Annotated in this window: 54 protein-coding genes, 1 pseudogene and 1 other annotated feature (2 of these 56 running past the window's edge); of the genes and pseudogenes, 46 read left to right on the forward strand and 9 right to left on the reverse strand. The window is 31.4% G+C overall.

Going from position 1 to position 57,671, the window contains the following annotated elements; all coding sequences use genetic code 11:
- Nucleotides 1-1,175, forward strand: the 3' portion of a protein-coding gene (tkt, locus tag D2A34_RS24025) for a transketolase (protein WP_079438824.1). Its footprint begins 817 nt before the window's first position; the window shows 1,175 of its 1,992 coding nt (coding positions 818-1,992); its start codon lies off the left edge, out of view; its stop codon occupies nt 1,173-1,175.
- A gap of 271 nt (nt 1,176-1,446) precedes the next feature.
- Here the strand turns inward: tkt and D2A34_RS24030 are convergent, their stop codons facing one another.
- Nucleotides 1,447-1,935, reverse strand: coding sequence for a MogA/MoaB family molybdenum cofactor biosynthesis protein (locus tag D2A34_RS24030; RefSeq protein ID WP_079438825.1), 489 nt, complete (start codon nt 1,933-1,935; stop codon nt 1,447-1,449).
- Between the two features lie 275 nt (nt 1,936-2,210).
- Here D2A34_RS24030 and D2A34_RS24035 point away from each other — a divergent pair, with 275 nt between their 5' ends.
- From D2A34_RS24035 to D2A34_RS24160, 26 genes are all read left to right on the forward strand, one after another.
- The gene (locus D2A34_RS24035; protein ID WP_119368143.1) at nt 2,211-2,561 is read left to right on the forward strand and encodes a Na-translocating system protein MpsC family protein; all 351 of its coding nucleotides are present in this window, start codon (nt 2,211-2,213) and stop codon (nt 2,559-2,561) included.
- Between the two features lie 155 nt (nt 2,562-2,716).
- Entirely contained in the window at nt 2,717-4,858 is a 2,142-nt protein-coding gene (fdhF, locus tag D2A34_RS24040) for a formate dehydrogenase subunit alpha (protein WP_079438827.1), read from the forward strand.
- Nucleotides 4,859-4,878: 20 nt separating this feature from the next.
- Nucleotides 4,879-6,090 (forward strand): molybdopterin molybdotransferase MoeA, encoded by a 1,212-nt coding sequence (locus D2A34_RS24045; RefSeq protein WP_119368144.1) that lies wholly within the window; start codon nt 4,879-4,881, stop codon nt 6,088-6,090.
- Nucleotides 6,068-6,607: a molybdopterin-guanine dinucleotide biosynthesis protein B gene (gene mobB, locus D2A34_RS24050; RefSeq protein ID WP_079438829.1), complete on the forward strand. Its 540-nt coding sequence runs from the start codon at nt 6,068-6,070 to the stop codon at nt 6,605-6,607. The genes D2A34_RS24045 and mobB overlap by 23 nt, the downstream gene beginning before the upstream one ends.
- Nucleotides 6,608-6,610: 3 nt before the next feature.
- Nucleotides 6,611-7,402, forward strand: a complete 792-nt coding sequence (fdhD, locus tag D2A34_RS24055) for a formate dehydrogenase accessory sulfurtransferase FdhD (RefSeq protein WP_119368145.1) — start codon at nt 6,611-6,613, stop codon at nt 7,400-7,402.
- Nucleotides 7,403-7,425: 23 nt separating this feature from the next.
- On the forward strand, nt 7,426-7,983 hold the full coding sequence (locus D2A34_RS24060; protein WP_119368146.1) for a 4Fe-4S dicluster domain-containing protein: 558 nt from the start codon (nt 7,426-7,428) through the stop codon (nt 7,981-7,983).
- Nucleotides 7,984-8,001: 18 nt separating this feature from the next.
- Nucleotides 8,002-9,387 carry a [FeFe] hydrogenase, group A gene (locus D2A34_RS24065; protein ID WP_119368147.1) on the forward strand — a complete coding sequence of 462 codons (1,386 nt, stop codon included), beginning with the start codon at nt 8,002-8,004 and terminating at the stop codon, nt 9,385-9,387.
- A complete protein-coding gene (locus D2A34_RS24070) occupies nt 9,388-9,957 on the forward strand; it encodes a 4Fe-4S dicluster domain-containing protein (protein WP_119368148.1) in 570 nt (189 codons plus the stop codon). It abuts the gene before it with no gap.
- A gap of 4 nt (nt 9,958-9,961) precedes the next feature.
- Nucleotides 9,962-10,588: a molybdenum cofactor guanylyltransferase gene (locus D2A34_RS24075; RefSeq protein WP_119368149.1), complete on the forward strand. Its 627-nt coding sequence runs from the start codon at nt 9,962-9,964 to the stop codon at nt 10,586-10,588.
- Entirely contained in the window at nt 10,581-11,537 is a 957-nt protein-coding gene (moaA, locus tag D2A34_RS24080) for a GTP 3',8-cyclase MoaA (RefSeq protein WP_079438835.1), read from the forward strand. The genes D2A34_RS24075 and moaA overlap by 8 nt, the downstream gene beginning before the upstream one ends.
- Nucleotides 11,538-11,541: 4 nt before the next feature.
- On the forward strand, nt 11,542-12,012 hold the full coding sequence (moaC, locus tag D2A34_RS24085) for a cyclic pyranopterin monophosphate synthase MoaC (RefSeq protein ID WP_079438836.1): 471 nt from the start codon (nt 11,542-11,544) through the stop codon (nt 12,010-12,012).
- An 8-nt stretch (nt 12,013-12,020) separates the two neighbouring features.
- Entirely contained in the window at nt 12,021-12,452 is a 432-nt protein-coding gene (locus D2A34_RS24090; RefSeq protein ID WP_079438837.1) for an MOSC domain-containing protein, read from the forward strand.
- Between the two features lie 485 nt (nt 12,453-12,937).
- Nucleotides 12,938-13,366, forward strand: coding sequence for a PTS sugar transporter subunit IIA (locus D2A34_RS24095; RefSeq protein WP_119368150.1), 429 nt, complete (start codon nt 12,938-12,940; stop codon nt 13,364-13,366).
- 20 nt (nt 13,367-13,386) lie between these two features.
- Nucleotides 13,387-13,887 carry a PTS sugar transporter subunit IIB gene (locus tag D2A34_RS24100; protein ID WP_119368151.1) on the forward strand — a complete coding sequence of 167 codons (501 nt, stop codon included), beginning with the start codon at nt 13,387-13,389 and terminating at the stop codon, nt 13,885-13,887.
- Nucleotides 13,888-13,911: 24 nt separating this feature from the next.
- Nucleotides 13,912-14,718 (forward strand): PTS mannose/fructose/sorbose/N-acetylgalactosamine transporter subunit IIC, encoded by an 807-nt coding sequence (locus tag D2A34_RS24105; RefSeq protein ID WP_119368152.1) that lies wholly within the window; start codon nt 13,912-13,914, stop codon nt 14,716-14,718.
- Nucleotides 14,711-15,541: a PTS system mannose/fructose/sorbose family transporter subunit IID gene (locus D2A34_RS24110; protein WP_119368153.1), complete on the forward strand. Its 831-nt coding sequence runs from the start codon at nt 14,711-14,713 to the stop codon at nt 15,539-15,541. The genes D2A34_RS24105 and D2A34_RS24110 overlap by 8 nt, the downstream gene beginning before the upstream one ends.
- Nucleotides 15,542-15,568: 27 nt before the next feature.
- Entirely contained in the window at nt 15,569-17,248 is a 1,680-nt protein-coding gene (locus D2A34_RS24115) for a glycoside hydrolase family 13 protein (protein WP_119368154.1), read from the forward strand.
- A gap of 164 nt (nt 17,249-17,412) precedes the next feature.
- Nucleotides 17,413-20,103, forward strand: a complete 2,691-nt coding sequence (locus tag D2A34_RS24120; protein ID WP_119368155.1) for a sigma 54-interacting transcriptional regulator — start codon at nt 17,413-17,415, stop codon at nt 20,101-20,103.
- A gap of 479 nt (nt 20,104-20,582) precedes the next feature.
- Nucleotides 20,583-20,843, forward strand: a binding site (T-box leader).
- A 231-nt stretch (nt 20,844-21,074) separates the two neighbouring features.
- Nucleotides 21,075-22,274 carry a tyrosine--tRNA ligase gene (gene tyrS, locus D2A34_RS24125; protein ID WP_119368156.1) on the forward strand — a complete coding sequence of 400 codons (1,200 nt, stop codon included), beginning with the start codon at nt 21,075-21,077 and terminating at the stop codon, nt 22,272-22,274.
- Between the two features lie 222 nt (nt 22,275-22,496).
- Nucleotides 22,497-23,633, forward strand: a complete 1,137-nt coding sequence (locus D2A34_RS24130) for an ornithine cyclodeaminase family protein (protein ID WP_079438839.1) — start codon at nt 22,497-22,499, stop codon at nt 23,631-23,633.
- A 33-nt stretch (nt 23,634-23,666) separates the two neighbouring features.
- A complete protein-coding gene (locus D2A34_RS24135; protein ID WP_119368157.1) occupies nt 23,667-23,978 on the forward strand; it encodes a (2Fe-2S)-binding protein in 312 nt (103 codons plus the stop codon).
- Nucleotides 23,979-24,006: 28 nt separating this feature from the next.
- Nucleotides 24,007-25,584 (forward strand): FAD-dependent oxidoreductase, encoded by a 1,578-nt coding sequence (locus D2A34_RS24140; RefSeq protein WP_119368158.1) that lies wholly within the window; start codon nt 24,007-24,009, stop codon nt 25,582-25,584.
- An 11-nt stretch (nt 25,585-25,595) separates the two neighbouring features.
- Complete coding sequence (locus tag D2A34_RS24145; protein WP_009172312.1) at nt 25,596-25,925, forward strand: (2Fe-2S)-binding protein; 330 nt, start codon at nt 25,596-25,598, stop codon at nt 25,923-25,925.
- A 1-nt stretch (nt 25,926) separates the two neighbouring features.
- Nucleotides 25,927-27,054, forward strand: coding sequence for an NAD(P)/FAD-dependent oxidoreductase (locus D2A34_RS24150; protein ID WP_079438842.1), 1,128 nt, complete (start codon nt 25,927-25,929; stop codon nt 27,052-27,054).
- Between the two features lie 93 nt (nt 27,055-27,147).
- Nucleotides 27,148-27,552: a Rid family hydrolase gene (locus tag D2A34_RS24155; RefSeq protein ID WP_079438843.1), complete on the forward strand. Its 405-nt coding sequence runs from the start codon at nt 27,148-27,150 to the stop codon at nt 27,550-27,552.
- Between the two features lie 461 nt (nt 27,553-28,013).
- Nucleotides 28,014-28,862, forward strand: a complete 849-nt coding sequence (locus tag D2A34_RS24160) for a helix-turn-helix domain-containing protein (protein ID WP_079438844.1) — start codon at nt 28,014-28,016, stop codon at nt 28,860-28,862.
- A 93-nt stretch (nt 28,863-28,955) separates the two neighbouring features.
- On the opposite strand, the gene D2A34_RS24165 is transcribed toward D2A34_RS24160, so the two are convergent.
- On the reverse strand, nt 28,956-30,284 hold the full coding sequence (locus D2A34_RS24165; protein ID WP_119368159.1) for an APC family permease: 1,329 nt from the start codon (nt 30,282-30,284) through the stop codon (nt 28,956-28,958).
- A 341-nt stretch (nt 30,285-30,625) separates the two neighbouring features.
- The gene (locus D2A34_RS24170; RefSeq protein ID WP_119368160.1) at nt 30,626-31,522 is read right to left on the reverse strand and encodes a LysR family transcriptional regulator; all 897 of its coding nucleotides are present in this window, start codon (nt 31,520-31,522) and stop codon (nt 30,626-30,628) included.
- Between the two features lie 293 nt (nt 31,523-31,815).
- Here D2A34_RS24170 and D2A34_RS24175 point away from each other — a divergent pair, with 293 nt between their 5' ends.
- The 8 genes from D2A34_RS24175 to D2A34_RS24210 all read left to right on the forward strand — a co-directional run bounded on the left by D2A34_RS24175 (nt 31,816) and on the right by D2A34_RS24210 (nt 39,888).
- Nucleotides 31,816-32,784, forward strand: coding sequence for an ABC transporter ATP-binding protein (locus D2A34_RS24175; RefSeq protein ID WP_119368161.1), 969 nt, complete (start codon nt 31,816-31,818; stop codon nt 32,782-32,784).
- An 11-nt stretch (nt 32,785-32,795) separates the two neighbouring features.
- Nucleotides 32,796-33,827, forward strand: a complete 1,032-nt coding sequence (locus D2A34_RS24180; RefSeq protein ID WP_119368162.1) for an ABC transporter substrate-binding protein — start codon at nt 32,796-32,798, stop codon at nt 33,825-33,827.
- 23 nt (nt 33,828-33,850) lie between these two features.
- Nucleotides 33,851-35,518 carry an ABC transporter permease gene (locus D2A34_RS24185; protein WP_207652306.1) on the forward strand — a complete coding sequence of 556 codons (1,668 nt, stop codon included), beginning with the start codon at nt 33,851-33,853 and terminating at the stop codon, nt 35,516-35,518.
- A complete protein-coding gene (locus D2A34_RS24190) occupies nt 35,515-36,126 on the forward strand; it encodes an HD domain-containing protein (RefSeq protein WP_079438850.1) in 612 nt (203 codons plus the stop codon). Before D2A34_RS24185 ends, D2A34_RS24190 begins: the two co-directional genes overlap by 4 nt.
- 368 nt (nt 36,127-36,494) lie before the next feature.
- Nucleotides 36,495-37,472: a mannose/fructose/sorbose PTS transporter subunit IIA gene (locus D2A34_RS24195; protein WP_079438851.1), complete on the forward strand. Its 978-nt coding sequence runs from the start codon at nt 36,495-36,497 to the stop codon at nt 37,470-37,472.
- Nucleotides 37,473-37,507: 35 nt separating this feature from the next.
- Nucleotides 37,508-38,314, forward strand: coding sequence for a PTS mannose/fructose/sorbose transporter subunit IIC (locus D2A34_RS24200; RefSeq protein WP_079438852.1), 807 nt, complete (start codon nt 37,508-37,510; stop codon nt 38,312-38,314).
- A 19-nt stretch (nt 38,315-38,333) separates the two neighbouring features.
- On the forward strand, nt 38,334-39,245 hold the full coding sequence (locus D2A34_RS24205) for a PTS system mannose/fructose/sorbose family transporter subunit IID (RefSeq protein ID WP_079438853.1): 912 nt from the start codon (nt 38,334-38,336) through the stop codon (nt 39,243-39,245).
- 268 nt (nt 39,246-39,513) lie between these two features.
- On the forward strand, nt 39,514-39,888 hold the full coding sequence (locus tag D2A34_RS24210; protein WP_079438854.1) for a DUF956 family protein: 375 nt from the start codon (nt 39,514-39,516) through the stop codon (nt 39,886-39,888).
- A 214-nt stretch (nt 39,889-40,102) separates the two neighbouring features.
- Here D2A34_RS24210 and D2A34_RS24215 read toward each other — a convergent pair whose 3' ends face one another.
- On the reverse strand, nt 40,103-40,897 hold the full coding sequence (locus D2A34_RS24215; protein ID WP_119368163.1) for a nitroreductase family protein: 795 nt from the start codon (nt 40,895-40,897) through the stop codon (nt 40,103-40,105).
- A 273-nt stretch (nt 40,898-41,170) separates the two neighbouring features.
- Nucleotides 41,171-42,412: an MFS transporter gene (locus D2A34_RS24220; RefSeq protein WP_079438875.1), complete on the reverse strand. Its 1,242-nt coding sequence runs from the start codon at nt 42,410-42,412 to the stop codon at nt 41,171-41,173.
- Nucleotides 42,413-42,653: 241 nt separating this feature from the next.
- Between D2A34_RS24220 and D2A34_RS24225 the strand changes: the two genes are divergently transcribed.
- The 3 genes from D2A34_RS24225 to D2A34_RS24235 all read left to right on the forward strand — a co-directional run bounded on the left by D2A34_RS24225 (nt 42,654) and on the right by D2A34_RS24235 (nt 44,605).
- Nucleotides 42,654-43,472, forward strand: coding sequence for a helix-turn-helix domain-containing protein (locus tag D2A34_RS24225; protein WP_119368164.1), 819 nt, complete (start codon nt 42,654-42,656; stop codon nt 43,470-43,472).
- Entirely contained in the window at nt 43,473-43,595 is a 123-nt protein-coding gene (locus D2A34_RS27535) for a PEP/pyruvate-binding domain-containing protein (protein ID WP_119368176.1), read from the forward strand.
- Nucleotides 43,596-43,828: 233 nt separating this feature from the next.
- Nucleotides 43,829-44,605 (forward strand): class I SAM-dependent methyltransferase, encoded by a 777-nt coding sequence (locus D2A34_RS24235; RefSeq protein ID WP_119368165.1) that lies wholly within the window; start codon nt 43,829-43,831, stop codon nt 44,603-44,605.
- Between the two features lie 59 nt (nt 44,606-44,664).
- Here D2A34_RS24235 and D2A34_RS24240 read toward each other — a convergent pair.
- The 3 genes and pseudogenes from D2A34_RS24240 to D2A34_RS24250 all read right to left on the reverse strand — a co-directional run.
- Nucleotides 44,665-44,934: pseudogene (locus D2A34_RS24240) on the reverse strand (nitroreductase family protein); the annotation flags it as partial.
- A 77-nt stretch (nt 44,935-45,011) separates the two neighbouring features.
- A complete protein-coding gene (locus D2A34_RS24245; RefSeq protein WP_079438859.1) occupies nt 45,012-46,229 on the reverse strand; it encodes an MFS transporter in 1,218 nt (405 codons plus the stop codon).
- A gap of 85 nt (nt 46,230-46,314) precedes the next feature.
- Nucleotides 46,315-46,950, reverse strand: coding sequence for a flavodoxin family protein (locus D2A34_RS24250; protein ID WP_079438860.1), 636 nt, complete (start codon nt 46,948-46,950; stop codon nt 46,315-46,317).
- A gap of 367 nt (nt 46,951-47,317) precedes the next feature.
- Between D2A34_RS24250 and D2A34_RS24255 the strand changes: the two genes are divergently transcribed.
- The 4 genes from D2A34_RS24255 to D2A34_RS24270 all read left to right on the forward strand — a co-directional run bounded on the left by D2A34_RS24255 (nt 47,318) and on the right by D2A34_RS24270 (nt 50,832).
- Nucleotides 47,318-47,896 carry a TetR/AcrR family transcriptional regulator gene (locus D2A34_RS24255; protein ID WP_079438861.1) on the forward strand — a complete coding sequence of 193 codons (579 nt, stop codon included), beginning with the start codon at nt 47,318-47,320 and terminating at the stop codon, nt 47,894-47,896.
- Nucleotides 47,897-48,007: 111 nt separating this feature from the next.
- Nucleotides 48,008-49,141 (forward strand): deaminase domain-containing protein, encoded by a 1,134-nt coding sequence (locus D2A34_RS24260; RefSeq protein WP_119368166.1) that lies wholly within the window; start codon nt 48,008-48,010, stop codon nt 49,139-49,141.
- Nucleotides 49,142-49,390: 249 nt separating this feature from the next.
- Nucleotides 49,391-50,533, forward strand: a complete 1,143-nt coding sequence (fliB, locus tag D2A34_RS24265) for a flagellin lysine-N-methylase (protein ID WP_119368167.1) — start codon at nt 49,391-49,393, stop codon at nt 50,531-50,533.
- A gap of 35 nt (nt 50,534-50,568) precedes the next feature.
- The gene (locus D2A34_RS24270) at nt 50,569-50,832 is read left to right on the forward strand and encodes a hypothetical protein (protein ID WP_079438864.1); all 264 of its coding nucleotides are present in this window, start codon (nt 50,569-50,571) and stop codon (nt 50,830-50,832) included.
- A 99-nt stretch (nt 50,833-50,931) separates the two neighbouring features.
- Here the strand turns inward: D2A34_RS24270 and D2A34_RS24275 are convergent, their stop codons facing one another.
- A complete protein-coding gene (locus tag D2A34_RS24275; protein ID WP_119368168.1) occupies nt 50,932-51,396 on the reverse strand; it encodes a GreA/GreB family elongation factor in 465 nt (154 codons plus the stop codon).
- A gap of 547 nt (nt 51,397-51,943) precedes the next feature.
- Between D2A34_RS24275 and D2A34_RS24280 the strand changes: the two genes are divergently transcribed.
- From D2A34_RS24280 to D2A34_RS24295, 4 genes are all read left to right on the forward strand, one after another.
- A complete protein-coding gene (locus tag D2A34_RS24280; protein WP_119368169.1) occupies nt 51,944-53,140 on the forward strand; it encodes a 5-bromo-4-chloroindolyl phosphate hydrolysis family protein in 1,197 nt (398 codons plus the stop codon).
- Nucleotides 53,141-53,164: 24 nt separating this feature from the next.
- Nucleotides 53,165-54,310: a toxic anion resistance protein gene (locus D2A34_RS24285; protein ID WP_119368170.1), complete on the forward strand. Its 1,146-nt coding sequence runs from the start codon at nt 53,165-53,167 to the stop codon at nt 54,308-54,310.
- A 548-nt stretch (nt 54,311-54,858) separates the two neighbouring features.
- Nucleotides 54,859-55,689, forward strand: coding sequence for a BglG family transcription antiterminator LicT (gene licT / locus D2A34_RS24290; protein ID WP_119368171.1), 831 nt, complete (start codon nt 54,859-54,861; stop codon nt 55,687-55,689).
- Between the two features lie 125 nt (nt 55,690-55,814).
- Nucleotides 55,815-57,671: the 5' portion of a beta-glucoside-specific PTS transporter subunit IIABC gene (locus D2A34_RS24295; RefSeq protein WP_079438869.1), read on the forward strand. It continues 45 nt past the right edge of the window; only the first 1,857 of its 1,902 coding nucleotides appear in the window; the start codon lies at nt 55,815-55,817; the stop codon falls past the right edge of the window.

Genomic DNA, 57,671 nt, shown 5'->3' on the forward strand with positions numbered 1-57,671 from the left:
CGATGAAAGAAAACTTAGGTTGGAAGACTGAACCTGCATTCTATGTACCAGACGAAGTGTATACAAACATGAACGAATATATTGAAAAAGGTGAAGCTAAAGAAGCGGCTTGGAATGAATTATTCACTTCATATGAAAAAGCTTATCCAGAACTTGCAGCAGAGTATACTAAATGGATGAGTGGTGAAATAGATAAAGAAGCATTATTAAATAATGAAGAATTCTGGAGCTTCGATAAAGAAATGGCTACAAGAGATTCTTCAGGAATATTAATAAATAGATTAGCTGCACTTATTCCAAACTTTATTGGAGGTTCAGCAGATCTTGCTCCTTCAAATAAAACTTACATGGCTGGAAAAGGAGATTTCTCAGCAGAAGATAGAAGCGGACAAAATCTTCACTTTGGAGTAAGAGAACATGCTATGGCAGCAATAGCTAATGCAATGTATGCTCATGGCGGACTTAAAGTATTCTGTGCAACTTTCTTTGTATTCAGTGATTACATGAAGGGTGCAATGAGATTATCTTCATTAATGAATTTACCAATAGCTTATGTTTTAACACATGATAGCATTGGAGTAGGAGAAGATGGTCCAACTCACCAACCAATAGAACAATTAGCAGCACTTAGAAGTATGCCAAACATGACAGTATTTAGACCAGCAGATTCAAAAGAAACTGCAGCAGCTTGGTATTATGCTGTGACTAATGGAACTACTCCAACATCATTAGTATTAACAAGACAAAAACTGCCACTATATGATGGATGTCCTAAGAGAGCATTAAAGGGTGGATATATCCTTAAAGAATCTAAAAACGAAACTCCAGATGTGCTTTTAATGGCGTCAGGTTCAGAAGTTGAATTAATCTTTAAAGCAGCAGATGAACTAGCAGCAAAAGGAATAGACGCAAGAGTTATAAGCATACCATCATTTGAGTTATTTGATGCTCAAGATGAAGCTTATAAAGAGTCAGTAATGCCAAAATCAGTTAGAGCTAGAGTTGCAGTTGAAGCATTAACCAGCTTTGGATGGCATAAATATGTAGGTCTTGATGGAGAAGTTATTTCATTAGACACTTTTGGAGCATCAGGTAAAGCAGAAATATTATTTGAACAATTTGGATTTACTGTAGAAAATGTAGTGGATAAATCTATGAATGTGGTTAATAAATAAAGAGTTCATAAATTAAACTGAAAAGATATTAAAACTAATCTAAAGTGCCATGAATATTAGTGGATTTCAAATGTCGTGTTTCCCTACACTATTAAACCCACAAAAATCTAATTTGGATTTTTGTGGGTCCTTTATTATATAGCATAGTTTTTTTTTATTGCACTGTTGTGCAACACTAGAGAGTTCAAGTAAGTATTTACTTATGCTAATAAGTCTTTGAATGAGCTTAAAAGTATGGAGTGTGTAATTGCATTACCTAAATTTTTCAATATTACCGACTACATTCAGAAGCCTCACCTGTTAGAATATCAATTCCATGAGGAAGGGCTGGCAGTATAACCTCTAGATTTTCTACAGCGCCTTTTGGACTTCCAGGTAAATTTACTATTAAGGTGCTTTTTCTAATTCCACTAACAGCTCTTGAAAGCATAGCTTTAGGAGTTATTTTTAGTGAAGCACTTCTCATTGCTTCAGGGATACCAGGCACTAATTTTTCGATAACACTTGTTGTGGCTTCTGGAGTAACATCTCTCTTTGAAAAACCTGTTCCACCATTTGTTAAGATCATATTAATACCTAAGGAATCACAAAGATATATTAGTTCTTCTTTTATCATTTCAACTTCATCAGGGATTATTTTATAATATTCTACAGAAAACTTATCAATTGGTAGAATATCTTTTATAGCTGGACCTGTTAGATCATCGCGTTGATTGTTGTAGCCTTTATCACTTATAGTTAGTATTGCTGTACTTATCATTATGCTTACCTCCTAAGGAAAGATTTGTATTAGTAAATATTTAAATTTAAATAATTATACTATAGTTTAATTAGAGATTAAAATAGTAATAGCAAATATAAGATTAATTAAAAAAAAGATGAAAGACTTAAAATGAGTGATAATTAGTTAGAAATATGTCAAAATAAAGCTATAAATGAAAAATTACATCAATATTCTGAATTGACTAAAATATTACAACACGGTAAAATATATAGAACTGGATTTTGTTAATAAAATAGGAGATTTAAATAGAAATGAGTACTATAAATCTTGAATTACAAGAACAAATTAAAAAAGTTGCAGTTAAAATTATAAAATATTACAGAGGTAGAGGTCCAGAATATGTTAAAGTAAAGATTGATTCCCCTGATACGATAACTGTAGACGTAAAGGGTATTCTTTCAAATCTCAGCGAAATTTTGGTTAATGAAGGTGCTGTCAATATAGTGACAGATTATTGGAAAATAATGAAACCTCATCTTGAAAAAAATTTTCTTCAGGAAGTAAAAGATATATTAAAAAAAGACTTTACTTATAGCTGGAAAATTTGTAATATAGAAAATGATAATAGAACAGTAGTTATAACAATAAATTTAATAAATTAAGGTTGGATTGAAAAGAAGAATATTAATTAATATTTTAGCTTTAAGATAAACCAGTACTTAGGACTGTTGGAACAAACAGCCCTTGTACTGGTTTTTTTATTTTTTTAGATAATATTGATTTTATGAGTAGATAATTAAGAGGAGTGAATCAGAATATGGAAAAAAAAGTGTTAACGGTATGTCCTTATTGTGGAAGTGGGTGCAATTTATATCTTGTAGTTAAGGATGGAAAGATTGTAAGAGCAGAGCCTGCAAATGGTGATAATAATGAAGGAAAATTATGTTTAAAAGGATATTATGGCTGGGATTTCTTGAACGACCCTCAAATACTAACTTCTAGAATTAAAAAGCCTATGATAAGAAAAAATGGAGAATTAGAGGAAGTTTCATGGGATGAAGCTATTAAATTTACAGCAGAAAACCTTATGAATATAAAAGCTAAATATGGACCTGATGCAATTATGGGGACAGGCTCAGCTAGAGGTCCAGGAAATGAACCAAACTATGTAATGCAAAAATTTATGAGAGCAGTTATTGGGACTAACAATATAGATCATTGTGCTAGAGTATGCCATGGACCATCTGTTGCAGGACTTACTTATTCATTAGGTGATGGTGCAATGTCAAATTCAATTCCAGAAATTGAAAATTCAGACGTTTTATTTATATTTGGATATAATCCTGCAGAAACTCATCCTATAGTAGCAAGAAGAATAGTTAAGGCCAAAGAAAAGGGTGCAAAAATAATTGTGACAGATCCTAGAAAAACAGATGTTGTAAGATTATCTGATTTATGGCTTCAACTAAAGGGTGGAACTAATATGGCTCTAGTTAATGCCTTTGGAAATGTGTTAATAAATGAAAATTTATATGATCACGATTATGTAGAAAAATATACTGAGGACTTTGAAAAGTATAAAGCAGAAGTAGAAAAATATACTCCAGAATATGCTGAAAAAATAACAGGAGTAAAAGCTGACTATATAAGAAAAGCAATGAGAACATATGCAAAGGCTAAAAATGCCACAATATTATATGGTATGGGTGTTTGTCAATTCTCACAAGCTGTTGATGTAGTAAGAGGCCTGGCGTCTATTGCCCTTTTAACCGGAAACTTTGCAAGACCTAATGTAGGAATTGGACCAGTTCGTGGACAAAATAATGTACAAGGAACTTGTGATATGGGAACAATACCTAATAATTATCCAGGATACCAGCTTGTAACAGATAAGAAAGCACAAGAAAAATTTGAAAAGGCTTGGGGTGTTGAACTTTCAGATAAAAATGGATACTTCTTAACTCAAGTACCTGAATTAGTGCTTAAGGAAGATAAGATAAAAGCCTACTATATATTTGGAGAAGATCCAGTTCAAAGTGATCCAAATGCAGCAGAACTTAGAGAAGCTTTAGATAAAATTGAATTTATAGTGGTACAAGATATATTTATGAATAAAACAGCTCTTCATGCAGATGTTATTTTACCTTCAACTTCTTGGGGGGAACATGATGGAGTTTATAGTTCAGCAGATAGAGGCTTCCAAAGAATAAGAAAAGCAGTAGAACCTTTAGGAGATGTAAAAACTGATTGGGAAATAATAAGTGCAGTAGCAACAGCTATGGGTTACCCAATGAATTATAAAAATACAGAAGAAATATGGGATGAAATGAGAAGTCTATGTCCTAAGTTTGCAGGAGCAAGTTATAAAAAGATTGAAGAACAAGGAATTGTTAGATGGCCTTGCCCTACAGAAGATCACAAAGGAACTTCTTATCTTTATGAAGGAAATAAATTTACGACTCCTAGCGGTAAAGGAAGGTTATTCGCTTGTGAATGGAGACCACCAGTTGAATTAACAGATGAAGAATATCCTTTAAGTTTATCAACTGTAAGAGAAGTTGGACATTATTCAGTAAGAACAATGACAGGAAATTGCCGTGCCCTTCAAAAGCTTGCAGATGAACCAGGATTTATACAAATGAGTATTGAAGATGCAGAAGAGTTAAATATAAAAGATCAAGAACTTGTAAGAATAACATCGAGAAGAGGAAGTGTATTATCAAGAGCTCTTATTACTGAAAGAGTTAAAAAAGGAGCCACATTTATGACATATCAATGGTGGATTGGTGCATGTAATGAGTTAACTAATGATAGCCTTGATCCTATTTCAAAAACTCCTGAATTCAAGTATTGTGCAGTTAAGGTTGAAAGAATTGAAGATCAAAAGTCGGCAGAGGAATATATAATAACTGAATATGAGAACATAAGAAAGAAAATGAGAATAACATCTGAAAAATAATATTTGGAGAGGAAACTGCAATGATTAGTGTAGAAGAAGCTTTAAGGATAATTTTGGAAGAGTCTAAGGCCTTAGAAGGTGAAGAGAAGAATATTTTATCTTGTTTAAATAAGGTGCTAGCAGAAGATATATATTCTAGAGATAATCTTCCACCCTTTGATAAATCAGCAATGGATGGATATGCCATAAAAAGTGAGGATACTGATTTATATAAAGATGGAGTTTCAATAGAGCTTGAGATAGTTGATCTTATAAAAGCTGGGGAGTCTAGTGATAAAGAATTAAAAAACGGGCAAGCCATGAAGATAATGACAGGAGCACCAGTACCTGAAGGTGCAAATGCAGTAATACAAATTGAAAAAGTAGAAGTTCGTGAAGATACTCTTCATATTTCTGAGAAAGTTAAAAATGGATGCAATGTAATAAAACTTGGTGAAGAAATTAAAGTAGGAGATATTGCTTTAGGGAAAGGAACACTGATTAGGCCAACTGAAATTGGAGTTTTAGCTTCTTTAGGTTATAGCAAAATTAAAGTTCATAGAAATCCAGTGGTAGCAATACTTACAACAGGAGATGAACTTGTAGACATAAATGAAACTCCTAAGTTTGGGCAAATAAGAAACAGTAATGAATACTCACTAAAAGCATTAATTCAGAATTTAGGATTAGAAGCTTTATACTTAGGAATTGTTGAAGATAAAAAGGATACTCTAAAGAGTAAAGTTAAAGAAGCTTTAGAAAAAGCAGATATAGTTATTACTTCAGGTGGTGCTTCTGTAGGTGATTTTGATTTTGTAGAACAAGTATTGAATGAAATAAATGCTGATATAAAATTTCAATCTGTAGCTATAAAGCCAGGGAAACCAATAAGCTTTGCAGTTATTGATAAAAAACTATTTTTTAGCTTGCCAGGGAATCCATTATCTGCAATAACTACCTTTGAAGAATTCGTAAAGCCAGCTTGCGAAAAAATGCTTGGGAAAAACACAGAGAGTGATAATACTTTCCCAGTTATACTAGCTGAAGATTTTAAAGAAAAAGAAGGCAGAAGTAAATACATATATGTAAAGATAAAAGCTGAGAATGGAAAGTTATATGCATATAAGATCGGATCTCAAAGTTCTAACCAGTTAATTACTATGAGTAAGGCAAATGGAATAATAATAATGCCAGAAGGAATCGGATATAAAAAGGCAGGAGAAGTTTTAAGTGGAAAATTCATCTTTAAATAAATCAAGTGAAATTAAAGCTATATCTATAGTTGCAACTAAATCTGGAACAGGGAAGACAACGCTCATAGAAGCATTAATACCTATATTAAAAGAAAAAAACTACAACATAGGAGTCCTAAAACATGATGCTCATAAATTTGATATTGATAAAGAGGGAAAAGACAGTTATAGATTTGTAAAAGCTGGAGCAGATAAGATGGTTATTTCGTCAAAAGAAAAAATAGCTATGATAGAAAAAACTAAGGAAGAAAAGGATCTTGAAGAAATAATGGAACTATTTGTAGGTATGGATTTGGTAATAATAGAGGGATATAAAAATAATGGATATCCTAAAATAGAAGTTCATAGAAAAGAAGTTGATTCAAAACTTTTATGTGAAGATGAGAGTTTAGATAGAATGAAATTTTTAGCAGTAGCGACTGATGAAAAGCTAGATTTAAACATAGATCAATTAGATATCAATAATGCGACTAAGATAGCTGAATTTATTGAGGATAAAGTTATAAAGGAGAAATAAATAATGGAAAAAACATTAGAATGTAAAGTTTTTAAAATAGAAGACGGCATAGGTAAAGCAGATGTAGATGAACTTCTAGTTAGAGAATACCCGCTAACAATTTTTCTTAATGGAAGAAAATTGGCTACACTATTATGTAGTCCAGAAAACTTAAAAGCATTGTCAGTTGGCTTTTTAAGAACAGAAGGTTTGATAAATACAAGAGATGATATAATATCTTTTAATTTAAATGAAGAAAAAGGGATTGCAGAGGTTGAGACTAAAAATAAAGATGCTGCTCGTGAAAGTTTTTTCTCAAAGAAAATTGATTTAGAAAGTATAAAGGATCAATCAATTGATGGAATTGATAATTTCTTAGATTCCTTAAACTGCAAACCTGTTGAAAGTGACGCTAAAATGTATACTGAAAAAATATTTGAATTTATGAGAACAAATTTAGATTATTCAGATGTTTTTAAGAACACAGGAGGAGTTCACTGCGTTGCATTATGTGATAGCAATGAAATGCTGGTAGTATATGAAGATGTAGCTAGACATAATGCATTGGACAAGGTTATTGGAGAATCACTTATGAAAGGCATATTCCTTAAGGATAAAGCAGTTATACTTAGCGGAAGAGTCTCTCTTGAGATGATATTAAAGGCGGCCAAGCTAGAAATACCAATAATTATATCTAAATCAGCACCTACAAGTCTTTCTGTGGCGCTTGCAAAAAGGTTAAATATTACCTTAGTTGGATTTGTAAGAGGCAATAAAATGAATATATATGCTAATGGATATAGAATTAAGCCTTAATTGTACAAAGGAGTGAAATTAATATGAAGTCAAATTGTAATTCCTTTATTGTGGGAGATGCTAATAAGTGCGTCGGTTGTAAGGCTTGTGAAATAGCTTGCTTTAAGGCTCATAATGAAGCAGTCACTGTTGGAAATATAGAAACACCAATAATTTCTAGAATACATGTTATTAAAGAGAAGGATTTTACAGTTCCAGTTCAATGTAGACATTGTGAAAATGCACCTTGCGCAAAGGTCTGTCCTATAAATGCAATTAAAAATGAGGATAATGCAATAATAATTGATGAAGAAATTTGTATAGGCTGTAAAGCATGTGCAGTAGCTTGTCCGTTTGGAGCTATTGAAATGGCAACTAAATATAAGGCTGGAAAAGCAGTCATGCAAAATGTGCAGAAGGAATTATTTGAAGAAGTCCTAGAAGAGAAAGAAACAAAGGTTGCATATAAATGCGATTTATGCAAAGAACAAGATGAACCAGCTTGTGTAAAAGCATGTCCTAAAGATGCTCTTAAATTATTCGACGTCATAGAAGAAAAAAGAATAAGAAACATAAGAACGGTAAGTAACTTAAACTTATAAGAGAGAGGAATTTAATTTATGGATATTGGTTTAGTTAATATTGATAAAGAGTTATGTACTGGGTGTCAGCAATGTGTTGAAGTCTGTCCTGTAAATGCAATAGAAGGTAAAGTAGGACAACCTCAAAGCATTGATTATGATGTTTGTGTTTCTTGTGGACAATGTATACAGGTATGTAATTCTTATGCGTTTGAAAATAGAGAAAACAGTCATTTAATAGAAGAGAAAAGAAGAGATAGAGGTTTACTTGAAAGTGTAAAGGAGCCAGTGTTTGCAGCCTTTAATAAAGGAAATGCAACTAAGGTAAAAGAGGCTTTAAATAATGAAGAATTATTTACTATAGTTCAGTGTGCACCAGCCGTAAGGGTCTCTTTAGGTGAAGAATTTGGACTTGAGCCTGGTAGTTTAACAGCTGGTAAAATGGCGGCAGCACTACGAATGTTAGGTTTTAATAGGGTTTATGATACTAACTTTGGTGCAGATTTAACCATAATGGAAGAAGGCAGCGAGCTTATAAAAAGGGTAACAGAAGGTGGGAAATTACCAATGTTTACTTCTTGTTGTCCTGCCTGGGTGAAATTTATAGAGCAAAGTTATCCTGAGCTTTTAAATCATCTTTCAAGCTGTAAATCGCCACAACAAATGGCTGGAACAATTTTTAAAACTTATGGTGCCAAAATAGATAAGGTTAATCCTAAGAAAATATATAATGTAGCTATAATGCCATGTACTTGCAAGCAATTTGAATGTGATAGAGAAGAAATGCAGGATAGCGGTTTTAAGGATGTAGATATAGTTATTACTACAAGAGAATTTGCTCAGCTTATAAGAGATAATGAAATAGATTTTAAAAACTTAAAGGATGAAGAGTTCGATTTACCACTAGGAAGTTACACTGGAGCTGGTAATATTTTTGGAGTAACTGGTGGTGTAATGGAAGCAGCACTTAGAAGCGGCTATGAGATGCTTACAAAGAAATCTATTCCTAATTTAGAACTTAATTTTGTACGGGGCAGTGAAGGCATTAGGGTTGCAGAAGTAAAATTACCAAAGATAACACTAAAGGTAGCGGTGGTTTCAGGTTTGAAAAATGTAGTTCAAATACTTGAAGATATAAAAGAAGGAAAATGTGATTTTGATTTTATTGAAGTTATGACTTGCCCAGAAGGTTGTGTAAGTGGTGGTGGACAACCTAAGTTTATTTTGGATATAGATAGAAAAAATGGCTTAGTAAGCAGAAAAAAAGGTATCTATAAACATGATTCTGAACTTGAAATAAGAAAATCTCATGAAAATCCTTTTATAAAAAAATTATATGAAGAGTTTTTAATAGAACCTCTTGGTGAAAAATCTCATCATCTACTACATACAAAGTTTGTTTCGAGAAAGAAGGAGGAAATATAAATGAATAATTTTGTCATAGCAAATCCAAAAAGATGTATAGGCTGCAGAACTTGTGAGGCTGCATGTGTTGTTGCACATTCTGAAGAAAACATACTTGTACAAAGTAAGGATAAGGTTAATTTTAATCCTCGCTTAAAAGTTATTAAAACAGCAGATGTAAGTGCTCCAATTCAATGTAGGCATTGTGAAAATGCTCCGTGTGCCAATGCATGCCCCAATGGTTCAATTATCAATAAAGACGGGGTAGTGTTAATAAATAAAGATACATGCATAGGCTGTAAATCTTGCGCAATAGTTTGTCCTTTTGGTGCTATTGATATAATAGTTGAACATAAAGCTGGAGAGAAAGTTATTCAAAAAGGATTAATGTGTGATAAAGACGGAAAGCTAGAATATAAAGAAAGATTAGTTGCAAACAAATGTGATTTATGTATAGATAGGGAAAATGGCCCTGCTTGCGTAGAGGTATGTCCTACAGAAGCATTAAGATTAGTTGAATCTAAAATTATAGATGAAGACATTTCAGAAAAGAGAAAAAATGCTGCAGCTAATTTAGTAAATATATTATAAGTGTATGAATGTAGAAGTTTTTAAAACAGCAGTAATACTTGCAGGTGGAAAAAGTTCACGAATGGGCTTTGATAAGCAGTTTTTAAGAATTAACGAAGTGAGAATTATGGAAAAGTTAATTCATGAACTAAGTAAAGAATTTGAAGATATAATTATTGTCACAAATAAGCCAGAAGAATATAAAACTGCAGAAGACGGAATAAGAATAATCAGCGATGAAATAAAAGAAATTGGTCCCCTATCGGGAATCTATGGTGGGCTTAAAGAAAGTAAGAGCCAATATGTATACTTTATAGCTTGTGATATGCCTAATGTAAACTTAAATTATATACGTTATATTAAGAAAGTGCTTACAAATAGTAAGGCAAATGCTTGTGTTGCTAAAAGGGAAGGCAAAGTTGAGCCGTTTAATGCTTTTTATTCTGTAGATATATTGCCAAAAATCGAAAGACTTATAGCACTTAATAGAAGATCTATATCGGGAGTAATTGATATTATAGAGCCTATTTTTATTGAAGAAAATGTTCTGAAAAGATATGATTATTCTTTTGATATGTTTATAAATCTTAACTCGAAAGAAGATTTAGAAATTTATAATAGAAAGAATAGGCAGGAGGAAAACTATGTTTGATTCGTATGGCAGAAAGATAAATTATTTGAGAATATCAGTTACAGATTTGTGTAATTTAAGATGCAAATATTGTATGCCTGAAAAAGGAATAGATAAGATGTGGCATAAAGAGATTCTAACTTTGGAAGAAATAGAAGCCATTACTGAAAGTTTTGTTGAATTAGGTGTAGATAAAGTCAGGATAACTGGAGGAGAACCTTTAGTAAGAAAAAATATTTTAAAGCTAATTGATGGTATAGGTAAAATAGGCGGAGTTAATGATTTAGCGATGACTACAAATGGAATTCTCTTAAAGGATTATGCTAAAGATTTAAAAAACGCAGGTCTTAATAGACTTAATATAAGCTTGGATACTTTAAATGAAGAAAAATATTCACAGATAACGAAGGTAGGCAAGCTCAAAGATGTACTTCAAGGTATTGAAGCAGCTAAAAAGAGTGGGCTTACTCCAATTAAATTAAATGTAGTTTTAATAAAGGACTTTAATGAAAATGAAATAGAAGACTTTATAAATTTAACAAAATATGAGGATATAGAAATAAGATTTATAGAACTTATGCCAATAGGTACTCTAAAGCATTGGTCATCTAATAAATATATTTCTAATGATACAGTTTTAGAAAAGATGCCAGAATTAATAGAAATAGAATCAGCAGATATTTCTTCTCCAGCAAGATATTATAAACTTCCAAATGCAAAGGGGAAAGTCGGGCTTATTAATCCTATATCATGTAAGTTTTGCGAAAATTGCAATAGAATAAGATTAACAGCAGATGGAAAGCTAAAGTCATGCCTTCACTCAAACGCTGAAGTGGATTTAAAGAAATTGCTTAGAGAAGGTAAAGATATTAAGACAGTAATTACTGATACTATTAAAAGCAAACCCAAAGAACATGAATTGGAGAACGGAAATTATATTAATAGAGAAATGACAGCAATTGGAGGTTGATTTTATGGAATTTACTCATTTTAATGAAAAAGGAAGAGCTCATATGGTAAATGTGAGTGAAAAGGATGAGACAAAGAGAGTTGCTATTGCAAGAGGATCAATTAAAATGAAAAAGGAAACTATAGATTTGATAAAAGATGGCCTTGTTAAAAAAGGTGATGTTTTATCAGTTGCTCAAATTGGCGGAATAATGGGCGTAAAAAAGACCTCGGATTTAATCCCTATGTGCCATAATATTTTTATAACAGGATCTGATATAAATTTTAATATAGGTGAAGAAGAAATAGAGATTGAAGCAACAGTTTCAACGGTTGGGAAAACAGGTGTTGAAATGGAAGCATTAACAGCTGTAACAACTGCAGCTCTTACTATATATGATATGTGCAAGGCTGTTGATAAGGATATGGTAATAGAAAATGTTCGATTAATAAAGAAAACCGGCGGAAAAAGTGGAGAATACATAAGGGAGAATTAAATAAAATTATGGCTAAAGTATTATCAATAAATATTAGTGAAAAAAAAGGTGTTATAAAAACTCCTATAAAAGAAGGAATTTTCATAGAAGAGCATGGCCTAAAAGATGATGCACATGCTGGAAAATGGCATAGACAGGTAAGCTTACTAGCTCAGGAAAGCATAGACAAAATGATTAAAATGGGGATAAGCGACTTAGATGCTGGAAAATTTGCAGAAAACATAACAACTGAAGGTATTGTTCTTCATGAATTGCCTGTTGGAACAAGGTTGAAAATAGGAGAAACAGTTCAGGAAGTGACTCAAATAGGAAAAGAATGCCATAAAGGTTGTGCTATAAAAAATCAAGTTGGCACGTGTATTATGCCAACAGAAGGAATCTTCACAAGAATAATAAAAGGCGGAGTGATTATAGAAGGCGATTCTATAGAAATTTTATAGTGGCATATTTACAAGAATAATGTTTAATATTAAATTCAAGTGCCTTATTATAAAGGGCACTTGAATTGTGGGTAGGGGTTCGAAGTCATTCGCCTCAACCATAAAACCCACGACTACTTTTATGTGGCTTAAATAGCTGTTTACAAGTGGTCGTGTTTTTTTATATGTTTTATTCAGTTAAATATATTTTGAACTGAATAAAACTCTTCACATTAATTAAATAATTAGACACAAAATAAAATTGTGTCTAATTTTTGTGATAAAAATTATATTTTTTGGACAGATATAAATTTTCTTTTTAAGTGTCTAAATTTTTGTGTGGTATGTACAATAATTTAATGAAAATAGTCGTATTTAATGAGGGTTTTTAGTGTCTAAAAGTTTTGGCATGATATTTGCTATATATAAAAGTATAAGTTGTTAGTATTTATTTAATAAATGTCACTGCGACTAATTATCAAATAAAGAGAAAGGAGCATAAGAACGTGAAAAAAATATTAATTGCAACACATGGAACTTTAGCCAGCGGTACCAAAAGTACTATTGAACTTTTAGTAGGTAATATGGCTGATATTACCTGTATTAATGCCTATGTAGATGGAGGTGAGGATTTACTCGAAAGTATTGCAAAATTTTTTGATAGTGTTAGGCCTGAAGAACAAGTATTTGTCTTTACTGATATTTTAGGTGGCAGCGTTAATCAAAAGATTGTAAAATATGAATCTAGGTTAAATGTATTTATAATCGCTGGTTTTAATCTTCCTCTTATACTAACAGTATTGATGGAAACAGAAACAGTAACTAAAGAAAGATTAAATGATATTATTGAGGAATGTAGAAGTCAAATGAATTTGGTGGAGATTGGTGTAAGCGATAAAAATAATGAAAGTGATGAAGACTTTTTAGAAGGTTAAATAAATGGAGGTATGAAAAAATGATAGTAGCATTAAGAGTAGATGATAGATTAATTCATGGACAGATCGCAATGGCATGGTCAAAGGATCTTGGAATTAAGGGAATTGTTGTGGCAAATGATTCAGCTGCAAAGGATGAAATGCAGAAGATGACATTAAAAATGGCAGTGCCATCTAATATTAAATTATTGGTGAAATCTGTTGAGGAGGCTATAGTAGTACTTAATAATCCTAAAGCAGCAAACATGAGGATTTTAGTATTAACAAGAAATATTAAAGATGCTTTGAAAATTCATGAGAATACTGAAGGAATAGAATATATGAATATAGGTAATGTAGGAAGATTTGATGGAATTGATGCATCCGAAAAAACAACAATAAGTCCAACAGTTATGCTTACAAAAGATGAAATCGATTCTTTGAAAAAACTTATTGAAATTGAGCCTAATACAAGTCTTCAGGTGGTTCCTTCAGATGAAATGAAACCAATGAAAGAAATTATTGAAAAGATGAGCTTATAATATTGATAAGAAGGGGGAATAAAAATGGTAGTACAAGCGATTTTAGTAGCACTTTCTGTTTTTGTATGTGTTGGAGGTGCTGAACTGGCAGGTTTCACTATGCTTAACAGACCTATTGTTATAGGTCCTTTAGTAGGACTTCTGCTTGGAGATTTACACACAGGTGTTTTAATAGGAGCAGCTCTTGAAGCTGTATTTATGGGAGTAGTTAATATCGGAGGTGCACAGGCAGCTGAACCTGGTATTGCTACTGCGGTAGGAGTAGCTTTTTCAATTATGCTTGGAAAGGGATCTGAAATTGCCCTGACCTTAGCGATACCAATTGGTATTTTAGGTCTTCAAGTTAAGAATATTTTATATATCTTTTTAGTTGGTTTCTTCGCCCCTGTTTTTGATAAACTTGCTGCAAAGGGAGAAGATGGGAAAATGACAGTCTTACATTTTGGACTTTGGACTGTTAACTGGTTTTTGTATTCATTAGTTGCATTCTTTGGTATTCTTGTAGGATCTGATGCGGTTAAAGCTTTATTAGATTCAATTCCTCATTTTATATTAAATGGTTTAACAATATGTGGAAACTTATTGCCTGCAGTTGGTATGGCAATGTTATTAAGACTCCTTTGGAATAATAAGATAGCTGTATTTTATTTCTTAGGCTTTGTAGTTGTTGCATACTTTAAATTACCTCTTGTTGCTCTTGCAGCTATTGGAATAATAATTGCAGTTGTTATTGCATCCAATGATTATAAGATAAGTAAATTAGCTAAAGCCGGTGTTAGTCAAAATGTTCAGATAACTGATAGTGAAGAGGAGGATTTTTTCGATGAGTAATAATTTTATTAAAGATATTCCGGTAGAAGAAAGAAAATTGCTTAGAAAGACATTTTGGAGATCATTTACATTGTATTCTTCAGTAAGTCCTGCAAAGCAAGGAGCTTCGGGTTTTTGTTATTCAATGATGCCTTTTATCAATAAATTTTATACAGATTCAAAGGATAAAAAAGAGGCGTTGGTACGTAATATGTCATACTTCAATACAACTATTCCTGTATCTACGTTTATAATGGGACTTACAGCTTCTATGGAAAAAGAAAACAGTATGCGTAAAGATTTTGATACTACATCTATTAATGCAGTAAAGTCAAGTTTAATGGGACCAATGGCAGGTATTGGAGATTCTATTTTCTGGGGAGTTATAAGAGTTATAGCAGCAGGGATTGCTGTTAGCATGGGTCAGTCTGGAAATATTCTTGCACCAATTGTATTCTTACTTCTATTTAATATTCCATCTATAGCTGTGAAATATTATGGAACATTTTTAGGTTATAGTTTGGGATCAAAATATATAGAAAAATTGTATTCTAGCGGATTAATCAATATATTAACTAAGGCTGCAAGTATAGTAGGTTTAATAATGGTAGGAGGTATGACTAGTCAGATGGTAACCTTTAAGACCACTATTGAATTAAAAATGGGTGGTGCATCTGTGCTTAAGCTTCAAGAAATGCTGGATCAAATATTCATAGGTATTATACCTCTAGGTATAACACTTCTATGCTTCTATTTACTTCAAAAGAAGAAAATAAGTATAAATATTTTATTAATTGGTGTTATTATACTAGGAATTTTAATTTCTGCATTAGGTATTGCATAATTTAATTTTAAAGCAGGGAGAGTTATTATGAGTAATTGGTGGAAAAAAGCAGTAGTTTATCAAATATATCCGAGAAGTTTTAAAGATTCCAATGGGGATGGATATGGCGATTTAAATGGTATAATAGAGAAATTAGATTATTTGAAGAATTTGGGGATCGATGTCCTATGGATAAGCCCTGTTTATGAGTCTCCTCAAGATGATAATGGCTATGATATCAGCGATTATAGAAAGATATATAAAAAATTTGGAACTAATTCTGATATGGAAAATCTAATTGAACAAGCACACAACAGAGGAATTAAAATAGTAATGGATTTAGTTGCAAACCATACTTCTGATGAACATTTTTGGTTTGAAGAGAGTAAAAAATCAAATGATAATCCATACAGTGACTATTATTTTTGGCTTGATCCTAAAGCAGATGGAAGCGAACCAAATAATTGGGGTTCCAGTTTCTGCGGTTCAGCCTGGGAATACTCAGAGGAAAGGAAGCAGTATTATCTCCATTATTATACAAAAAAACAGCCGGATTTAAATTGGGAAAATCCTAAAGTGCGTCAGGAAGTGTATGATTTAATGAAATTTTGGATGGATAAAGGAGTAGATGGATGGCGTATGGATGTAATTGCCTCCATATCTAAATATACTGATTTCCCAGATTATCCCGATAAACCAGAACAAAAATATATTACAGGCTTTATGCATGCTAACGGGCCAAGACTTCATGAATATCTGCAGGAAATGAACACAGAAGTTTTATCAAAATATGACTGCATGACTGTTGGAGAAGCACCTGGATCTGACTCAGAAATTGCTAGACTATTTGTAGATCCGGAAAGAAAAGAACTAAATATGATTATTACCTTTGAACATATGAACCTTGATAGAATTCCAAATTCTCAAAATAGAAAATGGGCTGTAAAGGATCTAGATCTTAAGGATTTAAAACGTGTTTTGTCTAATTGGCAAGTAAAATTACTAGATCACGGCTGGAATGCTCTTTACTTTGAAAATCATGATCAGCCTAGAATTATTTCACGCTGGGGAAATGATACAAATTACCGTAAAGAATGTGCAAAAGCTTTCGCAACTATACTTCATGGTATGCAGGGAACGCCTTATATTTATCAAGGAGAAGAAATCGGAATGGTAAATGCTCATTATAAGCTTGAAGAATATGATGATGTAGAAATTCATAATGCATATAGAGAATTAGTACAGAAAAACAAGTCTATTTCAAAAGAAGATTTTATGACTGCAGTTTGGAAGAAAAGCCGTGATAATGCTAGAACACCAATGCAATGGGATAGCTCCCAAAATGGAGGCTTTACAACAGGCAGACCGTGGATTAAAGTAAATCCACGTTATTCTGAAATTAATGTAGAAGAAGCATTGAAAGATGATGATTCTATTTTCTATTATTATCAGAAATTAATTAAGCTGCGTCATGAAGAACAAATTCTTACAGATGGTACATTTAAGCTTCATTTGGCAGATCATCCAAGTTTATATGTTTATGAACGAGCACTGGATGATGAAAAATGGCTTATTGTGGCTAATTTTTCAGAAGAAGAGACATCAATAGATGTTATTGAAGCATATATTTATGAAAAGTGGGAGAAAGTTATTAGCAATTATCAGGAAATATGTGTAAATATGCATTTAAGACCATATGAGGCGTTTATTATTAAAAGTGTTAAATAGTAAAAGTAAGTAATTAAATGGAAAATAAAAATTTATTTATTACGGCTAGAGAAACTGTTTTGAAACAGTTTCTCTAGCATATTTATCCCCAAAGCAGCTTTTATTCCATGGGAAAATTATAATATTTATTATAAAATAAATTAAGATGGAAGGAGGATACCGAGATGCAGGCAAAAGATAAAGTTTATGATATGATGAAAAAAATGTGTGGGGGAGAGGTGCAAATTAGTGCAGTGGAATTGTCAGAAGCATTACATTTAAGTCGTCAAGTAGTTAGTCATTACCTTAACCGCTTACTTGAGGAGAATTTGGTTCAAAAAACAAATTCAAGACCTGTATATTGGAGTATTAACAATGCCTGTGAGACTAAAAATGAATACATAATATCAGATAATACAAATTTTGAAAGCAATAGTAAAGATATTATTACAAAGATTCATTGCCAACAGGAAATGAATGCATTTAGCGTTCTAATTGGGTGTAATGGCAGCCAAAATAATATTGTAGAACAGTGTAAAGCTGCAGTTAATTATCCTCCTATGGGATTGCCTATACTTATTACAGGTGAAAGTGGTGTTGGAAAAAGTTTTCTTGCAAAATTAATTTATCAATATGCATTAGAACAAAGGGTAATTTCCTCTAAAGCCCCTTTTGTAGTATTAAACTGTGCAGATTATGCAAATAATCCTGAACTATTGTCTGCAACATTACTAGGATATAAGAAAGGAAGTTTTACAGGGGCCAATAGTGACAAGAAAGGACTTTTAAATGAGGCTGACGGCGGGTATCTGTTTTTGGATGAAATTCATAGATTATCTTATGCTAATCAGGAAAAGCTATTTATCTTTATGGACACAGGGAAATATCGTCAATTGGGAGATAATGAATGGAAAAAATCTGATGTACGATTTATTTTTGCTACCACAGAGCGTACCGAGGAGGTATTGTTGGAGACGTTTAGACGTAGAATTGCGGTTCATATTCATATTCAAAATGTTATCAACCGTCCTTTTGTAGAGAGATTACAGATGCTTCATTTGTTCTATTATAAAGAGGCAAAAAAAATACAAAAGAATATTGTAGTAGATAAAAATGTTGTAGAGGCACTATGTTTTTCAAAACCTAAGGGAAACATTGGAACCCTTCAAAATATTATTCAAATTAGCTGTGCTAATGCTTTCACAAAGCAGAAAAACGAGCCATTTTTGAACATCACGTTAGAAGAGATTCCTAATATTTCAGATATACAGTTTAATGTCACCAGCAAAAGACTACATTCTATTAGAATACTATATAATGAGGATCTGCATCAAGTTGAAGATGAGGAGGTTTTAAAAGTAAAGGAAAAATTTCTCGTGTTTTTTCAAGAGATTTCTCGGATTTCTTATGAAAATATTGAGACTGCCAAGATAGAGATTGTAATTGCCTTTAAAAAACTAACACATTCTCTAAAAAAGAATTCAGATTTATTGTTTTCGGAACAGAATCTATTTATCAGAGAAAGCTATCTAGAAAAGTGCCAAATAATTATAGAGCGATACGGAATTCAGTGCTCAAAGGAAGAATTCAAGCTTATGTATTGTGTACTTTTAACTTTTCAGGATGATATGATACTGAAATTTGATTTATACAAAATTATAAATTTTTTAAATCTTGTATCCCCAAGAGCACACTATGTTGCTATGAAGTTAGAAGAAGCACTTGGTACAATAATAACTGGAACATGTAAATGCGTGGAAATTATTAATACTCTTTTCTTTCAAGGATATATTCTAGAAACTATTGAACTTCAAGGTTTGATTGTAGCCCATGGAAATGCCACTGCAAGTAGTATTCAATCTGTAGCAAATCAAAATTGTGGTACCTTTGTATTTGAATCTATTGATATGCCTATGGATATATCTTTAGCAGAAACTATTAAAAAAGTAAATGCCTATCTTGAAAAGGTTAATAATAGTAAAGGGGTGATTTTATTAGTTGATATGGGTTCATTAAATCAAATGTACTCATCTATTAAAAATCATTTATCGGGAGATTTACTTATTATGAATAATGTCACAACTGCAATTGCTCTAGATGTTGGTATGAAAATGATTCAGAATATATCATTTAAATACATTGCAGAGCAAGCAAAGAGTATTTATACAATCGGTGTTCAATATTTTGAAGGGATTGCACGGGGAAATAACATTATTATCTCATGTATGTCTGGACTTGGGATTTCGGATAAAATAAAAGAGATAATTAATAGAGTCATTAATTATGAAACTATGGATATTATTACGATGGATTATAAGAATTTAAAAAATCTAATTGAAGAAAACAATAAAGATAATTTTAAACATACAAAATTAATTATTACAACCTCGAATTTACCTAATATTACAAATATACCTTGGGTAAATGTTTATGATATTTTAGATGGAAAAGGTGAGAGGTGTGTATGGGAAGCGTTAAAATCTGAAATAAATGAACAGAAATTTGAAGATTTGAAAAGAGAATTTATAAAATTCTTTTCTATTGAGGGAATTGCTAGTAGATTGACATTTTTAAATCCCAATATTGTAATTAACGAAGTAGAAAATGTTATTTTTAGATATGAACATTACTATGATATGAATTTAGTTGGTTATATTAAACTTAATCTATATATGCATATTGCTTTTATGATTGAACGATTAATGACATCAGAATACCCTGAAAATGATAATAAAATAGAATGTACAAATAAAGAAAAGGAATTTTATGATGTTTCAAAGGATATTTTTGAAGAAATAGAAAAGCGATATCATATTAAATTGAGTCAGTATGAGCTATCATTGTTATATGATATATTTAAAAATATAATTTTATAGAAACTGTCGAAATAGTGTTAAGTAGAATTATTATGTATATAAAATATATTGAATTCAGGTATAGAGTTTGATAAGTAAATAAATATAATGTCCGATAACTGTTTTTGAAAAAATATACTATATGTATTTAAAAACTCTAAACTTGAAGTATTATTAATTGAGTATCAGATTTTATAAGAATTCAAGTGGATTATTAGGGGCGCTCTTGGCCTACACCAATCATGAATTTTAATATATATGATATCTTAATTTTACCATCATTACAGCAAGAATGCTTTCATATTTTTATTAAGTGGGGCTTCTTGTCGTCCTAATTATAGGAGAGGGGGATGATGTTATATTTGGCTAAGCTTAAGTTCAATAGCAAAGAGAGTTGGTTTCACTTGGAATACCAACTGCAGAAGTATTTATACCAGTTTGTTAAAAAAGATATTGACAAATTTTGATGAGAAATATAAAATAAATTTAAATTAGAATACAGTAAAGCTTTGAAGAGAAAGAGTAAAATTAACAGAGTTTTAAAGAGAGTTCCCGGATGGTGAGAGGGGCAAAACAAGCTGATTTGAATACATCTCTGAGCAGCACTCCGAAAGATAACAACCAGTAGGCAGATGTCGTTAGTTGCACACGTTATAGTGCTAGAGTATAACCAATAATTTTTGGCGTACTTGAAGAGGTTGTTATTGTGAGGTAACAATAAATTAAGGTGGTAACACGTAAGTAATGCTTTCGTCCTTTTATAAGGATGAGAGCTTTTTTGTTTTGTATCAAAACAATACTTACCAGGACATCAGTATTCTATTTTATCTATATAATTATTAAGGCGCCAATAATTATATAGTTTAATATAAGAAACATGCAAAAAAATAACCATGGCATTTTTCTTTCATTTGCCTAAGAATTAATATTAAAACAGAAATCATAAAATATAAATTATAAATTATAAATTGAAGCTAGGAGGATAAATTAAAATGATTAATATAGATGAACAAGTAAAAATTATAATGAAAGGTGTAGATGAAATAATAGGATTAGATTCCTTAAAGGAAAAGTTAATAAAATCTAATGAAAATAATAAACCTTTAATTGTTAAACTGGGATTAGATCCGAGTGCACCGGACATACATTTAGGACATACAGTCGTGCTTAGAAAAATGAAACAACTACAAGATTTAGGGCATAAGGTAATTATTATTATAGGAGATTTTACAGGAAAAATAGGTGATCCAACGGGTAAAGCCAAGGGGAGAAAAGCACTTACTACAGAGCAGGTTTTAGAAAATGCTAAAACCTATGAAGAACAAATCTTTAAAGTGTTAGATAAAGATAAAACGGAAGTAAGATTTAATAGTGAATGGTTATCTAAATTAACTTTTGAGGAAACAATTAAGCTCGCAGCTACAATGACTGTAGCAAGAATGCTGGAAAGAGAAGAATTTAAAAAGAGATATGAAAATCAAGTCCCAATTTCTGTTCATGAATTCTTTTACCCTTTGATGCAAGGGTTTGATTCAGTTTCAATAAATGCTGATATAGAGCTTGGTGGAACTGATCAAAGGTTTAATGTCCTTATGGGTAGAATGCTTCAAAAAGAATATGGTCAAGAACCACAAGCCACAATATTCATGCCATTACTTGAAGGACTTGATGGAAAAGAAAAAATGAGTAAGAGTCTTGGAAATTATATTGGAATAGATGAAAAAGCTGAAGTTATGTATGAAAAAGCAATGACAATACCTGATGAATTAATAGTAAAATACTTTAATTTAGTTACAGACATTCACCCGGATGATATTAAAGAGTTAGAAAATGATTTGAAAGATGAAAAAGTAAATCCAAGAGATATAAAAATGAAATTGGCAAAAGAAATTGTTAGGTTGTATCATGGAAAAAATGAAGCAGAAAAAGCTGAAGAAAGATTTAAAACAGTATTTCAGAAAGGTCAAATGCCTAAAGATATAGAGACTATTATCATTGAAGGGGAAAATTTTGATATTGGAGAAATTTTAGTACTAAACGGATTTGTAAAAAGCAAAAATGAATTAAGAAGGTTAGTTTCCCAAGGTGGAATCAAGATAAATAATGTTAAAGTAGATAATTTTGAGGATATAAAAATGGAAAATGAAATAGTAATTCAGATTGGAAAGAAGAAATTTGTACGATTAAAATAAACTAGGTGATCTACTTTTAAATCATATAGTATTTGTTTGCACAGCAAAATCACAAAAAAAGAAAGCTTATCAATAATAGATGATTTAGTTCCGATTTTTACAATTTTTGTTTATATAGATGGAGTAATATAATACTCAAGAAAGGCAAAGAGGTCTAGCTTCAATGAAGAAGTTAGACCTTTTTTTATAAAATATAATTATTTTTTAGGAGGTAAAGGTAACATGAGCGAAACAAAAATTGATTTTTTATATTTAAATGAAGAAGACATGATTAAAGCTGGAGTTAAAGAAATGGCTGGATGCGTAGAAGCCATGGAAGAAATGTTCAAGTTATTAAAAATGGGAGATTATCGTATGGGTGGTCCTAATGGAAATTCACACGGAGTTATGATGGTTTTCCCTGAAGAATCACCATTTCCTAATATGCCTAAAGATGGTCCAGACAGAAGATTTATGGCAATGCCTGCCTACTTAGGTGGTAAGTTCGATATGGCTGGAATGAAGTGGTATGGATCAAACGTAGAAAATAGAACTAAAGGACTTCCAAGATCAATACTTATGCTTACCTTAAATGATAAGGATACAGGAGCTCCTATTGCATATATGTCAGCGAATATCTTAAGTGCTTATAGAACAGGTGCAGTTCCTGGTGTTGGTGTGAAATATTTTGCTAAAGAAGATTCAAAGGTTGTCGGAATTATTGGACCAGGGGTTATGAGTAAAACAGCATTTGCAGCGACTATGGCTGTTAGATCGGAAATTGAAACTGTAAAAATTAAAGGAAGAAGTAAAAAATCAATTGATGGATTTATAAAGTATCTTAATGAAGATTATCCACAAATTAAAGATATCATTGTTGTGGACACAATAGAAGATGCTGTTAGAGATTGTGATATTGTACATATTGCAACATCAAGTCCAACGGGTGATATAAATGAATATCCATATATAAATGAAGAATGGATTAAGCCGGGTGCAGTACTCTGTTGTCCAGCAGCAGCAAGATTTGATGATGATTTTATTTTAAATAGAGCAAGAACTGTTACAGATAATATTCAATTATATGAAGCTTGGGAAGAAGAAATGGAATTTCCAGCATATAATTCTATTCCAATTCCAGCAGTACACTGTATGGACTTAATTGAAGAAGGCAAAATGAGTAAAGACAAAATTGATGATTTAGGAGATGTATTAATTGGTAAAGTGCCAGTACATCGCAAGGAAGATGAAATTGTTATTTATTCAGTTGGTGGTATGCCAGTAGAAGATGTTGCATGGGGGACTATAGTTTATAGAAATGCTATTGAAAAAGGAATAGGGACTAAGCTAAATCTTTGGGATGAGCCACAATTAGCTTAAGTTTAATTATTACAGTTGAAAGGAGATCTTTATATGAGAATTGAAAAGCATCCAATTTTAGGCGCGCCTAATAAAGGACGTTTAGTGAATTTTGAATTTGATGGGAAAGCATTTGAAGGATATGAAGGAGAACCAATAGCAGCAGCACTAAGAGCTGCTGGCGTATTAGTTCATAGACATACTAAAAAAGGTTCACCAAGAGGTATATTCTGTGCTATTGGAAGATGTACAGACTGCGTAATGGTAGTTGATGGTAAGCCAAATGTAAGAACTTGTGTAACACCTCTTGTAGAAGGTATGAAGGTTCAAACGCAATATGGCGTTTCATCTCAAAAAGAAGCATAAAAATTTTTAGGAAAGGATAGGTATTCGTATGAAAAGATATGATTGTATTGTTGTTGGAGCAGGGCCAGCGGGTCTTTCAGCAGCTATAGAAGCAGCAAAAAGAGGACTAAAGGTTGTTGTATTTGATGAAAATTCTAAGCCTGGCGGACAACTATTTAAGCAAATACACAAGTTCTTTGGATCAAAAGAGCATAGAGCAAAAATTAGAGGTTTTAAAATAGGTGAGGAGCTTTTACAGGAAGCAAATGATGCAGGAGTAGAAGTTGTTTTAAATGCTATAGTTATTGGTCTTTATTTAGATAAAGAAGTTACTGTAAAAATAGATGATGAAGTTATTCATTATAAGGGCGATGCAGTAATAATTGCAACAGGTGCATCTGAAAATATGGTTACCTTCGATGGATGGACACTTCCAGGAGTAATTGGTGCAGGTGCAGCCCAAACTATGATGAATCTTCACGGAGTACAACCAGGAAAGAAAATTCTTATGCTTGGCAGCGGAAATGTTGGAGTAGTTGTAGGATATCAACTTATACAATCAGGCTGTGAAGTGGTTGCAATAGTCGATGCGGCACCTAGAATCGGAGGATATGGTGTTCACGCTGCAAAGGTAGCTAGATGCGGAGTTCCTTTCTATTTGTCTCATACAATTATTAAAGCGGAAGGTGAGGAATGTGTAACAGGAGTTACTATTGGTGAAGTTGATGGTAATTGGCAGATAATACCTGGAACAGAAAAGCATTTTGATGTGGATACTATATGCCTTGCAGTAGGACTTTCTCCTATGTCCCAGCTTACTAAAATGGCTGGCTGCATTATGGAGGAGAATCCTAAAAAGGGTGGCTATGTTCCTGTTTGCGATGAATATGGTGAGACTTCAATTAAAGGAATATTTGCAGCAGGTGATGTTTCAGGAATTGAAGAAGCAAGTTCGGCCATGATAGAAGGAAGAATTGCAGGGGTAGCAGCCTCTTATAGATTAGGATTTATTGAGAAAAAAGAATTAGAAGAAAAGGCAGAGGAATTGGAAAAGGCATTATCTAGTTTAAGACAAGGTATGTTTGGTCCAGAAAATAAAGGAAAAGATATTGATAAGACAGATGAAGGCTTTGAGGTCTCAAAGAATCTTCTTAAGAAAGGATATTTAACTGATGAAGAAGTTATAAAATATCCAGGGGTTAAGTCTATGAAGGGAGTACATCCAGTTATAGAATGTTCACAAAATATTCCTTGTAATCCATGTCAAGATGCGTGCCATAAAAACTGTATTAAGATTGGAGTAAATATTACCTCTCTTCCAGTTGTTGATGAAGAATCAACATGTATTGGTTGTGGAATGTGTGTTGCATCTTGTTCTGGACAATCAATTTTCCTTGTGAATGAAGATTTTGAAGAAGGTTATACTTCAGTAACACTTCCTTATGAATTTTTACCGCTACCAGAAAAAGGTGCAAAAGGCATTGGTTTAGATAGAAGTGGAAAAGAAGCATGTGAAGTGGAAGTAGTAGGTGTTAAATCTGTTAAAGCTTTTGATCACACAAACTTATTAACAATAAAGGTTCCGAATGAAATGGGAATGAAAGTAAGATTCTTTAAGCAGGCATAGGAGGTAAGATTATGAGTAAAGTAAATGATAGATCAAGAGATATAGGTGAATTTATTTCGCAGCCTGATGATGACATGATAATCTGCCGCTGTGAAGAAATTACAAAGGGTGAAATACGAAAAGCAGTACATGATGGTATGTTTACCATAACTGAAATTAGAAGATATTTAAGAACAGGTATGGGCCTTTGTCAGGGACAAACCTGCGGTAAATTGGTTAAGGGGATTGTGGCAAGAGAGCTTAAAATATCACCTTTAGAATTAGAGCCAGCAGTATCGCGTGCACCTATGAGACCTATAGAAATGGAAGTCTTCGGAAATGAACAAGTAGGAGGTAAATAGCATGAAAAATAGTGCAGATGTAATAATTATTGGAAGTGGTGTAATTGGAAATGCAGCAGCATACTACTTATCAAAAAAAGGCCATTCTGTTATTGTCCTCGATAAAGGTGACAGTATTGGAGATGGAGGTTCAACAAGAAATGGTGGAGGAGTTCGTCAATCAGGGCGTGATAAGAGAGAACTTCCACTTGCTATGTATGGTATAAAAAATCTTTGGCCAAATCTTTCAGAAGAATTAGGAGTCGATGTAGAATATTATCAAGAAGGTAATTTAAGATTAGGTAAAACAGTAGAGCATATGAAGATATTAACTAATCTTGCAAAGAATGCTCAGGATTGTGGGCTTGAGGTGAACATAATCTCTGGAGATGAAGTAAGAGAAATTAATCCATATCTTTCAGAGGAAGTTATAGGTGCAAGCTGGTGTCCTACTGATGGACACGCTAATCCTTTGACTACAACTTTAGGTTTTTATCATAAAGCAAGAGAATTAGGTGCTCGTTTTATCACAGGAGAAGAAGTTATTGAAATTAGAAAAATAAAAGGAAAAGCTAGGCAGGTAGTAACTAAGGATAATGTATATGAAGGAAATCATATAATTCTTGCAGCAGGCTATGAAAGCCGAAAAATAGCTGCTACAGTTGGGATAGATATTCCAATGAATCAAGTTCTGCTAGAAGTTCTTGTTACAGAAGCTCAAAAGCCAATGTTCTACCAAATGCTTGGTACTGCTGAAGCGGATTTTTATGGGCATCAAAGTAAACACGGTTCCTTTGTATTTGGTGGTGCATCAGGTTATGAAGCGCTTAATAAGGATAATGGAACACCAACTACAGCAAGTATTACAGCTTCATGTATATGTAGAGGAATAATGAAGTATTTTCCAGATTTAAAAGATGCCAAGATAGTTCGTACTTGGGCAGGCTGGATAGATGATTGTAAAGATCATGTACCTGTGATAAGTCAGGTAGAAGAAGCTCCTGGACTTATACTTGCCTGTGCATTTTGTGGACACGGATTTGGAATCTCTCCAACAGTAGGTATGCTATTATCAGAAATGGTAGAAGGAAATGGAACTACTCTTGATATAAGTGCCTTCCGTTATGATAGGTTTAAAGCTAAGATTTAGATATTAAATAGTCAAAGATTAATTTATAAAATATAAGTTTAATTTTTTTATTATGAGATTTTTTATAAATAATATCAAAGAAGGAGAATTAATATGGATTTAACGAGAACAAATTATTCATCAGGTGCTCCATTGGAAGAAAAAACAGGATATTCTAGAATGGTAAAGGTAGGTCCATTTGTTTATATCGGAGGTACTACTTCTGTACAACCAGATGGCACAGTCTATGGTGAGGGTAGTGCTTATGAGCAGACAAAATATATTTTAGAAAAGCTAGTGAAATTGTTAGAGAAATCGGGTTCTAAAAAAGAAGAAGTTATTAGAATAAAAGGCTATACAACTGATATGAAGTATGGAGCTGAAATTGCAAGAGCTTATTCAGAGATTTTTCATGATATCAAACCGCTTTTTACAATGGTTGGTACTACTATGCTTAATAGGCCTTCTCAGTTAATTGAAATAGAAATGGATGCAGTAATTATAACTAATGAACAATAAGAGAGCTTAGGAATACTAAAGAAAATACCAAGTCCAAATGGCCAAGGAGATCGACTTGGCTATTTTTTTACAATAATTTATTTGATGAATATATATATGCCATGATTAACAATTGATAAATACAACTTAAATCATTACAGAATTTTTCAAAATGTAGAATAATATATAGAATTAAGAATAAATTTATTCCTACATAACCATGAAAAATGTATTCTCAATGTAAAATAAATAATGTATAGTTGATATAAATATCTGTTTTTGAAATTTATTAGATATATGTTAAGCGATTGATAATTATTGAAGGAATTCTTTGAAAAATTTTCAAAAATGTTTAATGGTAGATGAAAGTTAATCAGAATTTATATATGTGAGTTTCGATTAAATTTATACTTTTTAAAAGATAATTTTACAAATTCAAGGAAGTTTAATTTATGTGAGAAAAGAAGTGGAGTGGAGGAAATATGGTGGGAGAAACAAAAGGAAATATTATTAGGCCTAAGCAGCCATACTTTGTAATGACTACATCTCATTATTATAAGGCAGTTATAATGAATTATGGAATTTCTCATTTCTACTGCTTCCAAAAAGAAGATATTATAGAAAGACCTTTTATTGCGGTACCAGATGGATGTATTGACATCTTATTCTGTTGTGATGATAAGGCTCCATATGCACATATATGTGGAACAGTTCTTCGTCCAACATTAACCCATAATAGTGAAAATAAATATTTCTTTGGAGTAAGATTTTTACCAGGAAGTCCATTTGAATTTAAAAATATCACCATGTCAGATTTGGTAGAACAGGAAATTCCATTTTTAGAAGTGATAAAAGATAATGAATTGTTTGAAAAAATTACTTCAAGCAGAGATTTTAACTATCAGATACAGGTGTTTTTAGAAAGATATATAAAGCTTTATGCTAATTTTAATGAAATAAATAAATACAAAGATCTAAAGAAATATATGATAAATAACATTATGCAGACAGCAGGAAAAATTAAAATTAATGAACTTGCAGAGGCAACAGGATATTCAGTTAGATATATAAATAAGACATTTTCTAAAGAGTTTGGATTATCTCCAAAAGTATTCTGTAAACTTATGAGATTTCAATATTTATTAAGTACTTTAAATGAGTTAGATAAAGAAATGTTTGAGTCTAATTTAGCACAGATCTCTATGGATTTAGGTTATTATGATCAGTCCCACATGATTAAGGATTTTCACGAATTTACAAATACAACGCCTAAGATGTATATGAAGTCATTAAAAGAAATCGAATATAAAAAACGGATAATTATTATATGATGAATAAAATGCAAAAGGAATACTCCAAGCAATAGATGCTTTGAGCATTCCTTTTTTATAAGTAAGTTGCAGCTACTCTATTTTTGAATGTGCTTAACTTAATTCTAACTGCGGAACAGGATTTCTAAAGAATTTTGTGACACCTGCTAAGTATAAGCAGCCAGCTAACAGCCAAATTGCTCCGATTAAATGTGCATTTGCATCTAGATTAATAAAGATCCAGACTGTTACTGCTAAGCCAATCACAGGACATATTCCATAATTTATTATTTTCTTTTGTAAGCTGATTGGTTCATTATTCTTTAGTAAAAATCTGCTGATTACTGCAATATTTAATAGGATAAAGCCTAGTAAAGCACCAAAACTTACGATTGAAGTAATAAAGTTAAGAGAACAAAACAGTGAAATTGGTGTTATAATAATTCCTACTAATACAGTAGCAACTACGGGACTTTGTGTTTTTTTGCTGACATATGCAAGCTGCTTTGGTAACACTCCATCTCGTCCCATTGCAAAAAGTACTCTTGCAACCGCAACTTGTGAAGCCTGCGTTGTTGCTATTCCAAAGGAAACTATCAATGTAATTGTTGTTAAGATATTAAGCCATGTCCCACCTACAAAGGTAACAACATCTGTGAATGCCGTATCAGGATTTAAGTCTTGATAATTCGGATAAGCCATTCCTGCAAAAAAAGTAGTTGCAATAAATATTAGTCCAATAATCAAAATTGAAAGTATAATTGCTTTTCCTACAGATTTTTCTGGATTAATAGTTTCTTCTGCCAATGTACTAATAGCATCGTATCCTAAATAGCTAAGAATAACAATACCTGTTGCTTTAAGGATACTAGATAGGTCAAACTGCTCAGGATTATAAAATGAAATCATATTAAAATGAATTGTTCCATTAAGTAAAAGTCTTAAAGTACATCCTATAAAGGCTATGATCACAATAATTTGCAATGTAAAGAGTATCCAGCTGCATTTAGACATCAAATCTACACCTAAAACATTAATTACTGTACTAAAGACGATAAATATTAATATCCATATCCAAGCAGGAACAGAAGGTATAAGTGCATTACCATAAATACTTCCAATAATAACAACAGTTGCTGGCATTAAGAAATAATCTAATAATATAGCCCAGCCAGTTAGAAAACCTAATGCAGGTGATACACCTTTTTGAACATATACATATACAGATCCTGCTGTTGGAAATTTCTGTGCCATTACCCTGTAACTCATCCCAGTAAAAAACATGGCTACCATTCCTATTAAATAACACAATGCAACCATTCCGCCAGAAGGGCCTAAATATACGCCATACATGCCTGCAGGAGCTAGAGGTATCATAAATACCAAACCAAAGATTACTAGATCGCTTGTTTTTAAAGTTCGTTTCAATTTTCCGTGTTCCATAATAAACGCCTCCATTATATTCCAAATTATAAAAGGCAAGGGTATTCTGCTAAGCAGAGCACCCTTGCCCTAAATTCAATAAAAATTACTTTTAAATATATGTTTGTGAGAAGCTTCTTTCTAATATAATAGCAAAATTCATTTTTTAAAGATTGTAAATTTCGGAACAAAAGAATTTTTTATTTATTTTTCAAATTCAGGGTAAGAAAAGGATCTGAAAATAAATTAAAACAGGAAAATAAAAACAAGAAAAGTTGGCTTGAAAATATTTATGTTACTTCAGAAAGCGCTAAAAGTACATAAAATAAGGTCATGGAAAATATAATTGATCCTATCCGATACTAGATTGAATGTGTCAGTGATTCTATAAAATTAGTTAAGATAGAGGAGTTTAGTCTGTCTTTATTAATAGCATAATAAATATTTCTCTTTGTAATTAAATTCCCTAGGGAAGGAATTTCACGATAGGTTAAGTTGCCGTCATTAACCTCTTGTTGGATTGCCAGCTTTGATATAAGTGATATATGTCTTCCCTGCAAAACCATATGTTTTATAGATTCTAAAGAATTAAGTTCTATTTTTCTATTAACTTTTATACCAGAATTTTCAAACCATTTTAAAGTTATACTTCTAGTACTGGACTTTTCACCATGAAGGATAAAAGAGTTTTTTTCGATTAATTCTGAACTTATGTGTTCTTCAGATGCTAAAGGGTGTTTAGTTGAGAAAAATATTACCATTTCTTCTTCAAGTAAAGGGTGACTTATTATATTTGGCAGTTCAAAAGGCTCGCATGATATAACTCCAATATCAATTTCATGCTTTTGAAGCATATTGAGTACAAGAGGTGAAGTATTTACCTTTAAAGAAATTGAAAGCTTAGGATTTTTCTCAGTATAATCAAAAAGTATACGTGGTAATAGGTAGGTTGCTGGTATATAGCTAGCACCTATTTTTATGCTTCCATTCTTTAAGTCATATTCTTTAACAACCCTAAAGGATTCTTTTGCCAAGGCGTTAATTTTAGACGCATAGTGATAAAGGGCTTCTCCGGCGTCTGTTAGAATAAGTTTTCCGGATTTAGCTTCAAATAATTTTACTCCAAATTCTTTTTCCATAGCTTTTAAATGAAAGGTAATAGTTGGTTGTTTAAGCTTTAATGCTTCAGCTACAGCTGTTATTTTTTTGTGCTTATAAAGTTCCTCTAATATTTCAAATTTAATAAGATTTATGTTCATGGGTTACCTCCTTAGGGATTTCTTAAGAACCTTAAATATAGAGTTTTAGTGAGTATTTAGCCAGTATTTCATTAAAGCAGGCATTATCAAAAAAATAACAAGTTAATCTACCTGCCTATTTTGAATTGTTATTTTCTACTTAAATAATAATATTTATAAATACAGTATAGATAAAATCTATACCATATAATAGTTTTTATAGAAAAAGTTAACTGGATATTTACATGAAGATAACAATGAATTAATTAAAGAAGATTATAGTAAGAAGTAGTTAAATATATAAGGAGATTAGTATGGAGTTAAATATACGAGAAATTGGAAAAAACTTTGGTGACCTTCAGGCCTTAAAGTCAGTATGCCTTAAGGTAAAGAAAGGTAATTTCACTACTTTACTCGGACCTTCGGGTTGTGGAAAAACTACTTTATTAAGAATTATTGCAGGCTTGGAAGAACCAGACAGTGGTGAAATTTACATGGATGATGAATGTCTATTTTCTGATGAGAAGAAGATAAATAAATCTATACACCTAAGGAATTTTGGTATGGTATTTCAGGATTTTGCTCTATGGCCTCATATGACAGTATTTGAAAACATAGCCTTTGGTTTAAAAGCTACAGGTAAGAAAAAAGATTTGAACAAAGCAGTAATGGAAGCATTAGAAATGGTAAGACTTGAGGGAATGGAAAAGAGATTTCCCCATGAGCTTTCTGGAGGACAGCAACAAAGGGTAGCCTTTGCTCGTGCAGTAGTTTTAAAGCCTCAGCTGGTGCTATTTGATGAACCTCTAAGTGCATTAGATGCAATATTAAGAGAAGATATGAGAATAGAGATAACAAATTTAGTTCGTAACATAGGACTTACAGCTATTTACGTAACTCATGATCAAAGCGAAGCATTAGCAATGTCAGATGAAATTGTAGTTATGAATAAAGGAGAAATACTTCAAGTCGGTTCTCCAGAATATATTTATAATTCCCCCTCTGAAGCCTTTGTAGCAAAGTTTATTGGTAAGTCTAATTGGATTTTTCCAGAAAAACAATTAGTAAGACCAGAGAATGTACATTTAAGAGAGATAAAAGAAGAAGATGTAGAAACTTATGAAGGAACAGTTAAAGCAGTAAGTTATGTTGGTGACAGATATGAAATTCTTGTGGATATTATGAGTATAGGAAACTTTATAGTGTATGATTCACAAAAAAAGAATCAAGGTGACAAGCTTAAGATGTTTATTAAGAAAAAGGATATATATTCAATATGTTAGGAGTGTTTTAAATGAAATTTAGAAAAATGCTATCAATATTATTAATAGTATCAATTAGCACAGTGGTTTTAGCAGGGTGTGGAAAAAGTGAAAATACTGTAAGTTCTAATGCTGATAAAACGCAAAAACTAAGTGGCACAGTAGTAGTTTATAGTGCAGGCCCAGATGGATTAGCTAAAAATATTCAGGATGGATTTGAAAAAAAGACTGGAGTGAAAGTTGAATCGTTTCAGAGCACTAATGGAAAGATACTATCAAGATTAGAAGCAGAAAAGGATAATCCAGCAGCGGATGTGGTTGTACTTGCCTCATTATCTTCTGCGCAAGGATTAATGAAGCAGGGGTTAACATTACCTTATAAGGAAGCTAAAAATAGTGACAAATTATTTACTCAATGGTCAGAAAAAGATGGGAATTATTTCTCATATAGCTTATCTGCTCTAGGAATTGCGTATAATACAAAATTAGTTAAAACTCCACCTACAAGTCTAAAAGATTTAACTAAGGAAGAATGGAAGGACAAAGTTAATATACCAGATCCATCACAGTCAGGCTCAGCAGCAGATTTTATTACAGGTTATATAAGTTCAAATGGTGAAGCAGGCTGGAATTTATTTAATGAGTATAAAAATAATGGAGTCCTTATGGCTGGTGCTAATCAAGAAGCACTTGACCCAGTACTTACAGGAGCTAAGAGCATAGTTGTATCAGGCGTAGATTATATGACTTATAGTGCTAAAGCAAAAGGAGAAGCAGTTGATTTAGTGTATCCTAAAGAAGGTACAGTAATAAGTGCAAGACCAGCTCTAATATTAAAATCCAGTAAGAATGTTGAAAATGCAAAAGCATTTGTAGATTATTTATTATCAGATGAAGCACAAAAAATGGTTTCTGATGCTTATTTGCTTCCAGGAAGAACAGATATAAAAATAGAAGGAAGACCAAGTGCCAGTGAAATCCCTACACTAAAAACAGACTCTGAATGGATGTATGAAAACCAAAAAAATACAATAAGTAAATTCACTGGGATATTTAAAAAGTAAATATGCATATGGAGGTGATAAGTTTGAAAAACATTAGAGGAATTGAAAAGGCTTTAATAATAGCACTTTTACTTATACTAATGGTGATGCCTATTTTATGTATATTGTTAACTAGTATATTCTCTAATGGAAAGCTGGATATTAGTGCCCCTTTTTTAATGTTGTTCACTGGTGAAGTAAAGAACGTTTTTGTAAATACTATGGTTTTAGGCATTTTAGTGGTTATAACGACCACTGTATTTGCCTTACCACTAGCATTTATTATGACAAAAACATCCTTTGCAAAATATAAATGGTTGGAAGTAGTGTTAATGATTCCGTTCATGACCCCACCTTATATAGAGTCTATGGGATGGATTTTATTTATGCAGCCTAATGGATATTGGGATCAATTTATAAGGTTTCCAATAAAACTTAATCAGCATTTTTTTAATTTATTTGGTATGGTACTTGTAATGAGTCTTCAAATTTTTCCATTCCTATATCTTATTTTAAAAAATGCTATAGTTAAAATAGGCGTAAGTAAGGAAGAAGCTGCCTATGTTCATGGAGGTAAGAAATCTTATGTATTTTGTAAAATTACCATACCGCTTCTCATTTCTAGCTATTCAATAGGAGCATTATTAGTATTTGTAAAGACTATATCAGAATTTGGGACACCTATTACATTTGGTAAGAGAATAAGTTTTTATGTTTTAACTACTGAAATTCATCAATATGTTTCTAACTGGCCAATTGATTTTGCTAAAGCCACTGCTTTAGCATCAATACTTTTGACTACCTGCTTAGGTTTATGGTACATTAGCTCAATAGTTAATACACGATATTCTTATAATTTAGTAAGTGGAAAAGGTACAAGCGTAAAAGTATATAAGCTGACTATTTCAAAAAAAATTATAGCATGGATGTACGTTATTTTACTTTTAGGAGCATCAATAGGTATACCATATTTCTCAATTTTAATTGCTTCTATTATGAAGTTAAGGAGCGGAGGTCTTTCAATAAATAATTTGACATTCGATCATTATATTAAGTTATTGAGTACAAATTCAGACGGTATGAAAGCACTTTTGAATACCTTGGGAGTAGCTTTTATTGCAACTTCTATTTGCATGCTTTTAGGTACTATTTTTGCAATTTCTGTTAAAAGGTCTAAAAAATTATCAGAAAAGATAATAGACTTTTTTAGCTTATTACCAAACACTATACCAGGAATAGTTATGGTAGTAGGATTAATATTATTTTGGAATTCTAAATGGATGGTAGTACCTTTATATAACACCTATGGAATGGTAGTGCTGACTTATGTAATATTATTTATACCCTATACCGTACAATATGTTAAGGCTAACTATATTCAAATTGATGAAAGTTTATTTAATGCAGGAAGAGTTTTTGGAGGAAAAGGCTTTTACATTTTGAGAAGAATTACATTACCATTATTAGTGCCAGGAATGCTGGCAGGGTGGCTTATGACCTTTATAATTTCAATTAGAGAATTAGTGGCTGCCTTAATGATATTACCACCTTCCATGCAAACTGCCTCTACCTATATATATTCCCAATTTGAACAAGGGAATTTAAATCTTGGTATGGCAATGGCTGTTATTTGTGTAATCATTACTATAATTATGATTATGGTTATAAATAAGTTAAGTGGTCTATTAAAACTTGGAGGAACTATTTCATGACATTAAGTTTACAGAAAGCAGAAGAAATTTTTGAAGAAGCTAGTAGGATAAATTCAGGAGCATGGGTTAAGCATTCAAGAAATGTGGCTGAAGCTGCAAGGTTTATAGCGAGTAAAGACTTAGATCTTTATGAAGAAAAGGCATATATATTTGGGTTATTACATGATATAGGAAGGCACAAATATTTAAATGGGATGAATCACATACTGGAAGGATATAATTTTTTAATGGAAAAAGGCTATGAAGAAGAGGCAAGAATTTGTATGACTCATACTTTTGCTTTTAAGGATGTAAATGCTATATATGGACAGTGGGACTCTTCAGAAGCAGAGATCAAGATTGTAGAGAGATATATAAATAGTATTCAGTATAATGAATATGATTTATTAATACAACTTTGCGACTCACTTGCATTACCTAATGGTTTTGCCTTAATAGAAAAGAGATTCGTTGAAACTGCATTAAGGGTAGGAATTAATAGTTTAACTTTATGTAAGTGGAGGGCTGTACTTAATATTAAGAAATATTTTGAAGATAAAATAGGTCGTCCAATTTATGAGTTGTTACCAGATGTCGTACAAAATACTTTTGGAAAGTTAGAAGTGTAAAAATTGGTTATTCAACAACATAAAATAAATTTAAAAAAGTATGTTGCAAATTATAAAATAAAATGTTATTATGGAAACGTAGTCATAAGAGAAACATCTAGCGATGGTTCATGAATACATTATAATGAAATAATAATATCTAGCATGTTACTGATTCGATCAGGCATAAGCATAGAGAAGTAAAATGATTTAATATTTATTCGTTATATCATATTTTTTGTACAGTTTTATAGGGTATTATCATATTTTTTATGATTTAATTTTAGTGTACAAATAGTGTGATGAAATGCGAATGTATTTTGTATTGTTTTATTTCCGATGCTTATGCCTTTTGTTTTTGTAACAAATAAAAAATAGGAGGTATAAAAATGGTAGGAATTATTCTTGCTAGTCACGGAGAATTTGCTGAAGGTATCTTGCAATCTGGTAAAATGATTTTTGGAGAACAAGAAAACGTTAAAGCCGTTACGCTGATGCCTAGCGAAGGACCGGATGATCTTAGAGCAAAATTGAAAGATGCAATTGCATCCTTTGACAACCAAGATGAAGTTTTATTCTTAGTTGATCTTTGGGGCGGTACACCATTCAACCAAGCGAATATGCTATTTGAAGAACACAAAGATAAGTGGGCAATTGTAGCTGGTATGAATTTACCAATGCTTATTGAAGCTTATGGTGCACGTCTTTCAATGGAATCTGCACATGAAATTGCGGCTTATATCTTAAACGCAGGTAAAGAAGGAGTTAAAGTTAAGCCGGAAGAATTGGAACCAGCAGATGCTGGTAAAACTTCAGGAGCGGGAGCAGGGCAATCTAATGCAGGTACACCTGGATCATTTGAATATGTTTTAGCTCGTATTGATTCTCGTTTACTTCATGGTCAAGTAGCAACTGCTTGGACAAAAACTGTGAATCCTACACGAATTATTGTCGTGTCAGATGATGTAGCTAGAGATAAACTTCGTAAGAATTTGATCACGCAAGCTTCTCCACCGGGGGTTAAAGCTCATGTTGTTCCAGTTGATCATATGATTAAGCTTGCAAAAGATGATCAGCATTTTGGAGGGCAACGTGCAATGCTTCTTTTTGAAAATCCAAAAGATGTACTTAGAGCTGTAGAAGGCGGAATACCACTAAAGACAATTAATGTTGGTTCAATGGCTCACTCTCTAGGTAAGGTTCAACCAAGCAAAGTACTTGCTTTCAATCAAGAAGATATCGATATATTTAATAAGCTTAAACAAGCTGGACTTAATTTTGATGTTCGTAAAGTACCAAATGATTCAAAAGCAAATATGGACGAAATACTTAAAAAGGCACAAGAAGAATTAAAAAAATTAAAATAATCTAATTATTTAGAGAAAAAGGAGGATTAATAACCATGACTTTAAATATAGTTCAAATTATATTAGTCATTTTTATAGCATTTTTAGCTGGTGTAGAAGGTATCTTAGATGAATTCCAATTTCATCAACCGATAATTGCTTGTACGTTAATCGGCTTAGTTACAGGTAATTTACTACCATGCTTAATCTTAGGTGGTACTCTTCAAATGATTGCCTTAGGTTGGGCAAATATCGGTGCTGCTGTAGCACCTGATGCAGCGCTAGCTGCTGTTGCATCTGCAATTATTTTAGTTCTTGGAGGTCAAGGTGAAGCGGGAGTTGCTTCAGCAATTGCTATTGCTGTTCCTCTAGCTGTTGCAGGATTATTATTAACAATTATTTGTCGTACAATTGCTACAGCGTTTGTACACTTTATGGATGCTGCTGCTAAAGAAGGAAATATCAGAGCTATTGAAATGTGGCAAATCGCTGCTATTTGTTTACAAGGTGTACGTATTGCGATTCCAGCTGCTTTAGTATTAGCAATTGGAGCTGGTCCTATTAGTTCATTACTTGCTGCAATGCCTTCTTGGTTAACAGGTGGTTTAGCAATCGGTGGTGGAATGGTTGTAGCTGTTGGTTATGCAATGGTAATCAATATGATGGCTACAAAGGAAGTATGGCCATTCTTTGCAATTGGTTTTGTATTAGCAACTGTTTCACAAATTACACTTATCGGCCTTGGTGCAATAGGTGTGGCTTTAGCACTTCTTTACTTAGCACTTAGTAAACAAGGTGGCTCAGGTAATGGTGGAAGTTCAAATACTGGCGATCCTTTAGGGGATCTAATAGATAGATACTAAGAAGGGGGAGGAAACGAAAATGTCAAAAGAATTAAAATTAACTAAAAGAGACCGTCTTTCTGTTTGGTTCCGTTCATTTTTCCTTCAAGGTTCTTGGAACTATGAAAGAATGCAAAATGGTGGTTGGGCATATGCAATGATTCCAGCAATCAAAAAATTATATAAGACTAAAGAAGATAGAGCTGCAGCTCTAGAACGTCACTTAGAGTTCTTTAACACTCATCCATACGTAGCTTCACCAGTTATTGGTGTAACATTAGCTTTGGAAGAAGAACGTGCAAATGGTGCACCAATCGATGATGTAACTATTCAAGGTGTTAAGATTGGTATGATGGGTCCTTTAGCTGGTATTGGAGATCCAGTTTTCTGGTTCACTGTAAGACCAATTTTAGGAGCATTAGCTGCTTCACTTGCTTTGGCTGGCAACATTATTGGACCAATTATCTTTTTCTTCGCTTGGAATATCATCCGTATGGCATTTATGTGGTATACACAAGAGTTCGGTTACAAAGCTGGATCTCGTATTAGTGAAGATTTAACAGGTACTTTATTACAAGATATTACAAAAGGAGCATCTATCCTTGGTATGTTCATCTTAGGATCATTGGTTAACAGATGGGTATCTGTTAGATTTGCACCAGTAGTATCATCTGTTAAATTAAGTGAAGGTGCATTTATTGATTGGAGCAAACTTCCTGCTGGAGCAGAAGGCGTTAAGCAAGCTCTATTACAACAAGCATCTGGTATGTCATTAACTGATACTAAGGTTACAACATTACAAAATAACTTGGATTCATTAATTCCTGGATTTGTAGGATTATTAATTACTCTTCTTTGTATGTGGTTACTTAAGAGGAAAGTATCTCCAATTATCATTATTCTTGGATTATTCGTAATCGGTATTGTTTTCCACTTGATCGGTTTAATGTAACATTTTTACTTAGCCTAGGCTTCCAGCCTAGGCTTCTGTTAACATTAAGGCATATGAAAGAAAATAACAAGTCTCAATATGCTGTTAATATGCAGACGAATTGACTTGTTATTTTCTTGATAATGCCTAAAGTAGAGCAAGAAAACCGATTTTTACAATATTAATTAAATGTGTGTTACGTTTAATCCACTTCGAATAATTGATAAAAACATGTAAAAAATATATAATAAAAATAAATGTGTATATAAGTAGAAAAGAGGTAGATCGGATGGTTCAGTCACTCAATACAAAGGTGGATCTAGCAATTGATGCAACAGCTTTTACAGGCTTTTCAGATTATGGTAAGATCATGATCGGTGACAAAGGTTTTGAGTTCTATAATTCTCGTGATTATCGTAAGTTTATTCAAATTCCTTGGGAAGAGGTTGACTATGTAATTGCATCCGTATTATTTAAAGGGAAATGGATTCCACGATATGCAATCCGAACAAAGAAAAATGGTACCTATACTTTTTCTTCAAAAGAAGCAAAAAAAGTACTCAGAGCTGTTCGAAATTATGTTGATCCAGATCGTATGGTTTATTCGTTAAGTTTTTTTGATGTGGTGAAACGAGCTGTGAGATCCATATTTAAGAAGAGTTGACCACCATTAATAGTTGTTAAAATTATCGAACTTAATAAAATAATTTTTTATTGGATTTTAAAGGTCATGCTTCGGCTCCACTATAAAACCCATGACCATTTGTATATGGCTTAAATAGCTGCTTACAGGTGGTCGTGGGTTTTTATTATTGAAGGCAGTTCAATCTATAATGAATTTTAATTAGAATATTTGTTTTAATTTTTATAGAGTGATATTACAGATTTACAAAAGTAAACTCTAATGGGTTTTTATCAACTAACCTTGGATAAGTATATTTAGGATATCCAACCATGATAGCACCAGTTATTTTCTTATTTATAGGGATATTAAATAATTTAAGTAGTGGGGAATTATCCTTCATAGCAACTCTTTCAAACATTCCTGCCCAACATGAGCCTAATCCTAGAGTTGGTGCATATAGCTCTAAATATGTTAATGAAAGAATTGAATTTTCTCTTCCTCGTGGAAAGCTTGAATCAGCAGTTGCTAAGATAAGGCTGGAGGCTCCTCGTAAAATTGTATCAATTCCCTTTTCACGGTATGGTTTTGTAAAGTTACTTGATACATTGTCTTTTTCAAATTCTTCAATTACAATTTTAACAGCTTTATCAAGTATCTTTCTATCATCAATGATAGCATAAGATATTCCTTGAAGATTATGTCCACTAGGAGCAAAATGCGCAATATTAACAAGATTTATTAATTTTTCCCTCGGAACAGGAGTTTCTTTATATGAGCGGATTGAACGCCTTGAACGAATAAAATTTTCTGCTTCCTCAGGACTTAGTTTTGGAAATTTTTTTGAACTGATTTGATTGGATAATGGTGTTTTTATATTATCAATTGCCTCCCTTGGGCATATAGCCACACAATGGCCACAGGAGATGCACTCTTCACCGCAAAGTTCTTTAGGCCCATTTTCACTAAGCGCTAATACACTTTCTGGGCACTCATTTACGCATAAGCCACATTTAATACATTTGTCTTGATTTACAGTTATCAAATTCATTTTTATCTTCTCCTTTATTTTAAACATATTACATCAAATAATAAAATCTATTTGGTGTATATAGTTATGGAAAACTTATGATTTATATAATAAGCCTCATAATGTAAAACTAATTTTAAGTAAATTCTTTTCCTAGTAGTATACAACTAAAAAAGTTTTTTTAATAGATGATAAATTATCATAGGATAAATAATCATATAATTATTACAAGTAAATAATTTTTTAGGTAGACGGGAGTGTTATTTTGGATTATATCTTAAATAGTTTCGCGGATTATTGATGTGTTGGTTGATTTTTAGAGTTAAATACATTTGAAGATTTAGTACTGTTTTTTTCACTTAAAAGATTATTAGTAATTAAATAATAGATATACGCTAGTGAAAGTACGCTGCAACTTGCAATTGTGATTCCAATAACACCAAATGAATCATATACATAGGTACTTATCCATGAACCAAGAGATCCGCCTAAGTAATATCCAACCATGTAAAGAGAATTTAATCTACTATGATTTTTAAGACTAAGCTTGTAAATCCTTCCTTGATTTAAAGACATATTCATCCTTGAACCAACATCTAAAGTAAAGGTTATGAGAATTATAATTATAAGTTTAGACCAACCTATACCTAAGATTAGAAAAGAGATAAACATTATAGCTAAAGCAAAAAGATTCCATAAGCTTGCATTTTTACTGTTTGTAAGTTTTCCAGAAAATCCAGCTGCGAGTGCCCCTGCTATACCCAAGAAACCAAAGAGGCCAACTATTGCACTTCCATAATTATAAGGAGAATTTTCTAAAATAAAGGACAATGAAACCCAGAAAATATTGAATGCACAAAACGCAGCAGCACCAAAAACTATTGTTTCTCTTAATACTTTCTCTTTTTTTAATAATGGTGGTAGGGATAATATTATTTTTTTATATGAACTTTCTTTTTCCACGTTATCATTAGGAAGAGAAAAATATAGGTATACTGCAAAAATTAATAGAACTATTGCTGCGAATTCATGAACTCCTCTCCATCCAAATAATTGGCCAACAACTCCGCCTAATACCCTGCCGAGTAGAACTCCAAGAAATACCCCGGTTAATAAGTGACCAACTATTGCACCACGTTTTTCTGATGAAATATTTGACGAAACAAATGGGATTATAAGCTGTGCTGAAACACTGGAAAGTCCCATGAAAAATCCTACAATCACTATTAAGTTAAATGTAGAGACTAAAGTCATTAAATACAATAATGCAGCTGAACAGATAATACTTAAAATGATTAATAATTTCCTACTATATCTATCCCCCAGTGGAACAATAAACAACAACCCTATTGTATAGCCTATCTGTATAGCTGTTACAAGCTTACCAGATGATGAGGCTGAGACAAAAAAATCAGTGGAAATATTGGTTAATAAAACTTGATCGTAGTATAAATTGGCTACTATAATTGAACAAATAATTGATAAAATTAATAATAATTTGTTTGAAAAATTTTTGTTTTTCAAATCTCTATTCATTTTTACATCTTCCTCTCTATAAGGCATTATCAAAAAATAACAAGTCAATCCACCTGCATATTTGGACTTGTTATTTTCCTTCATATGCCTATGTTATGAGAATAGTGTATAATGAAAATATTATTTTAAATAGAAGCTAAGTTATCATATGATTAATAATACTATGTTTAGAAGATAGGATGTAATTTTTATAATTACTCGTATTATCATTTATGATTAAATATAAATGGGAGGGACGGTAATGATATCTAAAAATAAAGAACTTGGGTTATTTTTAAAAAAGAAAAGATCCACATTAAGACCAGAACAATTTGGACTTAAATTCGATAAAAAAAGAAGAGTGAAAGGGCTAAAGAGAGAAGAAGTTGCAGATTTAGCAGGAGTAAGCATTGACTGGTATGTGCGTATTGAGCAAGGACAAAATGTTAATCCCTCAATCGATGTGCTACTTTCTTTGAGTAGGGTTTTACAATTAAATAATGAAGAAAAAAGATATTTATTTAATTTGTCAGATAAAAAATTACCTATGGAAGACTTTACTACCGTTACTATTTCTAATACATTACAAAAATTCTTGGACAATCAAAATCCTAGCATAGCTTATGTTACTGATAGCAAATTAACAATGATTGGATGGAATATGGCGGCGCTAAAAGTTTATGGTAATTATGAAGACATGAATGAAAAAGAAAGAAACTCAGTTTGGAGAGCTTTTAATGATAATTATCTAAAGGAATTATTAGATAATTGGGAGGGACATTCTAAATTACGTGTTGAACAATTGAGAGCAAATTACAGCTATTATGAGAATGATAATACAATAAATGAGATTATAAGTGAATTAAATAAAAAGAATTCTCTATTTAATAAATGGTGGAATAATCAAGGTATCATGGGAACACCAGAGGGGCAAAAACTTTTACATCACCCTTTAGTAGGAGATTTATACTTAAGCTATATTTCATTTAAGTCTACAGAAATAGAGGGGGCAAGTATAACTATTCAAATGCCTATAGATGATGATACAAAAAATAAATTAGTGCAGCTTATGTTAACATAAATTCATGCTGTAAGAAATTGTTATACTTCATTATTTACTGATAGAGCCATACTTTATAGATTACAAAATAAAATTGAGCATGAAAAGCTTCATATGTCTGTGGTAGTCCGAAAGATCTTATGATAAGTAATACTCAGGGGCAGTCGAGTTTGTGAATAATTACATTAGGCAACGTGAAAAGGATACATTGGAAGAAAAAATGTAAAAATTTTAATTGCGAAATATAGTATAATATTTGTTATAATATAAAAGAAGCATAGTAATAGAATATAAATTGCCACCCAATTAATGTATACAAAGAACAATTTTTGTATTTAATAATTACTAATATAATAATAGATGAGGGATACAAAGAGATGACAATGGAATTAGAAAAATATTATAATAAATTTTGTGAGGACAAAAGATTAACGAGAAAATATGCGCAGGTTGAGTTTTTAACTTCAATGAAGTATATTCATGAGTACATAGAAAATAATGAGAATTCGAAAATTTTAGATGTTGGTGCAGGTACAGGAAGATACTCTGTGCAATTAGCAAATGAAGGATATGATGTTACTGCAATTGAACTTGTTAAGCACAATTTAGGAATTTTAAAGTCAAAAGGAAGTACAGTAAAAGCTATGCAGGGAACAGCATTAGATTTATCACGATTTTCTGAGAATACTTTTGACATTACGTTGGTGTTTGGTCCGATGTATCATTTATATAAATTTGAGGACAAGGTTAAAGCGTTGCAGGAAGCAAAAAGAGTAACTAAGCCTGGCGGTGTTATTTTAGTAGCATATTGTATGAATGAATATAGTGTATTAACATATGGCTTTAAGGAAAATAATATTCGTGAGTGTATTGATAATGGGAAAATTAATGAGGATTTTCATGTTATATCGGAACCAGAAGATTTATATGATTATGTAAGGGTTGAAGATATTAATAAGCTAAATGAAGAAGTGAGCCTTAAAAGGATAAAATTAATTGCAGCAGATGGACCAGCTAATTATATGAGACCTGTTTTGAATGCAATGGATGAGGATACCTTTAAAATTTTTCTTGAGTATCATTTTTCTACGTGTGAAAGGCCAGATTTGTTGGGTGCAAGTGCACATACGTTAGATATTTTGAGAAAGGAATAAGGAAAAGAGAAGGAGATAGAGTAGAACTTATTATATTAAGTAAGTCCTACTCTATAATTTTATATTCTAGATTCATAAAAAGTAACTTCCAGTGAATTTCTATCAACTAACCTTGGATAATTATGTTTTGGATATCCTACCATAACTGCTCCGGTTATTTTCTTATCTTCAGGCATATTAAATAATTTAAGCATTGGAGAATTAATCTTCAGTGCAACTTTTTAAAAGACTCCAACCCAGCAAGAACTGAGTCCAAGTGTTGGAGCATATAATTCCAGGTATGCCAATGAAAAAATATAATTTTCTCTTCCTCTTGCAAAATTAACATTTATCTTTATTTACTGTAATTAAACTCATGACTTAACCTCCATTGATAAATAATACTTAAATTTGCAAAAATATAATTTTATGACTTATTCCCAGTTTTGTGTAGAATGATTGCTATAATTTGAGTTGCCATTCCAAAAGTGCAGACACCATACCAGCCAAAGAGAGAATAACTGTAAGAACCTAAGAATGAACCTAAGGCACCTCCAAGAAAAAAGCTTACCATGTATATAGTAGTTAGCCTATTACGTGTTTTCTCATTTAAGGATTGCACTATTGATTGGTTTGAAACATTACAAGATTGTACACCTAAATCTAAAAGAATAACGCCCAAAATAAGTCCTAGCATTTTGAAACCAAACAAGAAGAATATAAAATAAGAAATTGTAACTATAATTATGCATATGCTTATTGCTAATCTAGGACCTTTTTTGTCAGCAAGTTTTCCGACAATTGGGGCTGCCAGAGCACCACTAATTCCAACTAATCCTAATAATCCAGCTGACTCAGAGCCTAGGTTGTAGTGAGAACTTTCAAGTAAGAAAATTAGGGATGTCCAAAAAGCACTAAAGGCTGCAAACATAAGGGCACCATTAAGAGAAGTTCTTCTCAAAACAGGTTCTGTTTTTATTAGATGTATCAATGATTTTAATAATTCAGTATATTTCAGATCAGATGTTGGTTTACATAAAGGAATTAGTTTTCTTAAAATAATCATAAGAGCAAGCATCATGATTGATGCAATAAGATAAACTATTCTCCAGCCAAAGTATCCACCTAAGATACCGCTGACTGTGCGAGAAAGCAATATTCCTACAAGTAATCCGCTCATTATTGTACCAATAGTTTGTCCTCTTTGCTGTGGATTTGATAGTTGTGCAGCTAAAGGTATAATGAGTTGCGGAATAATAGAAGTAAACCCGACAGCAAAGGAAAAAATTGTTAAAATATATATATTTGGAGAGAAGAACATACCTATAAGCGAGATTATTGAGCACAAAAGCATTATTACGATTAAGTTTCTCTTCTCTTTTATATCTCCTAAAGGTAATATGAATATCATTCCAACTGCATAACCAATTTGAGTAAGCATAGCTGCAAAGCCTATGCTTAATTGGTTGACATCAAAAGTTTTTGCTATATCAGCTAAAAGAGGTTGAATATAATATAAATTTGCTACAGTAAGCCCACAAGCTATTGACATAACTAATATTAATAACTTAGTTAATATGGGCTTTGCTTCAAGATTATTTATTAATGAATTTGCTTTTATAGAAGCATTATTTGCTTGATACATTTTTAAATCACTTCCTCAGATTATAATAAATTATTTGATTGAATTAATGCTTAAAATTATTTAAATGGATAGGGAATACCATAATTTATTTAATAAAATTAGTGAAAATCTTTTCTTCTCGTTCAGGTTCGTTGATAATTCCTTGTCCATTCTTAATAAGTTTCATAAGCCAAGCCATATTTTTTCCTAATATCCTCATTATTTGTTTTCCTTCTTCGTCATGCATTACCTCACCGGGTAATCTTCCATTAATAACATTCCAATAGTTTGAAGTAGGGATTATCATTTCAGAATGATTAATGTAATTATTAAGTTGATCGAAGGTTGGAATTCCACCTGCGCGTCTTACTGCAACTACTGCTACGCCAACCTTAAGTCTTAACATACTATCAGTTGCTTCTGCTACACGAAAGGATCTATCTAAAAATGACTTCATTGTACCAGCAATTGCTGAATAGTGTACTGGTGAGCCTAAGATTATTCCGTCAGCATCTTTCATTTTTTCAATCCATTCATTAACAGGATCGGTGGAAATAGCACACTTTCCATTTTTATTTTTTGTGCAATATCCGCAAGCGATACAGCCTTTTAGAGATTTATTTCCTACGTGAATTATTTCTGTTTCTATTCCTTCATTTTCTAGTTCGTCAGTAACTAATTTTATTCCATGATAAGTATTTCCTTCTTTACTTGGACTTCCGTTAAATGCTATAACTTTCATTGATTTTTCCTCCTCATATATTAAAAAGTGTATTAATTAGTAGATATTAATTGACTGATGATAATTATTATTTCCATTAGGTATTTGAATAATTCGAGTTTTTAAAATACCAAAGCACGTATAAAACTGAACGTTTAGTTTATAAATATATAATATACTAAACGTTCAGTATTGTAAATAGTTTTTTGAATAAAAAAATTTTATTTTGTGTTGAGGGGTTATACAAAGAAGTTTATGATTAGATCCGATGAGTGTTAGACATCTAAAATTTATAACGGATAATTGATAACTATAATATATATAGTATAATAGACGTATAGTTTACTAAGTATGTTACTATAAATTAATTACAATGGAGGTAATTATAATGGAGAAAAAATTGGGACGTCCACGAAGTGAAAAAACTAAAAATGCTATTCTTTCAGCTGCATATGACTTATTGCTTGAAAATGGCTTTGGAGCTGTTACAATTGAAAAAATTGCTGAAAGAGCTGAAGTTAGTAAAGCTACTATTTATAAGTGGTGGCCAAATAAAGCAGCTGTTGTTATGGATGCTTTTTTTGATGCAGCTGTTGTGAGACTTCCGGTACCCGATACAGGATCAGTTATTAGTGATATGATAATTCAAGTGAAAAATCTAGCGAAATTTTTACTTAGCCGCGAGGGGAAAGTAATTAATGAGATAATAGCAGAAGGACAATCTGATCAAAAGTTAGCTGAAACTTACCGAACAGTATATTTTAAACCTCGTAGACTTGATTCAAGATATATTTTAGAACGCGGGATTTTAAGAGGAGAACTAAATAAGGATTTGAATATAGAATTAGTTATGGATTTAATTTTCGGTCCGTTATTCTATAGAATATTAATAACAGGCGATGTAGTAGATAATGAGTTTATAGATAATATGATAAATTATGTATTTAAAGGTATAAATAGAATCTAATAGTTATTGGGGTTTAGTTAAACGTAAAGAAAGTGGAACTATCAATTAGGATTTTTTAATAAGTAGATAAGCATTAATTTTGAAGAATGAATATTAAAGATAAGAGGTAAGATGGCACAAAGAACTATAAATCTAAAAAAGACTAAGAAAGAGCGAATAAAAATCAAAAATTTAAATGAGTTCAAGGATGCATTAAAAAGAGAAGGGTATAAAATAAATGAATTAAGTGAAGAAAAATTTAAAGAGAAAATCACAAAAACTTTTAAAATAGATAATAGTGTGACAGAAAAATTATATTCATGTATAAAGGACAATGAGATTACTTATAAAGCAAATAATATAAGGGATTTCATTGATTACATAGAAAAAATCATATTGTTTGAGAGTGAACATAACAAACTATGCAAAAAACTAAGTAAAATAGAGAAACTACATATAGATAGAATTGAATATGAACGGGAGCTAGGGTCTCGAGATAATGTTGAGCATATATTAAATGTCATAAAAAAAGTAAAAAGTGATGCATCTAAAATAATAAGTGATGAAGAAAATGAAAAATTAGATGACTTGGAGAAGAAGTTAGATAAAGATTATCTTTATGCAAAGGATATAGAATTATTAAAAAAAATGATTCTTATTAGAAAGGATTGTGTAAAAGAAAAATATAATACTAGAACTAAAACTAAGACAATATCGGTAGAAATGCCTAAAAAAATAAATTCTCCATATATTCCGGTAAAGATAGGAACTGTAGAATATCACCAACATTTAAGCAGCAATATATCAAGAATTCAACGTCTAACAAATAATATAAATAAATATGTTCAGCTTGATGAAAAAGAACAAACAATATTTAAGATAGACCAAAGCAAAGCGTTACAGGATTCTATAAATATAGCAGTAGCAGTATATGATGATAGGGAATTTAAAGCAATAAGTGGCAGTAATAATATATTAGATTATTGTGCAGCGCCACCACCTGAAGAGGCGATTTTTAAAAGTAGTAAAGTTAATAAATTAGGTGAATTAGGAATAGGGTATGACAGAATTAACGATAGTGAAAAAAAGATATTTGAAGAAATACATAAACAAATAGAAGCAAAAGTATTGAAGAATGAAGGAGATCTTATTTTGTATAGTAAATGGGAACCGTGTCCTAGCTGCTATTTTGTAATTAGTCAGTTTTGTGGAAAACATCCTAAAATAAAAGTACGGGTAAAATATAGTAGAAAATATGGTGAATAACGGAATAAATGTTGGATATTTATATAAGAATTTAAGATGGACTTTAAAGGTTGTACTTTGTATTCACTATAAAACTCACGAAGGTCTAGAACTTTGAACAGTTCATTTTCGTGGGTTTCTATATTTAGGATAAGTTCATTAATAAAGTAATGTAAAAAAATTTATAATCAAAAATTATGATAAAGTTAGTAAAGTCTATTATAATGATTAATATAAGGCTAATATTATGAAAAGACGGAGTTAAATTATATGAGCAAAGAAATAGATATATTAAAAATTTCAAATTATGATAAATTCAAGTGTATTGCTGATAAATGCAGATTTACATGTTGTCAAGGATGGGACGTTAGTATAGACATTGATACCTATAATAAGTGGGAAAATGATAAGGCTAATTATATTTTAGATAGTGTAAAAATAAAAAAAACCGGAAATAAAACAGAGTATTTTATTAATAAAGAAAATCATGAAGCTTGTCCGCTTTTGGATAAACAGGGATTATGTCAGATAGTGAATAGTCATGGAGAAGAATACCTATCATCAACATGCCATACATTTCCTAGAATAGAGAATATCTTTGAAAATAAAAAGGAACTTTCATTATCATGTGCATGTCCTGAAGTAGTAGAGCTTATAATCAGTATAACTGGAAAAATAAATATAATTTCAGAGAATGATACTAATTTAAAAAGTAATTTATTAGAACTTAGAATCAGGGATGCTGTGGTTAATATCATGCAGCAGGAAGCGTTTCTATTAGAAGAGAAGTTAATTGTTAGCTTTCAAATGCTATTAATTATTTTAGAAAAGTATAACTTAAGAGAAGATGGTTTACTAGAAGAGTTAGAAAGGTATAAGGTTAGGGAGTATATACAAGAACTTATAGATATGTATAAGGGAATGGATTTTAACATAAACGATTCAGTTGAAGAAATTAATTATCTATTTCTAGATATTATAAAGAATTATAAGGATGTTTCTAGTTTTGAAATTCTTCTTGGGGATATTTCAGACTTTGCGGAAAACATTGAAATTGAAAGTCTTTCAATTAAGTGGAATGATTATAAAGATGTGTTTAAAGAATATAATATGTTAAGTGAAAATTGTATTGTATCTGATATTTTAAGCAGCTGCATAAGTAATGATATTGAAGAGATGATTATTTCATTTCAAATGATTATACTAGAGTATTTATTAGTAAGGTATGCCGTATTTCTAAAATATTGCTTAAATAAAACTAAAAAAATAGATATAGAAGATATTAAAGAGTATATTGTGACGTTTTCAAGAATTATTGGGAACAATACGGAGGCTGTTACAGAATTTATTAGAGAGGGTTTTGGGGATGATATTTTGGAAATTGGATATTTGTGCTTTATAACTTTATTTTAAGGCCAGAAAAGAAATAGTATAAATGAGGTGATAATATGATTTTAGTGAATTGTGCATGGAGGCAGGATGATATTATTAAAGCATTGGAAAGCGTAAAGATAGATAATCAAAATGCATTTAAAGTTGTAAAGGTTGAGGGAATAAGAATAATTTTTGATACACTTTTCGAAGATATAAAAGGTGTAAAAATGGCAAGGGAATCAATAAAAAAGATTCCGGGATATCAGGCGTTGGTTATAGATGTTGTGCCGGTTGTTAATAACAATATGTTTGAGGGATATAATAAATTATTATATTAAATGATAATTTATTATATCTTATGAAAACAATAACGAGCTTTATAACCAATATAAGAACCCGCGACAGATTTGTCGTGGGTTTCTTATCCATAAGGGATTTTATAATATTTCTAGTATTTCTATTGAATATTTGTCTTCAGGGGCATTAACTTCAGCTATGTCTCCGACCTTCTTACCTAACAATGCCTTACCTAAATCTGATTCAATACTTATACGCATGTTTTCAGGATCTAGATCCATAGTAGTTACTAATGTGACAGTAACTTCATCATCATCATCTATAAATCTAACTCTGGCTTTACTATTAATTCCAAGTGTAGACTTATCTTTGCTTGAATCATCGATTATAGTTGCAGTTGAAATCATGGTCAATAAGTATTGAATTCTGTTATCATTTTCCCTATAATTTGCACAAGCTTCTTTGTATTCTGCATTTTCTGATCTATCGCCGTGTGCAGCTGCTATTAATTTTTCCTTTGCTATTTCGGCTCTCCTTACAGTCATTCTATATTCCAATTCTTCTTGTAATTTCTTCATATTCTCTTCAGTCAATTTGTTATTCATAAAAACTTAATCTCCCCACGGTATATATTATATTAATATTATATAGTATATAAAAAAAAATAAAAGTTAATTATTTAACAGCCAATATTATAAGTGTAGATAAGTGATGTAGTAGAATAAATAAATATATAAATATGAATAAATTGTATTAGAGGTATTATGTTTTAAAACAGCGAAAGTTTTACTTTTAGAAGAAAGTGGAATAGAATTTGAAGAAAGGGATAATAATCTAGAAAAACATGTTTTAATAATATAGATATATGTTTGTCTAATTAATTCATCATTTCAAGATAGGAAGAAATTAAAACTATAGCCCGAAGGTCTGACTTTAATATTTCATTAATAGAGTCAGATTTTTATATTTTGACAAGTTACATATTTATAAAGGTATGTTTAATTTTTCTATAAGTTATGATGATAAATTAAGAAAATGATAAAATGTTACAAATTGTAATTTTTGCAAAAATGATATATAATAAAGGCAAAATGTTATGGATATATAGCAAGGTTTTTATGATTGATAAGAAAAGAATTTGGAGGCATAGGTATGGGCAGAAGAGATTTTTCTGATTTAGAAGAGGAAATTAGAGAAACGGTAAAGAATGCATTTGATGCTATTGATTTTGCTAGGATTAAAAAAGATGTTGATGATAAAACTGCAGACGCTATTAATGAAGTTAAAACAACCTTAAAAGATAAATCATATTATTATAACAAAAAAATAAAAGAAAAAGTTAAGAATAAATATAGAGATATCGGTGTAACAAAAAAAGAAGAAAATAAGATGAAAATGTATATTGCTAAAAGACCAGCCGGAAGTATATCAGGAATAATTTACACAGTATTTGGAGCTATTTTGAGTGGATTATTTGGAATTACACTAATTTCAATATCAATTTCCAGTTATTTTATTAGTGGATTTTCAACTGTCCAAACTATTACTTTAAGTGGTTTACTTGCACTTTTTGTACCAAGTGTGGGGCTTACATTAAAAGGAATAAGTTTGAGAAAAAGAGTAAAGCGTTTTAGGCAGTATATACGATCTCTTAATAGTAATAATTATTGTTCTATTGAGGAATTAGCTGTCTCAATTAAAAAGAAGAATAAATATGTTATGAAAGACTTAAGGAAAATGATTGATCTAGGAATGTTTCCTCAGGGTCATATTGATGATAAAAATACATATTTCATGTTAAGTGATGAAGTTTATGAGAATTATTTAGCATCTCAAGAAGCTCTAAAGATGCGTAATAAAGAAGAATTAAAAAGACAAGAACAATTAAAGCAAGAAGTAAATGATCCTGCGAAGAAGGAATTAAGAACTACAATTGAAATGGGAAGAAATTATATAGAGCAAATAAAAAGTGTAAATGATGCTATACCAGAAGAAGAGATATCAGTAAAATTGTCTAGACTTCAAAATATTGTAGCTCAAATATTTAAGTATGTAGAGCAAAATCCTAAGAAATTGCCAGAGGTTAGTAAATTCATTAATCATTATCTTCCTATGACTTTAAAGTTAGTCAATTCATATAAAGAGCTTAATGACCAACCAGTTCATGGGGAAAATATAAGGAATGCTAAAAATGAAATTGAAAAAACAATTGACATTATAAATTTTGCTTTTGAAAATTTGTTAGATGATTTATTTGAAGAGATTGCTTTAGATATCTCTACAGATATTTCTGTTCTTGAAACGTTGCTTACGCAAGAAGGACTGACCAAAAATGATTTTGAAAAGTAATAATAAGAAAGGGAGGAATTGAAAATGAATGATGGGTTTAAAGAAAATATTGATATTACTCCAAGCTTAACATTTGAGCCATTCCAGGAGGAAGCCTCGGTTGTTAAGGTACAAGAGGAAGAGAAAGCAGTAGACGCTATCGATGATAGTTTTTTAACAGATGAAGAAAAGAAAATGGTAGACCAGTTCGTAGAAAAAATAGATGTAACTAACTCAAATTCAATTCTACAATATGGAGTTGGTGCACAAAAGAAAATTGCAGATTTTTCTGAAACAGCTCTAGGTAATGTGAAGACTAAGGATCTTGGAGAAGTAGGCGATATGCTTACTAATGTAGTAGTAGAGCTGAAGAATTTTGAGTCCGTAGATGAGAAAAAAGGATTTTTAGGACTTTTCAAAAAGACTACAGAAAAGTTTTCCCAAATGAAAGCAAAGTATGATAAAGTTGAGGGAAACATAAATAAGATTTGTACCAGTCTTGAAAATCATCAGATACAACTATTAAAAGATATTGCTATGCTTGATAAAATGTATGAAATTAATAAAGTATATTTTAAGGAACTTTCCATGTACATTTTAGCAGGAAAAAAGAAGCTTGCAAAATTAGAAAAAGAAGAACTTCCTAAGTTAGCAGAAAGAGCAAGAATAAGTGGTCTTCCAGAGGATGCGCAAGCTACAAATGATCTTGTAGCACTCTGCAACAGATTTGAAAAAAAGATTCATGATTTAGAATTAACTAGAATGATATCTCTTCAAATGGCACCACAAATTCGTTTGATTCAAAATAATGACTCTCTTATGTCAGAAAAGATACAATCTACTATTGTTAATACTATTCCTCTTTGGAAAAGTCAAATTGTGCTCGCTCTTGGAGTAGCGCATTCGAATAATGCTGCTAAGGTTCAAAATGAAGTAACAAATATGACAAATGAACTTTTACGTAAAAATGCAGAAACACTTAAAATGTCAACAATAGAAACAGCTAAACAATCGGAACGTGGAATTGTTGACATTGAAACTCTTAGAACAACTAATGAATCGTTAATTTCAACTCTTGATGAAGTACTTCGAATACAAACAGAAGGACGTCAAAAGCGTAAAGCTGCAGAAGCGGAATTACAAAACATTGAGGAACAATTAAAAAATAGATTACTTCAAATGAAGCAATAAAATGGAAACTACATACTTCAAAGGTATTGTGAAGCACTTAAAGTGAAGCAATGAACAACCGAAATAGAATACATATATGTTCCGCAGGACTGTGAAAAATTTCACTGTGAATATCTAAATGGAAAGCTGCACCACTTCTGCGTGTTCCTGTGACAAGCACAAGACAAGCAAAAGTGGAACAACTTCCCATTAAGATATTCTAGCAGCTTATTTTTCAATGCCTGACTCCACATATATTCCATTTCGGTTGCTTAGAAGTAAACTTTAAATAACCCCTTAATACAAGTATTTTCATATTTCGGATGCTTCACAATACCTTTAAATTGAGATTTTGTAAGATAAAATTTATTTTACAAAAAATATTGACAATAAATATAAAATAAGATATCATAAGAATATAAATTAAACGCTTACATATAAATATTGTGATTGTTACTGATTCGATCAGGCGAAACCTTAATTAATGAGAAGAGATATGAATAGTTCTCTTTTGATTAATTAGGGTTTTTATATTCTAATATATAATACATAGTGATTGGGGGATAGGAATGATAATAAAAAAGATATTTAATAATAATGCTATTTTGGCTAAAGACTCAAAAAAACAAGAGATTGTTATTATGGGGCGTGGAGTTGGATTTAAAAAAAGTGTAGGAGATGAAGTAGATGAAAATCTAATTGAAAAAACTTTTATACTAAAACAAAAAGATGCCTCAGAGAAATTTAAATTATTATTAGAAGATATTCCTACAGAACATGTTTCACTATGTTACGATATTATTGAATACGCCAACAATATATTAAGTGTTGAATTAAATGATTATATATATGTTACTTTAACTGATCATATTAGTTATGCATTAAAATTATTTGAGGAGGGACTTAATCGTCCTAATGCGCTAATTTGGGAAATTAAGAAATTTTACCCCAAGGAATTTGAAATAGGGTTAAAAGCATTAGAATTTATTGAAGATGAGACCAATAAAAGATTACCTGAAGATGAAGCTGGTAATATAGCTCTTCATTTAATAAATGCGCAAACTAATAATTCCAGCAATAAAGTAGAAGATATTGCCCATCAAACAAAAATGATACAAGATATATTAAATATAATTAAGTACACATATAATATTGCACTTAATGAAAAATCTCTTAATTATGAGAGATTTGTTACACATTTAAGATTCTTCTTTCAACGACTAAATAAAAATGAAAAGATGGAAAAAGAAGAGGATGATTTTTTATTAAAGCAAGTTAGAACCAAATATAAAAAAGCATATGAGTGTATGTTGAAAATACAGAAGTATTTGGAGAAAGAATTATCTGATGAAGAACAATTATATCTAACTATACACATTCAACGTGTAACTCAAAGATAAATAAATATAAAATGTTGGATTGTTACTGGTAAAGCAGGCGAGACCAAATATGGATAGAAAATTTATGTCTATCTATATTAGGTCTCGTTTTTTTATAAAAATATATAATAAAGGAGAAATATATTATGAAGTATGAACAATTAGCAAAAGACATTATAAAGAATGTCGGTGGAAAAGAAAATGTTAATAGCTTAACTCACTGTATTACTCGCTTGCGTTTTAAATTGAAGGATGAGAGTAAAGCAAATACTGATATATTGAAGAATATGGATGGTGTTGTTACAGTTGTAAAAAGTGGCGGACAATATCAAGTAGTTATTGGAAATCATGTTCCAGATGTATATGCAGATGTTGTTGCTGTAGGTGGATTTGCTACAGCTTCAGAAGATAATTCAAATGAAAAAATGAGTCCATTTAATAAATTTATAGATACTGTATCAGGTGTATTTACTCCGATTCTAGGAGTACTAGCTGCAACAGGAATGATCAAAGGATTTAATGCATTATTCATAGCTTTGCATATACTTAACACCACTGATGGAACTTATCAAATTTTAAACGCAACTGGAGACTGTTTATTCAACTTTTTCCCAATTTTCTTAGGGTATACAGCAGCCAATAAGTTTAAAGCGAATAAATTTATTGGTATGGCAATAGGTGCAGCATTAGTTTATCCATCATTAGCAGGATTAACAGTGCCTCCAGCTCAGCCTCTATATACTTTATTTGCGGGTACACTAATTGAATCACCAGTTTATATAACTTTTCTAGGAATTCCGGTTATACTAATGAGTTATACATCAAGTGTTATACCAATTATTTTAGCTACATATGTAGGTGCTAAAATTGAAAATGGATTTAAAAAGGTAATTCCTGATGTAGTTAAAGCATTCTTAGTTCCATTTTGTACATTACTAGTTATTGTTCCTTTAACCTTTATAGTTATAGGGCCTATTGCAACTTGGGCAGGTAAATTACTTGGTGCTTTAACACTTTCCATTTATAGTTTAAGTCCAGTAGTTGCAGGGTTATTTATGGGTGCTTTCTGGCAGGTATTTGTTATATTTGGATTACATTGGGGATTTATTCCTATAGCAATAAATAATCTAACAGTATTACATCAAGATCCAATTCTCGGACTTATATTTGCAGCTTCATTTGCTCAAACAGGTGTAGTAGGAGCTATTTTACTTAAAACAAAAAATACTAAGTTAAAATCATTATGTATACCAGCATTTATTTCAGGAATTTTTGGAGTTACAGAACCAGCTATCTATGGTATTACATTACCACGTAAAAAACCATTTATTTTGAGTTGTATAGGAGGTTCACTAGGTGGTGCAATATTAGGAATTATGGGTTCTAATATATATATGGTAGGAGGCTTGGGTATTTTTGGAATACCGGGTTATATTGGTCCAAATGGAATGGATAGTGGTTTCTATGGCTCAATAGTTGCCATGATAGCAGGTTTCTTGATTGGATTTATATTGATGTTCTTTACAAAGCTTGAAGATGATGCAGATTCAAGTAAAAGTATGAACGATTCAAACACAGTAAATCCTTTAGTTAAGCAAGAAATATTGGTGAGTCCAGTAAAAGGTGAAGTTAAATCTTTATCGGAAGTAAAAGATGAAGCGTTTTCAAAAGGAGCACTCGGAAAAGGTATAGCAATATCACCAACTGAAGGTAAAATAGTTGCTCCTGTAGATGGAGTTTTGACAACATTTTTCCCAACAGGTCATGCATTAGGAATCACAAGTACTAATGGTGCTGAAATATTAATTCATGTGGGAATGGATACTGTTCAATTAGAAGGAAAACATTTTTACCCTAAGGCAAAACAAGGAGAGAGCGTAAAGAAAGGGCAAGTATTGTTAGAATTTGATGTTAAAGCTATAGAAAAAGAGGGATATTCTTTAATAACACCTGTAGTTATTACTAATTCTGATAATTATTTAGATGTTATTGAAACTGATAAA

Source organism: Clostridium chromiireducens (assembly GCF_003575225.1).
Classification (GTDB): Bacteria; Bacillota; Clostridia; order Clostridiales; family Clostridiaceae; genus Clostridium; species Clostridium chromiireducens.

Coding starts and splice junctions, on each gene's coding strand:
- D2A34_RS24030 (WP_079438825.1), bottom strand. CDS start 1,935: ATGATAAGTACAGCAATACTAACTATAAGTGATAAAGGCTACAACAAT.
- D2A34_RS24035 (WP_119368143.1), top strand. CDS start 2,211: ATGAGTACTATAAATCTTGAATTACAAGAACAAATTAAAAAAGTTGCA.
- fdhF (WP_079438827.1), top strand. CDS start 2,717: ATGGAAAAAAAAGTGTTAACGGTATGTCCTTATTGTGGAAGTGGGTGC.
- D2A34_RS24045 (WP_119368144.1), top strand. CDS start 4,879: ATGATTAGTGTAGAAGAAGCTTTAAGGATAATTTTGGAAGAGTCTAAG.
- fdhD (WP_119368145.1), top strand. CDS start 6,611: ATGGAAAAAACATTAGAATGTAAAGTTTTTAAAATAGAAGACGGCATA.
- D2A34_RS24060 (WP_119368146.1), top strand. CDS start 7,426: ATGAAGTCAAATTGTAATTCCTTTATTGTGGGAGATGCTAATAAGTGC.
- D2A34_RS24065 (WP_119368147.1), top strand. CDS start 8,002: ATGGATATTGGTTTAGTTAATATTGATAAAGAGTTATGTACTGGGTGT.
- D2A34_RS24070 (WP_119368148.1), top strand. CDS start 9,388: ATGAATAATTTTGTCATAGCAAATCCAAAAAGATGTATAGGCTGCAGA.
- D2A34_RS24075 (WP_119368149.1), top strand. CDS start 9,962: ATGAATGTAGAAGTTTTTAAAACAGCAGTAATACTTGCAGGTGGAAAA.
- moaA (WP_079438835.1), top strand. CDS start 10,581: ATGTTTGATTCGTATGGCAGAAAGATAAATTATTTGAGAATATCAGTT.
- moaC (WP_079438836.1), top strand. CDS start 11,542: ATGGAATTTACTCATTTTAATGAAAAAGGAAGAGCTCATATGGTAAAT.
- D2A34_RS24090 (WP_079438837.1), top strand. CDS start 12,021: ATGGCTAAAGTATTATCAATAAATATTAGTGAAAAAAAAGGTGTTATA.
- D2A34_RS24100 (WP_119368151.1), top strand. CDS start 13,387: ATGATAGTAGCATTAAGAGTAGATGATAGATTAATTCATGGACAGATC.
- D2A34_RS24105 (WP_119368152.1), top strand. CDS start 13,912: ATGGTAGTACAAGCGATTTTAGTAGCACTTTCTGTTTTTGTATGTGTT.
- D2A34_RS24110 (WP_119368153.1), top strand. CDS start 14,711: ATGAGTAATAATTTTATTAAAGATATTCCGGTAGAAGAAAGAAAATTG.
- D2A34_RS24115 (WP_119368154.1), top strand. CDS start 15,569: ATGAGTAATTGGTGGAAAAAAGCAGTAGTTTATCAAATATATCCGAGA.
- D2A34_RS24120 (WP_119368155.1), top strand. CDS start 17,413: ATGCAGGCAAAAGATAAAGTTTATGATATGATGAAAAAAATGTGTGGG.
- tyrS (WP_119368156.1), top strand. CDS start 21,075: ATGATTAATATAGATGAACAAGTAAAAATTATAATGAAAGGTGTAGAT.
- D2A34_RS24130 (WP_079438839.1), top strand. CDS start 22,497: ATGAGCGAAACAAAAATTGATTTTTTATATTTAAATGAAGAAGACATG.
- D2A34_RS24135 (WP_119368157.1), top strand. CDS start 23,667: ATGAGAATTGAAAAGCATCCAATTTTAGGCGCGCCTAATAAAGGACGT.
- D2A34_RS24140 (WP_119368158.1), top strand. CDS start 24,007: ATGAAAAGATATGATTGTATTGTTGTTGGAGCAGGGCCAGCGGGTCTT.
- D2A34_RS24145 (WP_009172312.1), top strand. CDS start 25,596: ATGAGTAAAGTAAATGATAGATCAAGAGATATAGGTGAATTTATTTCG.
- D2A34_RS24150 (WP_079438842.1), top strand. CDS start 25,927: ATGAAAAATAGTGCAGATGTAATAATTATTGGAAGTGGTGTAATTGGA.
- D2A34_RS24155 (WP_079438843.1), top strand. CDS start 27,148: ATGGATTTAACGAGAACAAATTATTCATCAGGTGCTCCATTGGAAGAA.
- D2A34_RS24160 (WP_079438844.1), top strand. CDS start 28,014: ATGGTGGGAGAAACAAAAGGAAATATTATTAGGCCTAAGCAGCCATAC.
- D2A34_RS24165 (WP_119368159.1), bottom strand. CDS start 30,284: ATGGAACACGGAAAATTGAAACGAACTTTAAAAACAAGCGATCTAGTA.
- D2A34_RS24170 (WP_119368160.1), bottom strand. CDS start 31,522: ATGAACATAAATCTTATTAAATTTGAAATATTAGAGGAACTTTATAAG.
- D2A34_RS24175 (WP_119368161.1), top strand. CDS start 31,816: ATGGAGTTAAATATACGAGAAATTGGAAAAAACTTTGGTGACCTTCAG.
- D2A34_RS24180 (WP_119368162.1), top strand. CDS start 32,796: ATGAAATTTAGAAAAATGCTATCAATATTATTAATAGTATCAATTAGC.
- D2A34_RS24190 (WP_079438850.1), top strand. CDS start 35,515: ATGACATTAAGTTTACAGAAAGCAGAAGAAATTTTTGAAGAAGCTAGT.
- D2A34_RS24195 (WP_079438851.1), top strand. CDS start 36,495: ATGGTAGGAATTATTCTTGCTAGTCACGGAGAATTTGCTGAAGGTATC.
- D2A34_RS24200 (WP_079438852.1), top strand. CDS start 37,508: ATGACTTTAAATATAGTTCAAATTATATTAGTCATTTTTATAGCATTT.
- D2A34_RS24205 (WP_079438853.1), top strand. CDS start 38,334: ATGTCAAAAGAATTAAAATTAACTAAAAGAGACCGTCTTTCTGTTTGG.
- D2A34_RS24210 (WP_079438854.1), top strand. CDS start 39,514: ATGGTTCAGTCACTCAATACAAAGGTGGATCTAGCAATTGATGCAACA.
- D2A34_RS24215 (WP_119368163.1), bottom strand. CDS start 40,897: ATGAATTTGATAACTGTAAATCAAGACAAATGTATTAAATGTGGCTTA.
- D2A34_RS24220 (WP_079438875.1), bottom strand. CDS start 42,412: ATGAATAGAGATTTGAAAAACAAAAATTTTTCAAACAAATTATTATTA.
- D2A34_RS24225 (WP_119368164.1), top strand. CDS start 42,654: ATGATATCTAAAAATAAAGAACTTGGGTTATTTTTAAAAAAGAAAAGA.
- D2A34_RS24235 (WP_119368165.1), top strand. CDS start 43,829: ATGACAATGGAATTAGAAAAATATTATAATAAATTTTGTGAGGACAAA.
- D2A34_RS24245 (WP_079438859.1), bottom strand. CDS start 46,229: ATGTATCAAGCAAATAATGCTTCTATAAAAGCAAATTCATTAATAAAT.
- D2A34_RS24250 (WP_079438860.1), bottom strand. CDS start 46,950: ATGAAAGTTATAGCATTTAACGGAAGTCCAAGTAAAGAAGGAAATACT.
- D2A34_RS24255 (WP_079438861.1), top strand. CDS start 47,318: ATGGAGAAAAAATTGGGACGTCCACGAAGTGAAAAAACTAAAAATGCT.
- D2A34_RS24260 (WP_119368166.1), top strand. CDS start 48,008: ATGGCACAAAGAACTATAAATCTAAAAAAGACTAAGAAAGAGCGAATA.
- fliB (WP_119368167.1), top strand. CDS start 49,391: ATGAGCAAAGAAATAGATATATTAAAAATTTCAAATTATGATAAATTC.
- D2A34_RS24270 (WP_079438864.1), top strand. CDS start 50,569: ATGATTTTAGTGAATTGTGCATGGAGGCAGGATGATATTATTAAAGCA.
- D2A34_RS24275 (WP_119368168.1), bottom strand. CDS start 51,396: ATGAATAACAAATTGACTGAAGAGAATATGAAGAAATTACAAGAAGAA.
- D2A34_RS24280 (WP_119368169.1), top strand. CDS start 51,944: ATGGGCAGAAGAGATTTTTCTGATTTAGAAGAGGAAATTAGAGAAACG.
- D2A34_RS24285 (WP_119368170.1), top strand. CDS start 53,165: ATGAATGATGGGTTTAAAGAAAATATTGATATTACTCCAAGCTTAACA.
- licT (WP_119368171.1), top strand. CDS start 54,859: ATGATAATAAAAAAGATATTTAATAATAATGCTATTTTGGCTAAAGAC.